Below are 54,085 nucleotides of genomic sequence, written 5' to 3' on the forward strand. Positions count from 1 at the left end.
GGGCGTGGCGGGGCGTGGGGGCATCTCGGGTTGCGGACCGAAATGTATGCGCATACAGTCGAACCCGGCGGCTGGGTGCCCTCCCGCCACGTGACGATGAAGACACGAAGGAGACCACCATGCAACGCCGACGCAGGTCGCGCTGGCCACTGTTCGGATCGGCCCTCGGGGTGGCAGCGCTGCTGGCCACGAGTGCCTGCACCGTGGACGTGCCGACCGAGGACGACAACAACGACGGCGGCGGAGCGGACGGCACGTCGATGCTGCTCGCCGCGGACAACGGCTCACCCACGTTCGACCGCAACTTCAACCCGTACTCGCCGGGCAAGCGGACCACCACCACGCTGATCTACGAGCCGCTGTTCGTCACGAACACCCTCGACGGCACCGAGACGCCGTTCCTGGCCAGCGAGAAGGAGCAGCCGGACCCGGCCACTGTGATCTTCACCATCCGTGAGGACGTCACCTGGTCCGACGGCGAGGAGTTCACCCCGGACGACGTGGTGTTCACCTTCGACCTGCTGAAGGAGTTCCCCGCCCTGGACACGAACGGGGTCTGGGCCCTGATCGAGTCCATCGAGGTGGACGGCCAGGACGTGGTCATCCACCTCACCGGCGACAACGTGCCCGCCGCGGCGATCATCCAGAAGACGATCATCGTCCCGGAGCACCTGTGGGCCGACGTCGAGGATCCCACCACCTTCACGAATGAGGATCCGGTCGGCACCGGGCCCTACGCGCTCGGCGAGTTCACCCCGAACGAGTACACCCTCGAGCGCAACGAGGACTACTGGCAGGTCGAGAACGTGGCCGCGCAGGAACTGATCCTGCCCGCCTCGAACACCCAACTGGACGTCGTCAACAACGGTTACGACTGGGCCTACGCGTTCATGTCCGACGTCGAGAACACCTGGGTCGCCGCGGCGGAGGGCAACACGTTCTGGTTCCCGCCGGGCGGCACCATCGCCCTGTTCCCGAACCTCACCATGGCGCCGTTCGACAACCCGGAGTTCCGGCTCGGCCTCTCCGCCGCCCTGGACCGGGAGCGGATCGCCGAGGTCGCCGAGGAGGGCTATGTGGACGCGGCCGGGATGTCCGGCCTGCTGCTGCCGAACCAGGAGGCCTTCCTGAACCCGGACCTGCCCGACGGCGGTGCCGTCGCCCAGGACGTCGATGCGGCCGTGTCGCACTTCGAGGCCGCCGGGTACACGATGTCCGGCGACCAGCTCGTCGACTCCGCCGGCACGCCCCTCGCGCTGACCCTGACCACCCCGAACGGGTGGACGGACTGGCTGCGCGGAGCCACCGAGGTGCAGACCCAGCTCGCCGCGGTCGGCATCGAGGTCACCCTCAACCAGCCCCAGCCGGCCGCATACCAGCAGGAGCTCCAGAACGGGAACTTCCAGCTCTCGATGGGCTCCTTCGGTGGCACCGGCTCGATCTACGAGGACTACAACCGGCTCCTCTCGAGCGAGTTCCTGCAGCCCGTCGGCACCACCACCACGGCGAACTTCCAGCGCTACTCCGACCCGGACACCGACGCCCTGCTCGCCGAGCTCCGCGTCACCCTGGACGAGGACCGGCAGCTGGAGATCGCGTACGAGTTGCAGACCGTCATGTTCGAGCAGGCGCCGGTGATCTCAATGTTCTACGGCGGTCTGTGGGGCCTGTTCAGTGAGGCGAACTTCACCGGCTGGCCCAGCGCGGAGGACCCGTACGCCTCGCCGGCAACCTGGGACGCGAATCCGCTCCTGGTGCTGACGAACATCGAAGCCGCGGGCTGACCCAGGTCCCGATCGGATGCGGTCCCCGGACGCCCCGCCACCGGGGCCCGCATCCGCCCAGCCGACCACGCCCCGAGCCGGGGGCGACCCGCAGCACCCACGCTCCGCCGTCGACCACCGAAGGAGGTGACCCATGCGCTACGTGCTCCGCAAGATCGGCCTGCTCCTGCTGACCCTGTGGGCGGCAGTGACCCTGAACTTCTTCCTGCCCCGGATGATGCCCGGCTCGCCCACCGACGCCGCGATCGCGAAGCTCGCGCAGAACGGCCCGGTCAGCCCTGCCACCCGCGCCGCGATCGAGGCGCAGCTCGGGGTCCCGACCGGCAACATCTGGGACCAGTACGTCACCTACCTCGGCAACATGCTCACCCTGGACTTCGGTGTCTCGTACACGTTCTTCCCGCAGTCCGTCTCCGACCTGGTGCTCACCGCGCTGCCGTGGACGCTGGTGATGGTCGGCGTGGTGACGATCGTCGCGTTCGTGCTAGGGACCCTGCTCGGCGTGCTCGCCGCCTGGAAGCGGGGCACGTTCCTGGACTCGCTGCCGACCCTGACCGGAACGTTCACCTCCGCGTTCCCGTACTTCTGGACGGCGCTGCTGCTGCTGTTCTTCCTCGGCTACGTGCTGCAGTGGTTCCCGACGTCGGGCGCCTACTCCGCGCGGGCCACCCCGAACCTGTCGCTGGAGTTCATCGCCGACGCCGCCTACCACGCGGTGCTGCCGGCCGTGACGATCCTGATCACCTCCCTCGGCGGGTGGATCCTCGGCATGCGCAACACGATGATCAACACGCTCGGCGACGACTACGTGACCTTCGCCGAGGCGAACGGGCTCCAGCCCAAGGCCGTGGCGCTCAAGTACGCGGCCCGGAACGCGATCCTGCCGAATCTGACCGGATTCGGGCTCGCCCTCGGTGGTGTCGTCGGTGGGTCCCTGCTCGTGGAGCGCGTGTTCAACTACCCCGGCGTCGGGTACCTGCTCTACAACGCGGTCACGAACCAGGACTTCCCACTGATGCAGGCACTGTTCCTGATGATCACCGTCAGCGTGCTCGTCGCGAACTTCATCGTCGACGTGCTCTACGGCTACCTGGACCCGAGGACGAGGCGATGACCGAGAAGGAGGCCACCGCCCGCGGCGAGGCACCGCAGCCGACGCAACCTTCGCCGTCGGGCCGGCAGAACGCGAACGACGCGGTCGACGGCGGGGGCAGGGTCGCGCAGGTCGCCGCACCGGCGAGCCCGTTCACCGTGCTCGGCCGTGCGGCCGGGACGATCTGGTCGGTGCCGAAGGCACGGGTCGGGCTGATCCTGCTCGCCGTGTTCCTGCTGGCCGCCGTGTTCGCGCCGCTGCTCGCGCCGTACGCCCCGACCGACAACTCCTTCGGCCGCGCCGAGGGCGGCAGCGCGGCGCACCCGCTCGGCACCACGACCGCGGGTGAGGACGTGCTCTCGCAACTGATCTACGGGTCCCGGGTGTCGGTGCTGGTGGGGTTCGTGGCGGGCTTCGGGGCCACCCTGATCGCGGTGCTGCTCGGGATGTCCTGGGGGTACACGCGCGGGTTCGCGGCGGACGTCATCAACTTCTTCGTGAACTTGTTCCTGGTCATCCCCGGGCTGCCCCTGATGATCGTGCTGGCCGCCTACCTGCAGGGCGGCGGGCTGGCGATGATCATCTTCGTCGTGGTGATCACCGGCTGGGCGTGGGGCGCGCGGGTGCTGCGCTCGCAGACCCAGTCACTGCGCAGCCGCGACTTCATCACCGCCGCGCAGTTCAGCGGCGAGTCCTCGTTCCGGATCGTGTTCCGGGAGATCCTGCCGAACATGACCTCCCTGATCACCGGGAGCTTCTTCGGGGCAGCCACCGCGGCCATCCTCGCCGAGTCGGGCCTGTCCTTCCTCGGCCTGGGCAACACGGCGATGGTCAGTTGGGGCTCGATGCTGTTCTGGGCGCAGAACTCCAACGCGATCCTCACCGGGCAGTGGGTGCTGTTGTTCGCGCCCGGGCTGTGCATCGCGCTGCTGGCCACCTCCCTGACGCTGATCAACTTCGGGGTGGACGGGCTGTCCAACCCGCGCCTGAGGGAGGGCAAGGGCCGATGACGCTGCTCGACGTGCAGGACCTTTCCATCGTCTACGAACCCCGAGGTGCCGAACCGGTCACCGCCGTGCGGGGCGCCACGTTCAGCCTGGAGCAGGGCGAGTTCATCGGGCTCGTCGGCGAGTCCGGGTCGGGCAAGTCGACCCTCGGTTTCGCGCTCACCGGGCTCGCGAAGGCGCCGGCCCGGATCAGCTCCGGACGGATCACGTTCGACGGCACCGACATCGCCCACCTCGACGGTGAGGACCTGCGCCGCCAGCGCCGCGGCGGGTTCGCGATGGTGCTCCAGTCCGGCATGAACGCACTGAACCCGGTGCGCACCATCGGCAACCACTTCGCGGACATCTTCGCGGCGCACGAGCACGTACCGCGGGCCCGGCGCCGGGAGCGCGCGGTCGAACTCGTGGAGAAGGTCAAGTTGCCCGCCTCGGTGCTCGACCGGTACCCGGGCGAGCTCTCCGGGGGCATGCGGCAGCGCGTCGCGATCGCGCTCGCGATGTCCCTGGACCCGCGGCTGCTGGTCTTCGACGAGCCCACCACCGCCCTGGACGTCCTCGTCCAGCGGGCCGTGATGGGGACGATCATCGAGCTGCAGCGGGAGGAGAACTTCACCGCGATCCTGGTCAGTCACGACCTCGGCGTGGTCCTGGAGTCCACGGCGCGGGTGCTGGTGATGCACGAGGGCGTCATCGTCGAGGACGGCCCGGCGGCCCAGATCCTGCAGGACCCACAGGACGACTACACGAAGATGCTGCTCAGCCACTACGCGGACCCGCGCGCCGAGGTCGTCGAACTGCCGGGGCTGCGCGTGGCCGGTTCGCAGATCAGCACCACCGGCGAACCGCCGGCAGCGATCGGGACGGACGCTGCGCCGTCGGGCGGTGCGAAGGCCCGGACCGGACGCACCCGCGAGGCCGTGGTGCTCGAGGGCGTCGGCAAGGTCTACCCGCCGCCGCGCCGCGGCGAGGATCCGGTGGTCGCCGTCGACGACGTCTCGTTCACGATCGAGCCCGGCGACGCGCTGGCGCTGGTCGGCGCGAGCGGGTCCGGGAAGTCGACCATCGCGAAGCTGATCACCGGGGTCGAACGGCCCACGGCCGGCACCGTGCGCCTGGGCGGGACCGACGTCGGGTCGCTGCGCCGCGGCGGGCTGCGCCGGCTCCGCCGCGACGTGCAGATGGTCTTCCAGGACCCGTACTCGGCGCTGAACCCGCTGCACAGCGTCGAGTACGCGCTGATGCGGCCGGTCGTGAACTTCGGCGGGCTGCGTGGGCTGCAGGCCCGACGGCGGGTGCTGGAGCTGCTGGACATCGTCGGCCTGGCGCCGGTGGAACAGTTCGCGGCGAAACTGCCGCACCAGCTCTCGGGTGGGCAGCGTCAGCGCGTCGTGATCGCGCGCGCCCTGGCCTGCGATCCGCAGGTGATCATCGCCGACGAGCCGGTCTCGATGCTGGACGTGTCCCTGCGCGCCGGGGTGCTCGCGCTGATCGAGGGCCTTCGTGAGCAGTGGGGCGTGAGCCTGCTGTTCATCACCCACGACCTGCTCAGCGCGCGCCTGGTCACGGACAAGATCCTCGTGCTCAACCGCGGCCGCGTGGTCGAACGCGGTGAGACCGCCCAGGTGCTGCGGTTCCCGGAGGACGCCTACACCGTCGAACTGCTCGACGCCGTACCGCAGCCCGGCCGGGCCGCCGACTGACCCGTGCCACCCGTCGATCCTGGAGGCCGAAGATCATGACCGCAGCCGAAACCACCCAGCCGCTGGTGTTCCCGGACGGGTTCCGCTGGGGTGCGGCCACGGCCGCCCACCAGATCGAGGGCAACAACATCAACAACGACTGGTGGCCGCGCGAGCATGCCCCGGGCACCTCGATCGCCGAACCCAGTGGGGACGCGTGCGACTCCTACCACCGCTACGGCGAGGACATCACGCTGCTCGCCGAGCTCGGCCTGGACACCTACCGGTTCTCGATCGAGTGGAGCCGCATCGAACCCGAGGAGGGGTTCGTCTCCCGCGCCGAGATCGCCCACTACCGGCGCATGGTCGAGGCCTGCCAGGCGGCCGGGCTGACCCCGATGGTCTCGTTGATGCACTTCACCGTGCCGCGCTGGTTCGCCGATGACGGCGGGTGGCGCTCGGCGAAGGCGGTGGACCGGTTCCGCCGGTTCACCGAGCTGGCGCTGCCGGTCGTGGCCGACGGCGTCCCGTGGGTGTGCACGATCAACGAACCGAACATCGCGGCCATGATCGCCGGCGGTGAGGACCCGGCGAACCTGGTCGCCTACGGACTGCCGGCGCCCGACCTGGCCGTCGCGGACACGTTGCTGGCCTGTCACCGGGCCGCCCGGGAGGTGCTCGCCGAGCACACGTCGGTCGCCTCCGGGTGGACCGTGGCGACCCAGGCGTTCCAGCCCGAGCCGGGCTGTGAGGACGTCGCCCGCGAGTACGGCCACCAGCGTGACGACTGGTACCTCGAGGCCGTCCGCGGCGACGACTGGGTGGGCGTTCAGGCCTACACCCGCACCATCATCGGACCGGACGGTCCCCGCCAGGTGCCCGACGGCGTCGAGACGACCCTGACCGGGTGGGAGTACTACCCGCCCGCGCTCGAGATCGGGGTCCGCTCCGCCTGGGAGCTGACCGGCGGGGTGCCGGTGTTCGTCACCGAGAACGGCATCGCCACCGCCGACGACACCCGCCGCATCGACTACACCGCCGGCGCGCTCGCCGGCCTGCACGCCGCCATTGCCGACGGCGTCGACGTCTGGGGCTACCTGCACTGGAGCGCCCTCGACAACTACGAGTGGGCCAGCGGGTTCCGGCCCACGTTCGGGCTCATCGGGGTGGATCGTCAGACGTTCGAGCGCACCCCGAAGCCGAGCGCCGCCTGGCTGGGGGAGGTGGCCCGCACCAACACCCTGAGGATCCCGCATCACCTTGGCATCGAGATGGGAGAGAACGCATGAGAAAGCGACTTGTCGCCGCCGTCACCGGCGCGCTCCTCGCGGCCGCGCCAGCGGCCGTCGCCACAGCTGCCCCGCTACCGACCGGACCGACCGGACCGACGGGACCTGCGCCGTCGGGCATCAATGCCGACCTGACCCGCGCGGACCGACAGGAGCTGCGCCGCTGGGCCGCGGACACCTGGGCCTCGTTCGAGGCCATGACCGATGAGACCACCGGCCTGCCGGCGGACAACATCGAGGGTGATCTCGACCCTGCGACCCGCTCCGGGTACACGTCGCCGACGAACATCGGCGCGTACCTGTGGAGCACCGTCGCGGCCCGGGACATCGGCCTGATCTCCCGCACCGAAGCGCGCGAGCGGATGGCGCTCACCCTCGACACGCTCGCCGGGATGGAGCGCCACGAGCCCAGCGGCATGTTCTACAACTGGTACGACGAGGCCACCGGCGCCAAACTCGTCGAGTTCCCCGGCAGCGGTGAGGTGATCCACCCGTTCGTGTCCACGGTGGACAACGGCTGGTTCGCCGCCGCGCTGATGGTGGTCCGCAGCGCCGAGCCGCGGCTGCGAGCCCAGGCGCAGGACCTCCTGGACGGGATGAACTTCGCGTTCTTCCACAACCAGGACGCGCGCGGCGGAGACCTGCCCGGCTGGAACCGGGGCGGGTTCTGGGTCGATGAGCCCCCGGCCGAGCAGTGCAACGTGCCCGGCAACTACGGCGACCCGGCCGGTGCGCCGCTCTACTACACGTGCCACCACTACGACCTGCTGAACTCCGAGACCCGGATCGCGGTCTACGTCGGCATCGCGCTCGGCCAGATCCCGCAGGAGGCGTACTACTCGCTGTGGCGCACGTTCCCGGACACCTGCGACTGGGACTGGGCGGAGCAACAGCCGATCGGGACCACCCGCAGCTACCTCGGCATCGACGTCTACGAGGGCACGTTCGCCTACGAGGACCTGCACATGGTGCCCACCTGGGGCGGGTCCATGTTCGAGGAGCTGATGCCGGACCTGTTCGTCCCCGAGCAGCGCTGGGCACCGGACAGCTGGGGCGCCAACCACCCGCTCGCGGTGCAGGCGCACATCCGGCACGGGCTGGACGAGGCCGGCTACGGGTACTGGGGCTTCTCGCCCGCGTCGAACCCGTTCGGTGGGTACAACGCCTACGGCGTGGACGTGATCGGGATGCAGTCCGACGGCTACTTCTCCGACATCGAGGGCACCGACGTTGACGGCGGCTTCGGCGACTGCCGGGAGGGCACCAACCCCGAGCCGGAGTTCGGCGACGGCGTGGTCACCCCGCACGCGGCCTTCCTCGCGATCCCGTACGCGCCCCGGGAGGCGGTCGACAACCTCGCCGGCATCGAGGACGAGCTCGGTGCCTACGGGCCGGGCGGGTTCTACGACTCCGTCGCCGTGAGCGGGACCGCCGCCGAGCGGTACCTCTCGCTCGACCAGGGCATGATCCTGGGCGCCCTCGGCAACGTGCTCGGTCACGACGCCCTGCACCGGTACTTCGCCCGCGGCGAGGTGGCGCACGTGATCCGGCCCCTGATCGGGATGGAGGAGTTCTCCTCAGGGGTGTTCTGAGCCGCCGAGCGCGGCATTGTTGGTCCCTCGAGTGACGTTGGGGCCAACGATGTCGCGTTCGCGGGTGACTCGGCGGGGCGCGGTCATGCCCGACGGCGGGGGCTCAGGCAGGCAGGGCGGGCTCGCTTCCGCGGAACGTGCGCCGGTAGGCGCTCGGGGAGACCCCGAGGCTCGCCTGCAGGTGCGCGCGCAGCGACGTGGCGGTGCCGAACCCGGCGGCGCCGGCGATCCGGTCGACCGGTAGGTCGCTGTGCTCGAGCAGGTGCCGGGCGTGCTCGAGGCGCTGGCGCGTCACCCACTGGCCCGGCGAGAGGCCGAACTCGGCCCGAAAGGCCCGGGTCAGGGTTCGTACACTCACGGCCGAGCGCTCCGCGAGCTCGGCCAACGGCAGCGGCTGATCCAGGTTGGCCAGCGCCCAGTCCCGTGCGCCGCTCGTCACCGACCGGGGACCGACCGGGACCGGCCGCTCGATGAACTGGGCCTGTCCGCCGTCGCGGTGTGGCGGGACCACGAGGTGCCGGGCGGCGGTGTTCGCGACCGCGACGCCGTGGTCACGGCGGACCAGGTGCAGGCACAGGTCCAGCCCGGACGCCTCGCCCGCGGACGTGAGCACGTCCCCGTTGTCCACGTAGAGCACGTTCGGGTCCAGGTCCACGGCCGGGAACCACGCGCGGAACTGCGCCGCGGACTTCCAGTGCGTGGTGGCCTTGCGCCCGTCCAGCAGGCCGGCCGCGGCAAGGACGAACGAGCCCGTGCAGATCGAGGCGATCCGGGTGCCCGGACGGATCCGGGCCAGCGTGGCGGCGAGTTCCGGCCCGAGGCGGCCGGTGCTGTCGGTCTCGGCAGGGGAGTGCGACGCCGGCACGATCACCGTGTCCGCCCAGGCGAGTGCGGCCGGGCCATGGGCCACCGTGATCGGGAAGTCGGCGTCGGTGCGGACCTGGCCGGGCACCGGGGCCGCCGTGCGGACCTCGTAGAGCGCCTCGCCGCCGGGGGTCTTGGCCTCGGCGAACACCTGATGCACGAGGCCGAGCTCCATGGGGAGCACACCGTCGCGGACAAGCACGGCGACGCGGTGGCGGGCACGAAGAGGCATGGCCTGATTCTTGCGCATGTCGGCCAAAAGGTCACTGGTGGGGCTCCGGGCGAACCGGCAACGTGGGTGGTCCGCAACGAAAGGGACCGACCAGATGAACGTGCTGTGGGTACTCGCCCATCCGGAACAACGCTCGCTCGCGGGCGCGCTGCACGCCGACGGCGTGGCCACGCTCCGTGCCGCCGGCCACACCGTGGAGGTGGACGACCTGTACGCGATGAAGTGGAAGGCGGTCCTCGACGCCGAGGACTACCCGGAGGTCGAGCCCGCCTCGGTGCTGGAGGCGTCCGGAGAGGCCTACGCGCGCGGGCGGCTCAGCCCGGACATCCTCGCCGAGCACGAGAAGATCGCACGGGCGGACGCGATCGTGCTGCAGTTCCCGCTCTGGTGGTTCGGCATGCCCGCGATCCTGAAGGGCTGGTTCGACCGGGTCTTCGTGCGTGGCTACGCCTACGACATGCCCGACCCGGACCGGCCCGGGCACACGATGCGCTACGGCCGCGGGAACCTGGCCGGCAGACGGGCGCTCGTGGTGGTGACGACCGGCGCGGGGGCCGAGCCGTTCGGGCCACGCGGGATCCACGGCGACCTCGACGAGGTACTGTTCCCGCTCCTGCACGGCACCCTCTGGTACGCGGGGATCGCAGCGCTGCCGCCCGTCGCGATCCACGGCACGTCGGCATACGGCGAGTCCGAGCACGCCGCCGCGATCGAGCTCCTGCGCGCCCGGCTCGGCGATCTCGCGACGACCGAGCCGATCCCATACCGGCTCCAGGGCCCCGACGACTACGACCGCGACCTCGCACTCCACCCCGAGCTCGCACCTGGCCGGACCGGGCTGAGCGTGCACCGGCGTTGACCTCGGCGCTCGCGATCCGCGTCGCTCGGTCTCACCCGAACGGGATGAAACCTTCGCCGGCCCCTTGGCGGGCGGAATCGCCGTGCGTAACCTCGAACCACAGCCAACCAGGGAGGTCCCGCCATGCCGGTCGACACGTTCTTCGCCTACGTCGGTGTCTATGCCAACCTCTCGGACGCGGAGTCGGACTACGCCGCCATCAAGGAGCTCCACACCGAGGTGGGGCTGATCGACGCCTACGACGCCGCCGTCATCGAGCGCACCTCGTCCGGCAAGGTCAAGATCACGAAGAAGCATGAGACGCCCACGCGCGTCGGTGGGGTGTTCGGGGGTGGCGTCGGCCTGGCCACTGGCCTGGTCGTGGCACTCTTCCCGTTCGCTGCCGTCGGCGGTGGGCTGCTCGCCGCCACGGCCGGCGGCGGTGCCGTGCTCGGGGCAGTGGCGGGACACGCCGCTGCCGGTATGAGCCGCGGTGACCTCAAGGAACTTGGCGAGACGCTCGACGATGGCCAGGCCGGGCTGGTCGTGGTAGCGGTCTCGGATATGGAGGGCAAGGTCGAACGCGCCCTGGCCAAGGCCGAGCGGCTCGAGAAGAAGCAGTTGAAGGCAGATCAGTCCGCGATCGAGAAGGACGCCAAGGACGCCGAGGCCTGAGGGCCGCGAGGACCGGGCGCTCGAGCTATCGAACGCCCGCCCGGTTCAGTCGTGCCGCCGGCACGCTCCCGCGACCCGGCCTTGCTCACCATACCTAGAGGTAGGTATGGCCAGTGGATGTCCACACCGAGCGAGAGTCGCGCACGCCTTGTGGCAACCGCCCGCGACCTCTACGCGAGCCAGGGCGTCGGCGCGACCAGTCCCCGCCAGGTCCTCGCGGCCAGCGGCGTCGGTCAGGGCAGCCTCTATCACCACTTCCCGGCCAAGCATGATCTCGCCCTGGCCGCGATCTCGGCCACGGTCGCCGACTCGCTGTCCGCCGCTGCCCGCGAGCTCCGCGGCGAGCGGCCGGCCCTGGACCGCCTGCGCGCCTACCTCGAACGCCCGCGGGACACGGCGAACGGGTGCCGCATCGGCCGGCACACCAGCGACCAGGCCGTGATGTCCGACGCCGTGCTGGCCGCCGAGGTCGGGTCCTACTTCTCCGGGTTGGTGGAGCGCCTCACCGAGGTCTTCGTCGAGGCAGGACTGCCCGACGGCGCAGCGTCCGATCGCGCGTACGCCGCCCTGGCCATCGTGCAGGGCGGGTACGTGCTCGCGCGGGCGCTCACCGACCCGACCGCGATGCAGCGTGCCGTGCGCGGCTTCGTGTCCTTGCTCACGTCAGTCCCCGAGGAGACGCAATGATCGCCGACCTGACCGATCTGCGAACCTGGCTGCGCGGCCTGCCCAGCTTCGAACGCGACCGGCTGCCCCCCTTCGACCCCGAGGACGCCCCGGCGGACCCGGCCGACCTGTTCCTGACCTGGCTCCGCGACGCCGTCGCGGTCGGCTCCCCAGCGCCGCACGCGATGAACCTCGCCACCGCGGATGCCGCCGGTGCCGTTACCGCACGGACGCTGATCCTCAAGGACCTGGACGCCCGCGGCTGGCACTTCGCCACCGGTTCGCACAGCCCGAAGGCAGCCGCGCTCGCGCAGAACCCGAACGCCGCGATGACGTCGTTCTGGCCGGCGCTCGGACGTCAGGTCCGGCTCACGGGGATCGTCCACGACCTCGGCGAGGAGGCCGGCGCGGCGGACTTCCTGGCCCGGCCGCCCACTTCGCGGGCCGCCGCGCTGGTGGGCCGGCAGAGCGAACCGCTGGCCAGCCGCCAGGAGTACTGGGACGCCTACGCCGCGGCACTGGCACGGGTCGAGGCGGACGTCGACGGCGTCCTGGTCGCCCCCGAGTGGCGTGTCTACGCACTGACGCCGCACACCGTCGAGTTCTGGGCGGCCACGCCCGATGCCGGTCAGATCCGGCTGCGCTACCGACGCTCCGCAGACGGACCCTCCGCCGACCGGGCGTGGACGAAAGGACTGATCTGGCCATGACCGACACCCCACAGGACCCCCACGGGCAGGCCGTGCTCGCAGCGACCGAGGGCGGCGACGCGCTCACCCGGGCGATCGATGCCCTGGCGGCCATGGATGACCAGGCCGTGCGGGCGCCGTCGGCCCTACCGGACTGGACCCGCGGCCACCTGCTCGCGCATCTCGACGGTGTCGGCAACGCGTTCGCTCGCCAGCTCGAGTTCGCCGCACGCGGTGAGCGGATCGAGGTGTACGAGGGCGGCCGGCCCGGTCGCAACGCACGCATCGAGCAGCTCTCGGGACGCTCCCGCGACGAGCACCTGGCCGGGCTGGAATCGTTGCGCGATCGGTTGGCGGCCGCGTGGCCGACGCCGGGATCGCCGGACTGGGACGCGTCGGTCACCTACTACGACGGCACCGTCGTGGACGTCGCCCTCGCCTGGTGGCGCGAGGCCGGGATCCATCAGGTGGACCTGGTCGCCGGAATCGGCGTCGAGTCCTGGTCGGTCGCCCTGTGCGAGCACCTCCTGGACTTCCTGAGCGTGCGCCTGCCCGAGGGGGAGCCGGTGGTCCTGAACGCCGATGACGAGGGCCTGCGGTACGCGGTCGGCCCCGGGCTCGATGAGCTGGACGTCGAGCTCGGCGGCACGGGCGACGCGGACGAGACGGCCGTCGAGGTGACAGGCGGGCTGCGTGAGATCACGTCCTGGCTCGCCGGCCGGACCCCCGCCGTGGCGCCGCTCGCGACCAGGGCGGGCACCGCCGTCGACCTCCCGCAGCTCGGGCCGTGGCCCTCGGCGCCCACGCCGGAACCGCCGCGTGGGTGAGTGACGCTCAGCCCGGACGCGACCACCCCGGATCGCGGCCGGCGAGCCCGAGCACACGGTCGAAGAGCTGCGCGTCGGTAGGCACGGACAGTGGCGGGCCGAACATGCCCTCGCGCTCGGCGGCCGCGACCTGCGGATCCGGGTCCGGCGTGACGATCGGCAGCACCGCCTCCGCCTCGGCGTCGGTGGGCCGGTACTCCTGACCGGTGGCACGGGCCAGGTCCCAGCCGTGCAGCAACACCTCGTCGAGGGCGACCAGCCCGCACGCCTGCGCGGGGAACCGGACCGAGCCGGCCATCGTCATCCCGTCCCAGGCGGCTGGGTCCTGCCAGGCCAGGGCGAGGTGCCCGAGCTGATCGGTGAGTCTCTCGCGCCAGTCCTCGGGTAGCGGGTCCAGGATCGGGGCGGGCGGGGTCGACGTGGTGGGTCCCTCGATCTTCGCGGCCGCGTCCCGGAACGCCACGGTCAGGCCGAGGAGGTGGTTCAGCAGCTGCAGCACCGGTGTGCCCATCGGCGTCGGCGCGTCCAGGTGCTCCTCGTGCACGGCCGGGATCAGTGCGGCCACGCGGGAGGTGCTCGGGGTGAGATCGATCATCGGGCTCTCCTGGCTTTCTGGCTCGGGGTCATCGCAACCAGTACCGACCTCCTGGCCCGGCGGAATTCACCGGTCGAGCAGGACCTGATGCGTGACGCGTCGGTGTCGCACATGGATGGCACGATGGTCCGATGACCAGGACCGGCGCGTGGGCGCAGGCGGCCCAGTGGTGCCACGGGGTGTGCCTCGACCTGCCGTCGGCCACGCTCGACCATCCGTTCGGCCCCGACTCGGACGTCCTGCGCGTGCACGGGAAGATGTTCGCCCTCGTTATGGGCGTCCCGCACATCAGCGAACACCTGCTCGTCAACCTCAAGGCCGACCCTGTCGAGGTGCCGCTGCTGATCGGCACCCACGACTACGTGCTCCCGGCCTGGCACATGAACAAGAAGCACTGGATCAGCGTGGCCCTCGGACCGGACGCGGACCGTGGCCTCGTGGCCGGGCTGATCGAGGACTCCTACGACACCGTGGTCTCCAAGCTGCCGGCCCAGGCGCGGCAGTCCCTGAACTGGGCTCGGGACCGCGCGTGATCCACGGGTGCCGAACCCGCTGACCTCGACTCCGCGACAGCGATGACTCGGTCGGCGCGGGAGAATGGGCCCTCGTGAGCACGCAGCGACCGGACCCGGGCACCCCGATGATCTTCCAATGGCGCAAATGGGACGGCACGCCGCACTGGCGCCACGAGTGCGTCTACCTCGGCTCGGACGAATGGGGCGACTGGATCGGCCAGCCGGTCGGCTGGCACAGCGCTCGTCCCGGGGCGGAGTTCCACGCGGAGGGACCGAACGTCGCGCTCCTGCCCACGGGCGGTCCCGCCGCGGACTTCGCGCTCACGGTGAACCGTGACCATCCGCGTGGGCTGCGCATCTACATCGATCTGGGCTGGGACGTGCGCTGGACGGGCGACCCGCTGCTGGCCACGGGCATCGACATGGATCTGGACGTGGTCCGCGTCGAGGGCCCGCGGGGCACCTGGGTCGACGACCGCGACGAATGGGCCGAGCACCGCGAGCAGTTCGGTTATCCGGTTGACGTCGTCACCCGGCTGGAGGAACTGGCGCTCGACCTGGAGCAGCGCGTGCGCGCGCAGGTCCCGCCGTTCGACGACGCCACCCCCGACGCGTGGTTGGACCGGCTGGAGGCCTTCGGGCTGCATCGATGAGCACGTTGGGCCCAGGCCCTGGCACGTCCTCGCCGGCTAGGACAGTGCGGCGAAGAGGAGTACTCCGATCAGCGCCGCTGCGACGACGGCGCCCACGATCAGGCTGACCTGGGCAACCCTCGATGTCGCGCGCCCCCGCCGTGCGGATGGGATGGGAACCACCTCGTTCGGGTTGAACGCGAAGTCTCGCGCGCCCTCCTTCGCGAGGCGAAGCTCCTCATCGTCGCGACGATGGCCAGGATCGGGCTCCATCGCCGAAGCCTACGACCAGAACGCTGGTCGGTGGGCTGCGCCTCACACCCGCGCGAACGCCCCCAGCAGCCGTACGCACCGCGGCGGATCCTCGGTGAGCCCGTGCGCGAGGCCCCAGAGCAGGTAGTCGAAGGCCCGGTACACGATCCACGCGTGTGCGCGCTCGGTCTCCAGCCCGGCGGCCGCGATGACCCGGTCGGCGTGCCGGTACATCGTGGCCGCGTCGTCCATCTCGTCCACGCGCGTCCAGAGCAGCCGGGCCAGGTCGTAGCAGGCATCCCCGCGCAGCAGCACCGGGTCGAACACGAGCCACGGCTCCCGGGTGGCGCGGTGCACCTGCGCGCCGTGCAGGTCGCCGTCGACGGCGGTGCTCGCCTCGGTCTGCCCGCACACCGCGGCGGCGGCGAGCGCGGCGTGCAGGAACTCCTCCCCGACGACACGTCCGAGCCGGTCCCACTCGCCGGGGAACTCGGTGGCCCGGCGCCGCGCGATCTCATCGGTGCCCGGCACGTCCGGCGGCGCCGGGACCGCGAGGCGGCGCATCAGGGCGCCCATCACGGTGGCCGCCTCGTCCAGCGGCACGGAGTCCAGCGAGTCGTCGCCGAGCCGCTCCAGGAGCGTGATCCGGCGCGGCACGTCCACCTCGAACTGGCGGACCGTGCCGCGCCCGTCCCAGAACGTCAGTGCCCTGGCCTCGGCTGCCACGTCGTCACCCGGCGGCGCGAGACGCAGGATGAACTGCTCGCCGCCCCGGTGCACCGGCACGGCGAGCGCGTTCGACCCGTGGCGAGCACCGCCGTCGGGCTCCAGAGCCCATGCCGTGCACGCCTGAGCGACCAGACGCGGCAGCTCGTCGAGCCACTGCACCAGCGGCGGCTCCCGGTTCCAGAACCGCGGCATCGACCGCAGTGAGGAGACCGCTGAGGCGACGCCGTCGGGTTCTGGCATTCGCTCAGGTCAGGCGCTCGGCGAGGAACCGGTACGCGAGCGTCTGCATGTGCGCCTGCTGCCCGTTCGTGGCTGCCCCGCCATGGCCACCCTCGATGTTCTCGTAGTAGGTCACGTCCTTGCCGGCCGCGATCATCTGCGCCGCCATCTTCCGTGCGTGCCCGGGATGCACCCGGTCGTCACGCGTGGACGTGGTGAACAGCACCGGCGGGTAGTCGGCGTCGGCGTCGAAGAGGTGGTACGGCGAGAAGTGCTGGATGTACTCCCACTGCGCCGGGTCGTCCGGGTCGCCGTACTCGGCCATCCAGGATGCGCCGGCGAGCAGGTGCGAGTAGCGCTTCATGTCCAGCAGCGGAACCTGGATCACCACCGCCCCGAACAGGTCCGGGTACTGGGTGAGCATGTTCCCGGTGAGCAGCCCACCGTTCGAACCGCCCTGCACCCCCAGGTGCGCGCTGGAGGTGATGCCCCGCTCCACGAGGTCCTTGGCGACGGCGGCCATGTCCTCATACGCCCGGTGCCGGTTCTCCTTCAACGCGAGCTGGTGCCAGCGCGGGCCGTACTCACCACCGCCGCGGATGTTCGCGAGCGCGTACACCCCGCCCTGCTCCAGCCACGCGCTGCCGAGCACCCCGGAGTAGGTGGGTGTCAGCGAGATCTCGAACCCGCCGTACCCGTACAGCAGGGTGGGTGCGGTGCCGTCGAAGGCGAGGTCCTCGCGGTGGATCAGGAAGTACGGGACCCGGGTGCCGTCGTCGGAGATGACGAAGTGCTGCTCGGCGACGAGGCCGGTCGGGTCGAAGAAGACCGGCATCGACTTCAGCGGCTCCGGGGCCGACCCGATCTCCGCGATCGAGAGGGTGGTGGGGGACAGGAAGTCGGTCGCGTACAGCCAGACGGCGTCCGAGAGCCGCGAGTCGACGGCGCCGACGGCGACCGTTCCCACCTGGGCCGCACCCACGAACGCCGACCGCTCGAAGGTGCCGTGCGCCGTCGGCGTCAACACTTCGAGGCGGTTCTTGACGTCCTCGAGGAGGTTCAGGACGAGGTGCGAACGGGTCCACGTGGCCGAGGCGAGGGAGCTCGTCTCGGTTGGCGTGTACAGCACCTGCAGGTCGCGCGAGCCCGCGAGGAACTCCTCGAGCCGGATCGCGAGCAGGGCACCGGCCGGGTAGGTGACGTCAGCGGGCGTCCACTCCTCGCGCAGTTCCACGGTCAGCCACTCACGCTTGATGTCCGGCTCGGCGGAGTTCGGCACGTCGATGCGGGTGAGTTCGTCGCCCGCGCCGAGCAGGTACAGCTCACTGTTGTAGAACGCGATGGAACGGCTCACGAAGTCCCGCTCGAAGCCCGGCGTGGAGTCGTGGTACGCGGCGATGTACATGTCCTGCTCGGCGCCCTCGTACACGGTCTCGGCCGCCTCGAGCGGGGTGCCGCGGCGCCAGCGCTTGACGATCCGCGGGTAGCCCGACGGGGTCATCGTGCCCTCGCCGAAGTCGGTGAAGACGAACAGGGTGTCGGCGTCGATCCAGGACGTCCCGCCCTTGGACTCGGGCCGGAAGAACCCGCCCTCCACGAACGTCCTCGTCTGCAGGTCGAACTCGCGGGAGACGTCGGCGTCCGCGCCGCCACGGGACAGGTCGATGATCGCGAGCCGGTACTCCTCCTCGTCGCCGCGGAGCACGCTCGCGCCGTGCCAGACCCAGTTCTCGCCCTCGGCCTCGTTGAGCGCGTCCAGGTCGAGGACGGTCTCCCACTCCGGCTCGGCGGTGCGGTAGGACGCCAGCGTGGTGCGCCGCCACAGGCCGCGCTCGTGCCCTGCGTCCCTCCAGAAGTTGTAGTAGAAGTCCCCGATCTTTGACACGTCCGGAATCTTCTCCTCGGAGTCGAGGATCCCGAGCGTGCGTGCCTTCATGGCGGCGAACTCGGGCGTGCCGGCCAGGACAGCGGCCTGTTCGGAGTTAAGGGCGCGGACCCAGTCGAGCTGCTGCTCGCCCTCGACGTCCTCCAGCCAGGCGTACGGGTCCTCGTGGCTCACGCGCGTTCCTTCCGTTCGTAGGTGTGCCAAAGAACCCTAACCCGGCAATAGCCTCGACGGCGGGGGCCGGGTCGGCCATCGTGGTCGCCATGACCTCACGTCTGTCCCACACCAGCGTCGACTCCCACGATGCGTACGCACAGGCCGCGTTCTGGTCCCAGGTCCTCGGGTACACGGGGGACCCCGACGACCCGGACGAGCCCGGCGACGAGGAATGCCTGATCGTCTCGCCCGATGGCCGCACCAAGATCCTGTTCATCGAGGTCCCGGAGGGCAGGACCGTGAAGAACCGTCTGCACTTCGACCTCGCCCCGACCGACCTGACCCGCGACGACGAGGTCGCCAGGCTCCTGGAATTGGGCGCCACCGTGGTCGCGGACCGGCGCGTCACCGACGGCAAGGGCTGGTTCACCCTGGCCGACCCGGAGGGCAACGAGTTCTGCGTGCTCCGTGGTGATCTCGAACGCCCGGACCCGTGGGCGCATCTGATCCGCGATCGACGCGCGACGGAGCCGCGCTGAGCCCGAGTGCGTCCTGTTGCGGCGTCCCCGGGCCCGGTCCACGATGGCAGGGCTGCGTCGGCAGCGGATCGACTTCAACGAGGAGGACGAACATGACCGCATCGGTCGCACGGGTCACCACGATCACCGCCCGTTCGGACACCAGCTTCGAAGACGCCGTGAAGGCAGGGGTGGAGCGTTCGGCGAAGACCCTGCGCAATGTCTCCGGCGCCTGGGTAAAGGACCAGAAGGTCGAACTCACCGACGGTGTGGTGACGGCGTGGCAGGTCGTGCTCGAGGTCACGTTCGTCCTCGACGACTGAGAACTGCCCGACGGCGGCGCGGGGCAGGTCACGCCGGGAGGGTAACCGTGACCTGCGTCGCGTTGGGCGCCCCGATCGAGAGGTGCGTTCTGGATGGCTGCTCGCTGGTACAGCGTGGTGGTGGACTCCTTCGACCCGAAGTCGCTGTCGCGGTGGTGGGCCGAGGTCCTCGACTGGAAGATCGGCTACGAGTCCGAGGACGAGGTGGTCCTGGTGCCGCCGCACGCGCTCGATTCGTCCCGGGACATCCCGTACGCCGAGCACGGGCCCGGCCTCTTGTTCGGCAGGAGTTCCGACGCGAAGACCACGAAGAACCGCCTGCACATGGACCTCGCGCCGGGCGAGGCCACGGGGTCGCGGGACGCGGAGGTGGAGCGGCTGATCGGGCTCGGCGCCACCCGGGTGGATATCGGGCAGAAGGACGTCCCGTGGGTGGTGCTAGCCGATCCGGAGGGCAACGAGTTCTGCGTGCTCAGCGACCGTCCCTAGACCCGTCCGACCCAGCTGCACGATGATGCACGGAAGCGCCGCATCGTCCATACTCCTCGGCCTCCTCGTGCCCTCGCGCCGCGCATGGCGGGTGACCGTCACGCGCCGGCGAACGTCATGGACTCGACCTGATGACCGAGCTCGGCCCCAGGCGTACCGCACGGCGATCCGCAAGTGGTCGACGGGTGTGGAGGATGCTCAGGCTACGGCGATGGCTCCGATCTCGATCAGCCAGGAGGGATCCCAGATCCCCGTTCCGATCACTGTCAGAGCAGGTCGGTGGTCTTCCATTCGGTGGACTTCACCTTCGATGGGTCAGTGCTCGCGGGTCCAAGCGGGCGTGATCCGCTGTTCGCGGAATCGCCAGCCCGCCGGCGTCCTTCCCACCGTGCCGGCCAGTCGCAGGCCGCCTGTGAAGTGAGGTGCTTGGCCGTCGCGGTAGTAGTACACCAGTGAGTAGGCCGAGACGGCAGCCTGGTCGCCGTCGATGTCCACCAAAAGGTCAGTGGTCGTGTGCAGGGCGTGCTGCCCCTCGACCTCGCCCTGTTGCATGAAGCTGACGACCTTGTCGATGCCGCGGAGTTCGCCTCCGCGCGGCGAGTGCACCGCCACGTCGTCGGTGAAGACGGTATCGGCGTCCTCCCACCGCTTCTCGTCGAGCAGGCGCGCGAAGCGGGTGAACAGGTCGGCGATCTCGATACGGTCGGCGATCAGCGTATCTGTGGACATGGCATTCTCTTTCATTCTGGAGTGCGGCGATGTTGTCTTTGTGCCAGGTGGCGAGTTTCGAGGGGGAAGGGTTCAGGAGCCGGCCAGCACCGCGTTGGCCCTGTCCAGGACGATGCCCAGGACGCGGCCCGCGGAGGCCAGGTCCTCGGCCGGCAGGTCGCCCCACAGTCCTTGGGTGATCGGGCCGATCGCGCTGCGGACCTGCGTCCAGCGCGCCTGCCCTTCGTCGGTGACCTGAACGTGGCCGTCGCCGGCGTCGCGCAGGAACCCTGCGGTGGTCAGCTCGGTGATGCGTTCGGCCACCGACGCCTGTCTGAACTGTGTGGCACCACCGACCCGGCGGATGAGCTCGGTCCGGTCGATGGCCCCGCCACTGACCACGGTCAGCGTGAGGGTCACCCACTGGGGCTCGGTGATGCCGGTCCCGGCGAGCTGCCGGTCCAAGATCGCGTTGAGCGCCTTCTCGGTCTGGCCGATGAGCGCGGTGCCGAAAGTCTGGGCTGTGGTCGTCACGATGAGCTCCGAATCCGTTTCTACGACTAACGTTTACAATCCTAACGTTATTGGCATGAACGAACCTACATCGTTAGTCCGACTAACGCAACCGGGTAGGATCGGCGTCATGACCAGCAGAGTCGAAGCCGCGGACATGCCCGACGACAGCGAGATCAAGACGCCGGACAGACTGCGCCGACGGGCCAGTCGCCAGCTGTCGCAGATGTCCGCCCTGTCGGACCGGCTGATGAACGACGGGCTGGCCCAGGCTGACGCCCGCAAGTGGCACTACGCCGTGCTCGCCTCGTTGCAGGAATACGGCCCGGGCAGTCAGGCGACGCTGAGTCGACGCGCCGGCATCTACCGCAGCGACATGGTCGGCGTCCTCAACGAACTGGCCGAGCGCGGCTTCGTCGCGCGGGCACCGGATCCTGGCGACCGCCGACGCAACGTCATCACGATCACCGCCCAGGGCCGCCGGCACCTGCGCCGCCTCGACAAGGTCCTGGACGACCTCCACGAAGAGCTGCTCGCCCCGCTGCTCCCCGCCGAACGCGACCAGTTCGTGCAACTGCTCACCCGCCTACTGGAACACCACACGCAGCAGGCGCCCCGGGGCCCCTGACCCCGGCATGACGCGGTGGGCGGCTAGGCCCCTGGACCGCGCCGCAGATCCGTCCGGATGATTGCGGCGCCCTTGCGACGGACGCGGCTCCCGGGTGAGGGTGGGGTGCGGTGCGGTGCGCCGCACCGTGACAACTCAACGGATAGGAGAAGACCGATGACTGCCGCAGACGTGCAGAACAGAATCGACGCCTACCCCACCCGGAACGACGGTGAGGTCAAGGTCATACCCCGAGGAGCCCCGGTGGTCTGGGGGACGGCAGCCACGGGTCCGATGGACCAGCGGACCCTCGACGGTTTCGACGCCAGGGGATACCTCTCGATCGACCAACTGGTCGGTGCGGACGAGGTCGCCGAGTTCCACCGTGAGCTCGAACGACTCTCGAGCGACCCCGAGGTCCGGGCCGACGAGCGGTGCGTCATCGAGGCGAGCAGCCAGGAGGTTCGCTCCGTCTTCGACGTCCATCGGATCAGTCCGGTGTTCGCCAGGATCGCCAACGACCCCCGCGTGGTGGACCGAGCCCGCCAGTTGTTGGGGTCGGAGGTCTACATCCACCAGTCGCGCGTGAACTTCAAACCCGGCTTCGAGGGCAAGGAGTTCATGTGGCACTCGGACTTCGAGACCTGGCACGCCGAGGACGGCATGCCGCGGATGCGAGCCGTGAGCATCTCGATCTCGATGACGGACAACTACTCCTACAACGGCCCACTGATGATCATGCCCGGCTCGCACCGGGAGTACATCTCCTGCGACGGCGCGACCCCGGAGGACAACTACCGCAAGTCGCTGGTCATGCAGGGGGCGGGCACCCCGAGCAAGGAGGTCCTGCGGGACTTCTACGACCGCTACGGGATCGACGTGCTCGAGGGTGCGGCCGGTGGGGCGGTGATGTTCGACAGCAACTGCATGCACGCCTCCAACGGCAACGTCACGCCGACGCCGCGCTCGAACGTGTTCATCGTGTACAACTCGGTGGAGAACACCCTCGAGGAGCCGTTCTCCGCGCCGAGGCCGCGCCCGGAGTTCGCCGGCTCGACCGACTTCACGCCGGCCGGCCGGGTGTAGAAATACTGATCGCGGTTCCGACGTCTCCTGTGACGGGCCCGCAACGAGGCCCCGATGAGAAGGAGCAGTCATGAAGTACGTCATCCTGATCCACTCCAACCCGCAGCCGTGGGGTCACCCGACCGGCGACTTCATCGCCGAGAACCAGACCCTGCCCTCTGCAGAGCGCGAGCGCTTGAACGCCGAGTTCGAGGCGGTGCTCACCGAGATGCAGGAGTCGGGTGAACTCGTCACCGCCGAGGCGCTGGGGGATCCGAGCACCTCCCGCCTGTTCCGCTGGAACGCGGGGAACCCGGTCGTCACCGACGGCCCGTACTCGGAGTTCAAGGAGCACCTCGCCGGGTTCTTCCTGATCGACGTCGCGGACCAGGCCCGGGCCGAGGAGATCACCTCGAAGTTCTCCGGCCCCGGCGAGACCGTCGAGCTGCGGCCCGCGATGTGGCCCGGCGGTGACGATCAGTGAGCCGTTCGAGGACGTGTGGCGCCGCGAGGTGCCGCACGTCCTCGGGGCGCTCGTTCGGCGCTACGGCGACTTCGCGGCCTGCGAGGACGCCGTCCAGGAGGCACTCCTGGCGGCGTCGGAGCAGTGGCAGCCCGGGGCCGGACCCGACAGCCCGCGTGGCTGGCTGCTGCGGGTCGCCTCCCGGCGGCTGATCGACGCCCACCGGTCCGAGCGCGCCCGCACCGCGCGGGAGTTGCGCGCGGCCGTCCGGGACCGCGTCGACACCGAGCACGCCCCGGCCGCCGATCACGAGCTGCCCGGCTCGGCCGCCGAGATCGCACTCGGCGCCGGGACCGCGGGGGACGACCGGCCGGGTGGGACCGGCTCGCCGGGGCACGATCCCGAGACGCTCCACCTGCTCCTGCTCTGCGCGCATCCGGCCCTGACCCCCACGGCGCAGGCCGCGCTCACCCTACGAGCCGTCGGCGGGCTCACCACCGACCAGATCGCCGCGGCGTTCCTGGTTCCGTCCGCCACCATGGGCCAACGCATCAGCCGAGCGAAGGCGACGCTCGCCGCGGCGGGTGCCCGGTTCGCCGCACCCACGGCGAGCGACCTGCCGGACCGGCTCACCGCCGTCGGGCAGGTGCTCTACCTGATCTTCAACGAGGGGTACACCACCAGCGCCGGCGAGCGGCTCATGGACGTCGCTCTCGCGAGCGAAGCGATCCGGCTCACCCGGGAGCTGCGCGCCCTGGTCCCCGACCACGCCGAGACGGCCGGGTTGCTCGCGCTGATGCTGCTCACGCAGTCCCGGGCGGCCACGCGCGTCGACGCCGCCGGCGACCTGGTGCCGCTCGAGCACCAGGACCGGGCCCGGTGGGACCACACCATGATCACCGAGGCGACGTCGATCCTGGAGGTCGTGCTGCCGCACGCCACCGTGGGGCCCTACCAGCTCCAGGCCGCGATCGCGGCCGTGCACGCGGAGGCGTCCACGTGGGCGGACACGGACTGGCTGCAGATCGTCATCCTCTACCGGATGCTCGACGGGATCGCGCCCGGCCCGACGGTCCGGCTGAATCTGGCCGTCGCCGTCGGGATGGCGCACGGACCTGCCGCGGGCCTCGAGGTGCTCGAGCCGCTGCGGGAGGATCCCGCCCTTCGGCGCGGCCACCGGATCCACGCGGTGCGAGCGCACCTGCTGGAGATGGTCGGGGACCGCGGGCCGGCGCGCGAGGAGTACCTCACGGCGGCCCGGATGAGCACGAGCGTGCCCGAGCAGCGGTACCTGAACGCACGCGCCGAACGCCTCACCTGACCTTCGCGGGCGGGCGCCGCCCGGCGTGGGCGAGCCGGTCAGGCGGCGGCGCGGGCGGCCACGAACGCGGTGACACAGGTCTCGACGTCCTCGGGGCTGTGCGCCGCGGAGAGCTGGACGCGGATCCGGGCCCTCCCGCGCGGCACCACCGGGAAGCTGAACGCCGTGACGTAGACGCCGTGGTCGAGCATCAGGGCGGCGACCCGGGAGGCGAGCACGGCGTCGCCGAACATCACAGGAACGATCGGGTGCTCGCCGTCGAGCAGGTCGAACCCCTCCTCGGTCATCCGGCGCCGGAACGCCTCGGCGTTGGCGAACAGACGCGTCCGCAGGTCCGCGCTGCCCGCCACCAGGTCCAGTGCGCGCAGCGTCGCGGCCACGATCGACGGCGCCAGCGAGTTCGAGAACAGGTACGGGCGGGCCCGCTGGCGGAGCAGGTCCACGATCTCGGCGCGGCCGGAGACATACCCGCCGGACGCACCGCCGAGCGCCTTGCCGAACGTGCCGGTGTAGATGTCGATCCGCCCTCCCACGCCGGCGTGCTCGGGGGTGCCGGCGCCGGTGGCGCCCATGAACCCGACGGCGTGGGAGTCGTCGACCATGACCAGTGCGCCGTAGGTGTCGGCGAGGTCGCAGATCGCGGCGAGCGGCGCGAGGTAGCCATCCATGGAGAAGACGCCGTCGGTGACGATGATGGTCCGCCTTGCCCCGCCGTCTCCTTGCGCCTCGGCCGCCTGCAACTGGGCCTCGAGGTCGGCCATGTCGCGGTTGCGGTAGCGGTAGCGAACCGCCTTGGAGAGGCGGATCCCGTCGATGATCGAGGCGTGGTTCAGCTCGTCGGAGATGATCGCGTCCTGCGGCCCGAAGAGGGACTCGAACACGCCGCCGTTGGCGTCGAAGCAGGACGAGAACAGGATCGTGGCGTCCGTGCCGAGGAACTCCGAGACCCGGCGCTCCAGGGTGAGGTGGGTGTCCTGGGTGCCGCAGATGAACCGCACGGATGCCATCCCGAATCCGCGATCGTCCAGGGCCTGCTTCGCGGCGGCGATGATCTCCGGGTGGTCGGCCAGACCCAGGTAGTTGTTCGCGCAGAAGTTCAGCACCTCGCGCGGCGGTCCGCCGGCCGCGGCGCTGATGTGCGCGGACTGCGGGCTGGTGATCTCCCGCTCCTGCTTGAACAGGCCGGCCTCACGGAGCTCGGCGAGCTCGCCGGCCAGATCGCTGGCGAACGTGAACATGGTTCCTCCTACCTGGAAGTGTCTGTGCGTCCGAGGTGTCTAGTCGAACACGGTCCAGTCGAGCACGACCTTGCCCGACGTGCCGCCGGCGGCAACCTCGAAGCCGTGCTTCCACCGGGTGGCGGGCAGCCGGTCGGTGATCACGCTCGAGATCGCGTTGTGCAGCCACGGGCTCGAGGAGAGCATCGCGGCCATCGTGTTCCAGGTCTCGAACATCTCCCGGCCGTAGATGCCCTGGAGCGTGAGCATGTGGGTGACCACGATGGACCAGTCGATGTCGATCGGGGTGCTCGGCAGCCCGAGCATGGCGATCCGGCCACCGTGGTTCATGTTCCTGATCATCTCCGGCAGGGCCGCGGCGTGCCCGGACATCTCCAGGCCGACGTCGAAACCCTCCTTCAGGCGCAGCTGGCGCTGGGCGTCGGCGATCGGCGTGGTGGCCACGTTCACGGCCAGGTCGACGCCCATGTGCCGGGCCAGTTCAAGGCGTGCCTCGGACACGTCGGTGATCGCGATGTACCGGGCCCCGACGTGCCGGACCACGGCCGCCGCCATCAGCCCGATCGGCCCGGCGCCGGTGATCAGCACATCCTCGCCGACCACCGAGAACTTCAGGGCGGTGTGCACGGCATTGCCGAACGGGTCGAAGATCGCGCCGAGATCCGGGCCGATCACGTCGGGTCCCGGGTGCACCCAGACGTTCTCCTCTGGGATCACCACGTACTGCGCGAACGCTCCGTTGCGCTGGACCCCGACGCTGGCGGTGTGGATGCACAGCTGGCGCCGACCGGCTCGGCAGTTGCGACAGATCCCGCACACCACGTGACCCTCGCCGGACACCCGGTCGCCGGGGCGGACCTCACGCACCTCGGCACCGACCTCGACCACCTCGCCGTAGAACTCGTGGCCCGGGATCAGTGGCGCGGAGACGGCGCCGGCGGCCCAAGCGTCCCAGTTCAGGATGTGCAGGTCGGTGCCACAGATCCCGGTGGTCAGCACCCGGATCTTCACGTCCCGTGAGCCGGGCTCGGGCTCGGGTGCGTCGACCAGGTCCAGGCCCGCGCGTGGGCCGGCCTTGAGCAGCGCCTTCATCTGCACCGATCCCTTTCGGTTCTCGTCTCGGATGGTGGAACGGTAACAGGGGAACGAGGTCCGATAGGTTCGGCGCATGACGCTGCAGGGGGCCGGCGGGCCGGGTGGGTACGAACCCTCCCGGGCGCCCATCGTGCGGACCTCGGTCAAGGGCCCGAAGATCCTCATGTTCGCCGGGATCGGCTGCCTCGCGATCGTGATCGCGCTGGTGTGTTTCGTGGCCTTCGCCTTCACCTGGAACCAGGCGGTGCTGTCCACTGACGGGTCCCCGGGGCCGACTGTCACGCTCGCGGTCGACGCGCCCGGTGAAGGGCTCGTGGACGTGACCACGACCGATCGGCAGCGGGTCTACCTCACCTATTCCACGGGTGCTCCGATGCCGGGGCTGGACGGTGAGATCATCGTCCACGCCTCGACCGGCCAGGCCATCGAGGTCCTGGTGCCCGATGGCGGCAGCGAGGTGAGCGAGGACGGCACGACCGCCCACCTCATCGGCCTCTTCGATCCGACCTCCGCGGGCGAGTACCGGATCGAGGTTCCCGCGACCACCGACGGTTCTGCAGCCACCGTGCTCGTGCAGCCCACCACCAGCGACTACGACGGTCTCGGCCAGGTCGTGTTCGCCGCGATCGCGATCCCCCTCGCGATCTGCCTCGGCGCGGTCGGCGTCGTGATGAGCATCTGCGGCGGCGCCTGGTGGCATCGGCGCGCGCTCGCACGCCGGCAACTCCTGCGCGGCCAGTAGCCGGTCGGCCCCGCCGAGGGTGTGGTCGTGCGGCCCAACGGCCCGATCGGCCGCAGACCCGCACGCTCGCCGAGTCGGTCCACGGTCAGACGTGACCACGCTCCATCCGTGCACCGCCCCGATCCGGCCGGTAGGTTCGGCCCATGACACAGCCGTGGCAGGGCCCGTACAACCCGGAGCCCTACCGCCCGCTGCCGGTGAACACCTCGACCACGGGCCCGAAGGTGGTCACCTTCATCGGGGTCGGCTGCCTGGTGCTCACGATCGCGATCGTGGCGTTCATGATCTGGGCGTTCACAAGGCTCTCGGCCGACGTCGACACCGAGTTCTACTGGTGGCTCGGCATCTCCGGCGCGGCGTTCGCGATCCCGGCCGCCATCCTGCTCGGACTGGCCGGGCTCGGCATGACCATCGGCGGGGGCATCATGTGGGCCGTCCGGGCGCAGGCCCGCCAGGTCTACGGCGCCCAGGCGGACCACCCTGGTCCGCCGCCCGGGGGGTACCCGCCCTGGTAGAGGTTCGCCGATACGCTCGCTTCCATGGCCGAACTGCATGATCTGACCGCACTCGAACTGGCCGCCGCGATCCGGTCCGGGCAGACGTCGCCGACCGAGGTCCTCGACCACACGCTGGACCGGATGGCCGCCCTCGGCGAGACGGTCGGGGCGTTCATCACCCGCACGCCCGACCTCGCTCGCGAGCAGGCCGTCGCCGCGCAGAGCCTTCTAGCCGCCAGCAGCGACGATCCCGGCACGCTGCCGCCGCTGCTCGGGGTGCCCTGCCCGATCAAGGACCTGAATCTGGTGGCCGGGGTGCCGACCAGCTTCGGCAGCGCCGCGCTCGCCGGCTACGTGCCGGACGTCGACGACGGCGTCGTGATCCGGCTGCGCGAGGCCGGCACGGTCATGGTCGGCAAGACCAACACCCCGGAGATCGGACTGCCCAGCTACACCCAGCCGGACATCGCGCCGCCCGCGCGCACCCCGTGGGACCTGACCCGCTCGGCGGGCGGTTCGTCCGGCGGAGCGGCTGCGGCCGTCGCCTCCCGGATCGTGCCGATCGCCCAAGGGTCCGACGGCGGTGGCTCGATCCGCATTCCGGCGGCGGCGTGCGGGCTGGTCGGGTTGAAGCCCAGCCGGGGCCGGATCAGCACCGGACCGTACGGCGTGCCCGGCCCCGGCCTGGGGACGAACGGGGTGCTCACCCGGGACGTCCGCGACACCGCCGCGGCGCTCGACGTGCTCGCCGTCGGCTGGCCCGGCGACACCTGTTCCCTGCCAAGTCCCGACGGCGGCTTCCTCGCCGCGTGCGAGGCGGAGCCGGGCGCCCTCCGGATCGGCGTACTCACCCAGCCGATCATCGCCCCGGACGCACCGGTGCACGCCGAGGCGATCCGCGCCGTCGACCACGCCGTCCGGGTCCTGGAGGGTCTCGGCCATCACGTGGACCCCGCGCCCGTGCCGTTCCCCGCCGAGAAGTGGGAGCCGTTCCGAGACCTGTGGTCGGTGCTCGCGGCGAGCGCGCCGATCCCGCCCGAGCGTGAACACCTGCTCGTCCCGCTGAGCCGCTGGATGCGCGAGCGGGGCCGCGCAGTCAGTGGCGTCACCTACGCGAACGCGGTCAACGCCGGCCAGCAGCTCACCCGCGACGCGGCCCGCGCCTGGGCCGAGTTCGACGTGATCCTGATGCCGTCCCTGGCCCAGCCGGCCGAACTGTTGGGGACCTCCCGAAACGACGACGACCCCGCCGCCGACTTCGAGGCCCAGATGGCGTTCACCCCATGGACGAGCACCTGGAACATCATCGGGGCGCCGGCGATCTCGGTGCCGCTGCACTGGGCACCGGCGGAGCCGGACGGACCGGTGCTGCCGTTCGGCGTCATGCTCGGTGCCCGCACCGGGCGCGAGGACCTGCTGCTCGCGCTCGCGGCCACGATCGAGCGTGCCGAACCGTGGCTCGACCGCCGGCCCCCGACCGGCTGAGCCGAATGGGCGAACGCACGCTCCGCCGTCGGGCAGTACTGCCCATACCCAGGCGCCCGGGCGTTTCCAATTGATTGGTAAACTCCGGACAAAACATCCGTCCTCACCAGCAAGGCAGCGCACATGCTCGTATTCCTGATCATCGGCGGGATCGGTATTGCCCTGCTAGTGGTCTCGCTCCTGCTCGGCGAGGTTCTCGACGGGCTCTTCGACGGGATCGGGGGGGACCTGTTCTCCGGGGCGGCGCTGGCCGGATTCCTCGGCGTGTTCGGGTTCGCCGGTGCGCTCACGCTCAGCCTGACCGATTCGGTGGGGCTCTCGATCGTGTTCGGTCTGCTCGCGGGAGGAGTCGTCGGGTCGTTGACGGGCTGGGCGACGCTCAAACTCAGGGAGGGCGGCGACGAGGCGAACGTCCGCACGGGGGACCTGGTGGGTTCGAAGGCCTCCGTGGTCACCGCGATCCCGGAGGGCGGCTACGGAGAGATCACGCTGGTGGTCGCCGGTCACATCACCCGCCTGAACGCCCGGGCACCCGGTCCGGTCCAGTCCGGGGCCGCGGTCACCATCACCGCCGTGCTCTCCGCGACCGCCGTGATGGTCGAGGCGGACCTGCCCAGCAACCCCTATCCGTATCCGTAGGCGGCAGCACCCCAGCACAACGTAGTTCCGACCAGTACATCCATCGGGCCGGGCGAACAGACGCGCCGGGCCCACGCCAGACGACCTGAAGGAAGATTCGCATGGACTTTGCCTCCCCAATCGTGCTCGTGATCGCCATCGTGGTGGTGATCGTGCTCATCGGTGGCCTCATCAGCTCGCGGTACAAGGTCGCCGGCCCGGACCAGGCGTTCATCGTCACCGGCCGCAAGGGCAAGGCCGTCAAGAACCCCGAGACCGGGGTCATCTCCACCGACCTGTCCGGCCAGAAGGTCGTCATGGGTGGCGGTGTATTCGTCTGGCCGTTCGTGCAGCGGATCCACACACTCGACCTGTCCAGCCGCCGCATCATGGTCCAGATCCGGGGCGCGGTCTCCGGTCAGGGCATCAAGTTGAACCTCGACGGCGTCGCGATCGTCAAGGTCGGCGGCAACGTGGACTCCATCCGCGCCGGCGCGCAGCGCTTCCTGAGCCAGCAGAACGAGATCGACATCTTCACGCAGGAGACCCTCGCGGGTTCGCTGCGGTCGATCGTCGGGTCGCTCTCCGTGGAACAGATCATCCGCGACCGTGCCGCGTTCGCGCAGCGGGTCGCCGACGAAGCCGAGTCCTCCCTCACCGGGCAGGGCCTGGTGCTGGACACGTTCCAGATCCAGGACATCACCGACGACGGCTCCTACCTCGCCGACCTCGGTCGCCCGGAGTCCGCGAAGCTCCAGCGCATCGCCTCCGTGGCCGAGGCCGAGGCCCGCCAGGCAGCCGAGCAGGCCCGGCTCAAGGCCGAGGAGGAGATCGCGATCGCGCAGCGGACCCTGGCCCTGAAGCAGGCGGAGATCCGCTCCCAGACCGACGCCGCGCAGGCGCAGGCGGCCGCGGCGGGCCCGCTGGCCCAGGCCGACCGGGACCAGGCCATCCTCGCCGAGCAGGAGAAGGTGGCCGTGCGGCAGGCGGCGCTGAAGGAGCGCCAGCTCGACACCGAGGTCCGTAAGCCGGCCGACGCCGAGCGGTACCGGGTGGAGACGGCCGCCGAGGCGAACCGCAACGCGGAGATCTTCGAGGCCGAGGCCAACAAGGCCGCGGCGATCGCCGCCGCCGAGGCAGACTCTGAGAAGTCCCGCCTGGTCGGTGTCGGTGAGAAGTCCCGCCGGTCCGCGCTGGCCGAGGCCGAGGCGATCGAGGGTCAGAACCGCGGTGCGGCCGAGAAGGCACGTCGTGTGGCCGAGGCCGAGGCGACCCGCGCCGAGGGTGACGCCGAGGCGGCCGCGATCCTGGCCAAGGGTCAGGCCGAGGCCGAGGCGATGGACAAGCGTGCCGACGCGTTCGCCCGGTACAACGATGCCGCCGTGCTGCAGATGCTGGTGGAGGTCCTCCCGCAGATCGCCCACGAGGTTGCCGCGCCGATGGCCAACATCGACAAGCTCACGGTGGTCTCCACCGACGGCGCCGGCGCGCTGCCGAAGCAGGTCACGAACAACATGGTGCAGACCATGGAGCTGCTGAAGAACACCACCGGGATCGACATCAACGCACTGCTGGAGTCGTTCGCCGTGAAGATCACCCCGGAGGGTGTGGAGCCGACCGACGAGGAGCCCGCACGGGGCATCGTCCGGCGGGTTCCGGCGGAGACCGACGGCGTCTGATCGACCCGACCGGTCACCGGCTGACGCGAAGGGCGGGCACCATCACGGTGCCCGCCCTTCGCGTGCCGGCCCGGTCTAGTCCTGCGCGTCGGGTTCCACGGTCGGTTTCGACTTGGCCTCGGTCTTGCCGGACCCGCCGAGCATGCTCTCGACGTCTGTGCTCGACGGTTCCCGCGCGGCCTCACGGCGCGCCCGGAACCCAGCTGTGCGGCCGGCAGCCTCGTCGGCCCGGTGCCGGCGCCTGCTCAGCCAGGTCAGGAGCACCGCGGCCGCAATGATCACGATGAGGGCCGGCACGATGAACCCGATCCTCTGCAGGAGCGGCGTGCTGGGGGCGGGGCCGACGGCGTGCATCGAGGTGGTGCCGGGCCCCAGCTCCCAGGTGACCGTATCGCCCGAGAGGGTGCCGTCGTGCTCGGTCACCCCGCGGGGGAACGTCACGGACATGCGAACGGACCACGGGACCTCACCGGCCTCCTCGCCGAGCACCGTGGGATCCAGTTCGGAGAAGTCACCGGTGACCACATAGGTGCTGCCGACCCGTTCGATCCGGAGCGCATCGGAGGTGGCGGACCGGACCCGTTCGATCGGCACATCGGTCAGCGTCATCCGCACCCCGGCGAACTCGCCGTCGTCGTAGCGCTCCCCACTCACGCCGGAATCCGGCGCCGCGGCCAGCTCCTCCTCGATCGAGTCGACCAGGCGCTCAGGGTCCTGACCTTCGGAGATCGCCCACGCGGTGCTGAACGCCACGAGGACCTCCCCGGAGACGGTGTCGTCATCGTTGATCCGGATGTCGCCGTCGATCTTCAGGCAGCCCGTCAGCAGGGCCAGGCCGCCGAGGGCCACGAGCAGTCGTAGGAAGGTCTTCGTCACCGTACGAGTCTGGCATCGAAACCTGGTGGGTGAAGTTCCGCAGCGGCTCGGCGTGACCTCCTCGGTCAGTTCCACCGCCGTGACCGACGCATTGCCAACGATCGCGCCCGACGCTGCGCGATCGAGGTCAGTTCCCGGCCGGGTCATCGCGCCGGCCGCCGACGCTCCGGGCCGTCGGTGCGGTTCAACCCGAGCCGGCCACCGCCGCACGCAACCGTTGCGCATGAGCCGCGGCATCGCCGTCGTCGGCGTACTTCGTTCGGGGCCAGAAGAACCCCCGCAGCCCGTCGCCCTTCGTGCGCGGCACCACATGGGCGTGCAGGTGCGGCACGGACTGGCTGACCACGTTGTTCATCGCCACGAACGTGCCCTGCGCGCCGAAGGCGGCCGGCACCGCGGCCGCGACGCGTTGCACCGCCGTCAGGAACGGCTCGGCCAACGCCGTCGGGAGGTCGGCCAGGGTGACCACGTGCCGGGCCGGGACCACGAGCGTGTGTCCCTTGAACAGCGGACGGATGTCGAGGAACGCGACCGTGTCCTCGGTGCGGGCGACCACCTGCGCGTGCTCGGTGCCGGCGACGATGCGGCAGAACAGGCATTCCGGGACCTCCGGCGCACCGACGGGCCCGTCCGCACGGGACCCCGCGGGGGTCATCGGGCCCGCCACTCCTCGGCCAGCAGCGCATAGCCGTAGCCGTCCATCCAGCCGCCGGTGCGGTGCAACGAGTCGCGCACACTGTGATTCTCGCGGCGCATCCCGACCCGTTCCATCAGCCGCCAGGACGGTGCGTTCTCCGCGAAGCAGAGCGCGACGACCCGCCGCAGGCCGAGCCCTTCGAAGCAGATCCGGATCAGCGCGGTCACGGCCTCGGTGGCGTACCCGTGGCCCTGGTGGGCCGGGTCCATGCTCCAGCCGAGCTCCGCCTGGATCGACTTGGCGTCGGCGGCCACCTCGGCCTGGGCCCAGGCGTCCTCTGGGGCGAGCATCAGGTCGCCGATGATCTGTCCGTCGCGCTCGATCATGAGGGTCCTGGCGAGGCGGGCCGGTTCGACGAAGGCCGCGGTGAAGCCCTCTTCGACGGCGTGCTGGGTGGTCATCCAGCGGGCCACGTCATCGAGGCGCCGGTACGCCCAGGCGCTCGGGGCATCCGCGGCGATGGCCGGCCTGATGGTCAACCGCTCCGTCCGGACCGGCCAGGTGAGGTCATCGAGTGAGGAGATCATGGCTGCCATCCTGCCGCACCTAGCTCGCACCCGACTGGAGCAGTTCGGCGACGGTGCGGCCCTGGACCGGCGTGATCTCGTGCGGGCCGAGCAGCGTCTCGTAGCGGACGTGGCGGCGGTTACGGCGCGCGATCGACTTCAGGTTCCGCTTGATCACGAACACATCGAGGCGGCCGTAGACCAGCAGGGTCGGCACGGGCAGCACCGTCAGATCGCGGTAGGTCCGCGTCTGCATGACCGTGTGCTGCAGGCTGGACCGGAAGGCCGGCCAGGTCTCCTCGGTGATCTCCATGCCCTTCACGAGCGGAGCGAAGACGTCGAGCCCCTTCGCGGCGGTGATCGTCAGGTCCGGGCTGTCGGCGATGGCGTTGAAGATCGCCGAGTAGCGGTCCTCGGCGAGCCGGCTGCCGAACCGACCTCGGGTGCGCCGGATCCGTCGGAACGTCGGTGCGCCGAGCAACACCAGACGGCTGACGAGATCGGGGCGCTTGCGGGCTACCTCCGCCGCGACGATGCAGCCCATCGAGTGGCCGGCGACCACGGCCGAGGTCACCCCGAGCTCGTCGAGGGTGGCGATCACGGCATCCGCGTGCTGCCCTGGCGTGTAGTCGACCTGTGGCTTCGGTGCGTCGCCGAACCCGAGCAGATCCGGCGCGATGATGCGGTTACGAGTCTCGTCGACCTCACGGAGCACATACGTCCAGCTCTCGTGGTTGTTGCCGAGGCCGTGCAGGAGGACGAGCGCCGGCCCATCGCCCCGGTCGACCTTCACGGGGAGCGTGGGAGCAGTCATCAGGGCCTTCTCGGTCGGACCGCGCGGCGGCGGGAGCAGGAGCGGTTCCCGCTCATCGTATGGGGCCGCCCGGTAGCGGTTGCCGCTGCCGCCCCGACGCTCGCCGAGCGGCGTGCCCGACGAGGCCACCCGAAGCGCCGCTGGGCGCGGGCCCCGGTTACGCTGGGGCCGTCGGGTGATGGCGCCCGGGCAGGGGAGTGGATCGTGGATCGAAGCGCCTGGGCCGCCTGGCCGAGCGGCTCCGACCCGCTCGAGCTGGAGCGGGACGTGCACCGCGCCCGGGAGATCTTCCTGACCACCGGTGCCCCCACGCCCGGCGTGCGCCGGCTCGTCCTGGAGTCCTGGCGCCGGTCCCTGCGCTCGGGGGTGGACCCGGACCGGGCCCTGCCGCGCGCGGACATCGCCGTGGCGGACATCGCCGGCTACCGGCGCGAGCATCGGCTCTCGCTCGCGATCCCGGTGATCCGCCGGCTGCTGCTGGACGGGCTCGGCTCCGACGGGATGGTCGTCGCCCTCGGGGACACCCGTGGGCGACTGCTGTGGATCGAGGGCGACCGAGCCGCGCGAGCAGCGCTGGAGGGGATCGGCTTCGCGGAGGGGGCGAACTGGGCCGAGAGCGCCACGGGCACCTCCGCTCCCGGGATCGCCCTGGCCCTGGACCACGAGGTGCAGGTGTTCGGCGCCGAACACTTCGCGACGTCGATTCAGCCGTGGAGCTGCACGGCCGCGCCGGTGCATGACCCGCGCACCGGGCAACCCCTGGGGCTCCTGGACATCACCGGCGGGCCCTCGGTGGCCGCGCCGCACATGCTCGCGCTGATCCGGGCCGCGATCGCCGCGATCGAGGCGGAGCTACTGGCCGCGCCGCTGCGTGACCCGGCCTCGCGCGAGGTCGACCTGCGGGTGCTCGGCCGCCGCCGGGCGGGCCTGCGCCGTGGGCACGAGTGGGTTGACCTGTCCGCCCGGCACGGCGAGATGATCCTGGTCCTCAGCGAATCCGCGGAGCCGCTCGGCGCCGCGGAACTGGCGGCCGCGGTGTACGTCGAGGACACCGCCGAGGTCACCGTGCGCGCCGAGATCTCCCGGCTGCGCCGGGCGCTGCCCGGAATGCTGGCCGACGGCGGACCGTACCGACTGCGCACGTCGTCCCGTTCCGACGTGGCACAGGTCCGGGACGCGATCCGCGCCGGGGATCTGACCGGCGCGCTCGCCGCCTACGGCGGGCCGGTGCTGCCCACGTCGGTGGCACCCGCCGTCGAGGATCTCCGGGCCGACCTGACCGGGCAGGTCCGGTCCGCTGTGCTCGCGAGCTCCGACGCGGCGGCGGTCGAGCAGTGGACCTCGGACGCGTCCGGCCGCGACGACTGGGAGGCCTGGACGCGCCTGCGCGACCTCGCCCCGGCCGGTAGCGCGACCCGCCTGCGTGCGGACCTGCGTCTGGCGGCCCTCGACCTGGAGTTCGGCGTCTGACCCACCCGGGCCGGCACGGTCTGCACCCCGCACTCTCCGCCCCGATCCAGCTCTGCCTGTCGCGGTGTGGTTCCGACGCACGGGGTACGTCCGACTCACACCATTGACGCGCAGCGGAACTGCCGCTGCGCCTTGCAACGTGTTTGCAACGCACCCGCTCGTAACGTCACTCACACAACCACCCGCTGGCGGGTGGCGACCAGAACGCAAGGAGGCGCAGAGGTGACCGTCTACAGCGCACCGGGTCGTGAGGGCAGCCTGATGAGCTACCGCGACCGTTATGACCACTGGATCGGTGGCGAGTACGTGCCGCCCGTCGGTGGCGAGTACTTCGAGAACGTCACGCCGGTAACCGGGCAGCCGTTCACCCAGGTGGCCCGCGGCACCGCGGAGGACATCGAGAAGGCCCTCGACGCGGCCCACGCGGCCGCCAGGACCTGGAACAGGACCACCGCCGCCGAGCGCGCCGCGGTGCTGAACGCGATCGCGGACCGGATGGAGGAGAACCTCGAGGAGATCGCCGTCGCCGAGACCTGGGAGAACGGCAAGCCTGTCCGGGAGACCCTGGCCGCGGACATCCCGCTCGCGATCGACCACTTCCGCTACTTCGCGGCCGCGATCCGGGCTCAGGAGGAGCACGCCACCCACATCGACAACGACACGGTGGCCTACCACTTCAAGGAGCCCCTCGGCGTGGTCGGGCAGATCATCCCGTGGAACTTCCCGATCCTGATGGCCGTGTGGAAGCTCGCCCCGGCGCTCGCGGCCGGCAACACCGTGGTGCTCAAGCCCGCGGAGCAGACCCCCACCTCGATCCTGTACCTGATCGAGCTGCTCGGGCAGATCCTGCCCAAGGGCGTCATCAACGTCGTGAACGGGTTCGGCGCCGAGGCCGGCAAGCCGCTCGCATCCAACCCGCGGATCGCGAAGATCGCGTTCACCGGCGAGACCACGACCGGCCGGCTGATCATGCAGTACGCCAGCCAGAACCTGATCCCGGTCACCCTCGAGCTCGGCGGCAAGAGCCCGAACGTGTTCTTCGAGGACGTCGCCGCCAGGACCGACGACCGGTACTACGACAAGGCGCTCGAGGGCTTCACCCTGTTCGCGCTGAACCAGGGCGAGGTCTGCACCTGCCCGTCCCGGGCGCTCATCCAGGAGTCCATCTACGATTCCTTCCTCGGCGACGCCATCGCGCGGACCGAGGCGATCGTCGCCGGCAACCCGCTGGACACCACCACGATGATCGGCGCGCAGGCCTCCAACGACCAGCTCGAGAAGATCCTGTCCTACATCGACATCGGCAAGGCGGAGGGCGCGAAGCTGCTCACCGGTGGCGGCCGGGCGGACCTCGGCGGCGAGCTGACCGGCGGTTACTACGTGCAGCCGACCATCTTCGAGGGCAAGAACTCGATGCGGATCTTCCAGGAGGAGATCTTCGGACCCGTGGTGTCGGTGACCTCGTTCGCCGACTACGACGACGCGATCGCCACCGCGAACGACACCCTGTACGGCCTCGGCGCCGGTGTCTGGAGCCGCAACGGCAACGTCGCCTACCGGGCCGGGCGGGACATCCAGGCCGGCCGGGTCTGGACGAACAACTACCACGCCTACCCCGCGGGGGCCGCGTTCGGTGGTTACAAGAACTCGGGCATCGGGCGGGAGAACCACCAGATGATGCTCGACCACTACCAGCAGACGAAGAACCTGCTGGTGTCCTACAGCGAGAACAAGCTCGGACTCTTCTGAGCCGACCCGCTGCGCCCCACGTCCGGGCACCGGTGGTCCCGTCCCCACCGGTGTCCGGACGGCGCGCATTCCAAGGAGAGGCGTCGATGACCGAGACGACCCGGCCCGCCGACCGGGTGGCCCTGACCCCCGCGGCCGGTGCGTTCCTCGCGTCCCTGCGCCGACGCCACGGAGAGCTGATGTTCCACCAGTCCGGCGGCTGCTGCGACGGGTCCTCCCCGATGTGCTTCGCCGACGGCGACTTCATCACCTCCGACGCCGACGTGCTCCTCGGCGACCTCACGGTGACCGGCCCGGACGGAGACTTCACCGTGCCGGTCTGGATGAGCCGGTTCCAGTTCGACTACTGGAAGCACACGCACCTGACGATCGACGTCGTCCCCGGGCGCGGCGCGGGCTTCTCGCTCGAGGCCCCCGAGGGCGTCCGGTTCCTGATCCGGTCCCGGCTGCTCACCGACGACGAGCTGGAACGGCTCGAGGCCGCTCAGCTGTGATCTTCGGCCCGGGCGTCTGCGGAATGGGGAACCGGCCACTCCTCGTCCAGGGCCGCCGCAGGTGAGCGCCGGCCGATCTCGGCTGTCACGGACGCGATGAACGCCGCCAGCCCGACGGTGGCGCGCGCACCGGAGCCCGGCGCGCTGACGGTCAGGGCATCCGCTGCCAGCTCGCTGTCGCCGAGGACCGCAAGGTAGGGCTCGCGGCGTTCCCGGGCGGCGCGGATCCGGGCACCGAGCGACCCGTCGACGGAGATCTCGGCCCGGATCCCGGCACCGCGCATCCGGTCCAGCACGCGCACCGCGGCCGGCCCGTGGGCGTGGTCGGCGACGGGCAACAGGCGCACCTGGACCGGAGCCAGCCAGGTGGGCAGGCGACCGTCGTGCCGCTCCAGCAGCAGCGCGGTCATCCGCTCCATCGAGCTGAGCAGGCCGCGGTGGATCAGCACGGGTCGGTGCTTGCGACCGTCCCGGCCGATGTAGGTCAGGTCGAAGCGCTCCGGGAGGTTGTGGTCCACCTGCACGGTGGAGAGGGTCTCCTCCCGCCCGGCGGCGTCCCGGACCTGCACGTCGACCTTCGGGCCGTAGAACGCGGCCTCCCCGATGCCGAGCTCGTACTCGAGGCCCTCCGCGTCCAGCGCGTCCCGTAACTGGCCCTCGGCACGTTCCCACTGCGCATCGCCGCCGAGGTAGGCGCCACCGGGCCCGCGCACGGAGAGCCGCAGGTGGTCGATCTCGATGCCGAGCACGTCGTAGCAGCGCCGGACCGCCGCCAGCGCCACCCGCACCTGTTCGCCCACCTGATCCGCCCGCGCGAACACGTGTGCGTCGTCGAGGTTGATCTGACGCACCCGGCTGAGGCCACCGAGCACGCCGGAGAGCTCGCTGCGGAACATCGAGCCCAGCTCGGTGTAGCCCACCGGCAGGTCCCGGTAGCTGTGCTCCCGGGCGGCGAACACCTGGGTGTGGTGCGGGCAGTTCGCGGGCCGCAGCACGAAGCTCTCGCCGCCCACGATCATCTCGGGGAACATGTCCGCGGAGAACTTGCCCCAGTGCCCGGACCGTTCGAACAGCTCACGCTTGGCGAGCACCGGGGTGTAGATGCGCCGGCATCCGGACGCGAGCGCCTCCTCGAGCGCGAACGCCTCCAGCTCGCCGCGGATCACGGCGCCGTCCGGCAGCCATAGCGGGAGCCCGGCGCCGACGGCGGGGGTGGTGTCGAACAGGTCGAGGCGGCGTCCGAGGACGCGGTGGTCGTGCGACATGCTGTCTCCTTCGTGGGATGGGGAGAGCCCACGGAACGAGAAAGCCCCGGGGTGTTCTCCCCGGGGCTGGTGCGCTGACGGCTACGCGACGATCCGGAGAGTCTCCGGCGTCGTGGTGACCTGTGCCTGGCGCATGTGCCTCAGCCTACCCCGTCCCGTCCCGGAACCCGAGCGGATTTCCCTGGCCTGGCGACTCCTGTCGTACCGGGCGAGCCGGGCGTACCCTGGAGGGCGACAGAGTGGTCTGGTCCTTCGTGTGAGGTGCGCAATGAAGCGTCAACTCGTCTCTCTCCTGTCCGTGGCCGCCCTCGGCGTGTCCACGATCGCGTTCGTCGCCCCGGCCGTCGCGGCCGACGGTGGGCGCCCGATCCTGGTGGACCTGACCGGTGCGGCCGAGCGGCCGGGCCCCGGCGACCCGGACGGCACTGGCACGGCATCCTTCCAGGTCAACCCGGGCCAGGGCCGGGTCTGCTACACGCTCTCCGTCGAGAACATCGATGCCGCCACGGCCGCGCACATCCACCTGGCGGGCACGGACGTACCGGGACCGGTGGTGGTGCCACTGGCTGCGCCCACCGACGGATTCTCCTCGGGCTGCGCGGCCGTCCCACGCGAACTTGCGAAGGATCTCATCCAGCATCCTGAGGACTACTACGTCAACGTGCACAACGTCCTGTTCCCCGGCGGTGCCGTGCGAGGTCAGCTGGGCTGACCGCGGCGCACCCCGGGCGCTCACGCGCGAGCGGCCCGTACTGCCTCCTCCAGCAGGTGGCGCAACACGTCACCGTCCACGTCCGCCAACCTCTTGATGTACAGGCACCCCTTGCCGGTGGTGTGCGGGCCGAGTTCGGCGAGCAGGTCCGCCGACGACCCCAGGACCGCGTCCAGGTAGAGGGTGGTGGCCGCCTTGCGAGGGGAGAAGCCGACCTCGAAGTAGTCGATCTCCCGCCCGCTGGAGTAGACCAGGTGGCGCTCGCCGAAGCCGATGATGCTCGGGCCCCAGAGCACCGGCTCGTCGCCGCTGACCGCGCGCATCAGCTCGACGAGACGCTCGGCGTCGGCGCGGCGGACGGGATCGTCCACGGACGCGATGAACGCGTTCACGTCACCCGAACCGGGGCGGGTCTTCAGCTCGGCCATGCTCTGGATCCTGCCACCGCACCCCGACATCCGCGCGCGTTCTGCTGGACCAGTGCGTACCCAGCACGACGGCCGGTCCAGTCCGGGACCGGCCGTCGCGGGGTCAGCGGTCAGGCGCGCTCGTCGCCGACCTTGCCGTCCGCGAAGTCACGCCCCTGCTGGATCTTGTCCTCGTACTTGCCGCCGGTCTTCTCGTTGGCGAAGTTCGCGGCCTGGTCGAGGGCGTTGTCGGTCCGTTCCTCGTTGCCGAGCAACTCGCTGGCCTTCTTCTTCAACTCATCGAAACCCATGTGCATCCCCTCCCGATCACCGAGCCGGGCAGTCGCCCGGTCGGCCCGATTGTGGTCGGATTCGGCGGCGGGCGCACCCTGGAACCGCGCCCGGGCGTTCACGGGAGGTCGAGATCGGCCCGCCAGGAGGTAGCCGCGAGCGCCGGTCCGGTCCCGGAGTGGGTGTCGGCGCCGAGGTACCGCACGAAGGCGCCGGGGCCGTCGAGGTCGTACCGGTGCCCGGCCGGCACCTCGACCGGTCGCCAGCCGAGGGCGAGGGTGGTGTCCAGTACCCGGCGCTCCCCGAGGACCCCGGGTGACCTGCGGGCGGCCGGGCCCAGGTCGAGGTCCTCGACCAGCAGGTCCGCGCCGTCGAGCGTGGCACGGGTGACGGCCCGCAGGACCCCGCCGGTCTCGCCGACGCGGCCGAACACGAGGGTCTCGCGCAGGAGTGCCCGGGCGCGGGCGGCGAGGGTGAGCTCGGTGCTGCGCCGCACGTGGGCGCCGTCGGCCACCACGAGCGGCAGTCCGCACCAGCTCAGCCGGGCGCCCTCGCCCAGGCGGGCGCGTACGTGCCAGCCCGACGGCGTCCCGCCCGCGTCGTAGGCGACCGTCCCGGCGGTCTCCACCACCTCGAGCCACCCGCCGGGCGCTACCTCGACGTCGATGCGCACCTCGTCGCCGCCGAGCAGCAGCGCGCCGGTCGCGACGAGCGCGACCCGGGCTCCGCCGTCGTCGGCATGCAGTACGCGCGGACTCAGCGCGCCCGCGACGAGCCGGCACCGCGCCCGGCCCGGCGCGGGGGCGACGGCGATGGTGCTCACGTGCCCGCGGGGTCCCCGGTGTGGTCGTGGCCCTGGGCCGTGGCGTGGTCGTGGCCGGCCCGCTGGGCGTGCGCATGGTCCAGGTCACCGTCGGCGTGCGAGTGCAGCACGCCGCCACCGTCGGGGTCGGCGTGGAAGTGGGGCGCCATCGGTCCCGGGTCCACCGGCACGTGTTCACCGCCGCGGTGCGCCGCGAGCACGCCGCGCACCCACGCGCAGAGCGCGGCTACGGACGCGGCGTCGTCCCGGGAGAGCGCGAGCACGGGCCGTCCGTCACGAGCATCGGCCCCGTCCGCGACCATCCGCTCGACGTCCACCCCGACGTAGGGAGCCAGGTCGGTCTTGTTCACCACGAGCAGGTCGGCCCGGGCGATCCCGGGGCCGCCCTTACGGGCGACATCGCCGCCGCCGGCGACATCGAGCACGAAGATCTGCGCGTCCACGAGAGCGGGGGAGAACGTGGCGGTGAGGTTGTCTCCGCCGGACTCCACGAGCACCACGTCCAGGGGTGCGAAGTCGGCCTCGAGGTCCTCGACGGCGAGCAGGTTCGCGGTGACGTCGTCCCGGATGGCGGTGTGCGGGCAGGCGCCGGTCTCCACCGCCCGGATCCGCTCCGGGTCCAGCACGCCGGCCGAACGCAGGAACCGGGCGTCCTCGTCGGTGTAGATGTCGTTGGTGATCACCCCGAGCGCCAGGTCGGTGGACAGTTCCCGGCAGAGCAGCGCGATCAGCGAGCTCTTGCCGGTGCCGACCGGGCCGGCCACCCCCAGCCGCAGGGAACGAGTCTCGGGAATCTCAGCGGTGTCAGGCACGGAACAACCTCTCGGTGGTGTGGTCATGGTCCTGCGCCCACTGCTCGATCAGGGGCGCACCGCAGGCGGGGATCTCCCCGGGTCGGGTGAGGTGGGCGACGCGGTCCGCGAGCGCCTCGATCAGCGGCCGCGCCGCGAGCACCCAGGAGGTCGTCACCAGCGGGTCGAGCGGGGCGAGCTTGAGCATCGCCGCCGCCACCGTCTGGGCGTCGTCGTAGCCGACCAGACGGGCCGTGTTCACCGCGTCGAGGCCGGACCGGGCGGCGATCAGCCCGAGGACCACCGGCCGGGTCGCGCGCCAGCGCGGATCGTCGCCGGCCGCGGGCCAGAGCCGGTGCAGCAGCCGGACGTAGCCGCGCCCGAGCATGCGCGCGTTCGCTCGCAACGCCGGGCTGGGGGTCCGGGCCGCCCAGGCCGTCTCGACGGCCACCAGGTCGCGGGCCCGCCCGCCGGCGAGGCTCAGGTGCCGGGCCACGACGGCGGTGCCCGCCTCCACCACGCACACCGTGCGCAGCCGCGCGGCCAGGTAGGCGGGCACGGAGGCGGCGGGCAACCCGGACCTCAGCGCAGGCTCCAGGCCCGCCGACTGCGTGTGCGCACCGGTCGGTAGCCGGGCGTCGGCGAGCAGCGCGAGAAGCACCGACTGGGAGGCGTCCATCAGAACAGTGAGTACAGCTGGGCGAGCGGAAGCTCCGAGGCGGGTGCGGGCACGACGCGCTCGCCGTCGACGTCGATCTCGAAGGTCTCGGGATTGATCTCGATGACCGGAAGGGCGTCGTTGTTGATCATCTGCGCCTTACCCACGGCCCGGGTGTCCGCCACCGGAAGCAGCCGGCGGCGCAACCCGAGCCGGTCGGTCAGGCCGGCGTCGAGGGCAGCGGGCGAGACGAACGTGGCGGAGACCTCGGCGCCGATCGAGGCCGCCAGCGCGTCGCGCATCAGCACCGGCTGTGGGGTCGGGATGGACGCGTTCGGGTCGCCGAGGGCGCCGCGCACGATGGCGCCGCCCTTGATCACGACGTCCGGTCGGAAGCCGAAGAACTTCGGCTGCCAGAGCGCCAGATCCGCCATCTTGCCCGGTTCGACGGAGCCGATGTAGGCGTCCACTCCGTGCGCGATCGCCGGGTTGATCGTGTACTTGGCCACGTATCGCCGGGCGCGTTCGTTGTCCGCCGGCAACCCGCCTCCGAGCGCGCCGCGGCGGGCCTTCATCACGTGCGCCACCTGCCAGGTGCGGGTGATGACTTCACCGATCCGGCCCATCGCCTGCGCGTCGGAGGACGTGATCGACATCGCCCCCAGGTCGTGCAGCACGTCCTCGGCCGCGATCGTGCTCGCCCTGATCCGGGACTCCGCGAACGCCAGATCCTCGGGGACCTGCGGGTTGAGGTGATGGCACACCATGAGCATGTCCAGGTGCTCGGCCACCGTGTTCACCGTGTGCGGCAGGGTCGGGTTCGTCGAGCCCGGCAGCACGTACGGCTCACCGGCCAGGCGCATGATGTCCGGTGCGTGCCCGCCACCGGCGCCCTCTGTGTGGAACGCATGGATCGAGCGCCCGCCGATGGCGGCGACCGTCGACTCCAGGAACCCGGCCTCGTTCAGCGAGTCCGAGTGCAGGGCCACCTGCAGCCCCCAGTCCGCGGCCCCCCGCAGCGCCGCGTCGAGCGCGGCCGGGGTGGAGCCCCAGTCCTCGTGGACCTTGAAGCCGCCGGCGCCGGCGAGGGCCTGCTCGGCGAACGCCTCGGCACTGACCGTGTTGCCCTTGCCGAGCAGCAGCACGTTCACCGGCAGCGCGTCGAGGCTGCGGTGGATCGTGCCCAGATGCCAGGCGCCCGGGGTCACCGTGGTCGCCTTGGTGCCTTCGGAGGGCCCGGTACCACCGCCCCCGATCGTGGTGATGCCGCTGGCGAGCGCCTCGTGGATCTGCGAAGGAGAGATGAGGTGCACGTGCGTGTCGAACGCGCCGGCGGTGAGGATGCGGCCCTCGCCACTGATCACGTCGGTGGCGGGCCCGATGTGCAGCGCCGGGTGCACGCCGTCGGCGATGTCCGGGTTTCCGGCGCGGCCGAGGGCGACGATCACGCCGTCGCGGATGCCGACGTCCGCCCGGACCACCCCCCACCAGTCGAGCACGATCGCGTTCGTGATGACCGTGTCCAGCGCTCCGTCGGCGCGGGACGTGACACCCTGCGCCATCGACTCGCGGATGGACTTGCCGCCCCCGAACACGGCCTCCTCGCCGCCGACCGTATGGTCCCGCTCGACCTCGATCCACAGGTCGGTGTCGCCGAGGCGGATCTGGTCGCCCGCCGTCGGGCCGTACAGGGCGGCGTAGGCCGCCCGGGAGATCTCAACCATCCTCGCCGTCCAGGTCCGCCGAGGATCGGCCCAAACGGATCCCGGGCACCCGTCGCGCCCCGCGCAGCGCCACCGCGGCCACGGCGCGGGAGGCGCCCGGCTCGAAGCGTTGCGACGTCCCGGACGGCACGTCCAGCCGGAACCCGTGCGCGGCCTCCCGGTCGAACTCCAGCGCCGGGTTCGCATCCGGCAGGTGCAGGTGGGAGCCGATCTGGACCGGCCGGTCCCCGGTGTTCAGGATGACCAGCTCCAGGCGTTCGTCGGGGCGCCGGTCCGCGTTGAGCTCGATCGTGCCCGGCGCCACCCGGATCGCACCGGGCCCGGTGGTGTTCGGTCCGCTCACGTCGGCCTCCTCAGGCGATCGGTTCGTGGATGGTGACGAGCTTGCGACCGTCCGGGAACGTCGCCTCGACCTGGATGTCGGGCAGCATCTGCGCCACGCCCTCCATCACGTCGGTGCGGCCGAGCACCTCACGGCCAGCCACCATCAGGTCGGCGACGGTGCGTCCCTCCCGGGCGCCCTCGATCACCCAGGTGGTCAGCAGCGCGGCCGCCTCCGGGTAGTTCAGGCGGATGCCGCGCTCCCTGCGGTCGCGGGCGACCATGCCGGCGACCGCGAGCAGGAGCTTCTCCTGCTCGGACGGGGTCAGGTGCATCATCACTCCTCACGTTGCGGTCGGGTGTGATGGGCATTCTGCCCGACGCGTGTTGACGGAGTGTTACAGGTCGCGGGCGCGCAACCGGAGCCTCACGCGCGCGGACGCGGGGTTCGTCGGACCGGACGACGTCGGTGTCCAGCGGCCACGGCACTCACCTCCCCGCGAGGAACAGGCGGCTCGCGGAGCCGGCCCGAGGGGTAGCCACGGCGGTGAGGGCGAGTGCGGTGCCGGCGATGCCGGAGAGCAGGCCAGGGCCGGCGTCGTCGCCCTGGCCCGGTACCGTCGTGCCGTGCGCGGCGAGGGCCTCGTGCGCCAGATCGACGGCGGCGCTGCGGTATCCCTGGGTGTCCAGACCGACTGCGGCCGAGGCGAGCAGGTCCCAGGTGCCAGCGGCGCCGTGGCCGAGGCTCAGGTCCGTGGTGGCCCGGGCGGTGCGCGTGCTTGCGCGGACCGCGGCGTGCACGTCGGCGACGAGGTTCGTCCGTGGGGTCGCCAGCTCGAGTCCCTGGTCGCGCAGGGCGAGCAGGCGCAGCCTGGTCAGCCCGATGCCCACCGGTCCGGTCCACGGGTCGCCGGTCGCGTGCGCGTCGTGACCGCTCGGTGCTGCCGGTGCACCGGTCGGCCCTGATCCGGGCGTGGACCAGGCGTCGGCCTCCGGCTCGAACCAGGCCGACTCCCAGCGCAGGCCCCCATCGATGAGTGGCACCAGGTCGGTCGCCAGCACCGGGTGGCGGGCGGCCGCCTCCGCCAGGGCGAGGATGACGCCGGAGGTCCCGTGGGCGAGCCCGGTCCGCGCCCGACCGTCGGCATCAGGCCAGCAGACCGTGTTCGCGCTCAGGTGCCGGGCGGCTGTGCGCAGCCGGCGGGTGGCCGCCGTCACGGCCGTGGCCGGTGCCTCGCAGACCAGCAGTCCGAGCAGGTGCCCGGCCGTGCCCGTGGCGAGGTCGTGCCGACGTGGATCCGTCCGCACCGACGCCGCGGCGCGGCGGGCCCGCTGCCGCAGCTCGGGTGAGTCCGCGGCGGCCCCCACCCGATGGACCGCGCAGGCGACCCCGGCCAGGCCGGTGAGCAGGCCGACTCCACCGCCCCGGGCCGCGCCGTCCAGGGTGCGGCTCGAGGCGTCGACGGCCAGGTCGAGAAGGTCGGACCGGTCGAGCGTTCGGCCGAGTTCGGCCAGGGCCCAGGCGATCCCGGCGTCGCCGTCCTCGACCGCGTGCGGCGAACGGCCGCGGCCGGTGCGGGCACGGGGCGAGCGGTCGCGCCAGGTCGGCCCGGTGCTGCCACGGACCACCCCAGCCTGTAGCTCGTCCGCGAGATCGCCCGCGTAGGCCAGCAGGTCCGGTTCGGCGAGTGCTGTCACAGCCATGGTGCATCCCAATCCTGGGTATCCCGGACCCGGTGGGGCCGGCGGGCGTCGATGCCCTCACGGGCGAGCGCGGTGCGGGTGCGTCGGATGAGTTCCGCGGTGGGCGGGAACGGGTCCTCGATGAGCGTCTGGGCCAGGACGTGGCAGCGGAGCTCGCCGAACGTGGGACCTGTGGCCGCCGACTGGCCCACGCCGATGCCGGGGGCGAGCCGCAGGGTCAGCGCGGGGACGGTCGGCCGGAGCAGCGGCGCGAGGGCGTCCACGAGTTCGTGGAGGAGGTCTGTACCGCGCATGAACGCGCCGACCGGGAGGGTCAGATGGGTGGCGTCCGGACGGGCGGTCGCCGTTCGGTCCGTCGGGACGTCCAGGGCCCACGGTTCGTCCCAGGTGCTCGTGTGGACGGTGACGGCACGCACCAGGTCGGGCAGGTTGTCCGCCGGGCAGTTCAGGTGGATCCGGAGCAGGTTCGTGCCCGAGCCCTGCAGCCTGGGCACCCAGCCGGACCCCCAGGTGCGCCAGCGGCCGCCGGCGGCCCGGGTGGCCTGCTCGCGTACCTCGACGCGGTCGGTGGCCGCCAGGGCGCCGTGGGCGTCGGCGCCCACGATGTTCGCAGCGACGGTGGTCCGGGGCCGGCCGCCCTCGACGTGCAGCCAGGCATTGCCCGCGGACGTCGCGCGCCAGCCACTGGACGTCTGCCACCGCTCGAAGCCCACGTGTGCGACGCGCAGCAGGCCCGCCAACGGCGGTTCCGCGGGATCGGCCGGCGGCACCGGGGTGGCCGGCGCGTACCAATCCCGGAGCAGCTGCCCGGTGAGCTCGGCGGCACTGCGCACACGGCCGAGGATCAGCGTGCGGCGGACCAGGGTGATGGCAGCCTCGACCTCGTCGGCAACAGTGGTCTGCGGCATCACGTCGGTGGTGTGCATCGCGTGCTCCCCTCGGGCCCCGGGTGGGACCGGTGCCTAGTGATGAGGCGTGGGGCGCGGTCCTGATACACGGCCCGGACGTCGACACCGCTGTGGCGAGCCCGGAGGATCCATCCCCGACGACGTGTATCAGGTCCTGGCCGTGCACCTCCTCGGCGATGAGGGTTGGGAGCCCGCTCAGACCCTGGTCGGCCACTCGACGCCGCACTAGGCTCGAACCGCGAGCGTCCCCCGGCCCGCGGAAGACCCTGCCCGTCGCACCGCCCGTCGAAACAACAGGAGAACAAGGACGTGAGTCAGAACACCCCAGGCGAGGCCAACGTTCCACTGGTATCGGAACCACCGATCGGTCTGCCGAACGCATCCTGGGAGCGCTACCGTGCCCGCGTCCTGGACCCCTCGACCGCGGTCCAGCGGGCCGAGGAGGTGGCCCTGCACCCGACCGTCTACTCGGTGGACTCGGTCCTGATCCGAGGCGCCGCCGTCGAGGGTGCCCTGAAGGCCCTTGGCAGCATCGCCAGGGAGCTGGGCCTCGGCCTCGTCGAGGACGACGAGGCGAGGGCCGAACGTGAATACCTCGGCCGGCCCGAGTTCGGGCCCGAGGTGCGCGGCCTGATCGAGGAGAACTGGGTGGAGAGCGCCCGGGTGGTCCGACTGGACCCCGCCGCCCCCGCGGAACCGGTGGACGCGTGGCGCCTGGTGCAGGCGTACCGGGCCGCTACCGGCCGCGCCGACGAGGTGGCCCTTGACCACCTCGTGTTCTCCGCCACGGACATCGGCGGCACGCCCTACACGATCCCGCACGTAGCCGGTGGCGCACCGCACGACGTCTCCTCCAGCGGCGGCGGTGTCCCCTACACGATCCCGCACAGCAACAACGGGCTCTCGACCTATGCGATGCCCGGTTCCGGCGGACGCCAGCCGGTGGCATGGCTCGGCCCCGAGCCCGCTCCGCGCAACGATCCGAAGGTGCACCGGCCCGTCGTGGCCGTGCTCGACACCGGGGTCGGCGAGCACCCCTGGCTCGGCTCGGACGTGGTCATCCGTGACCCCGAGGTCCTCGGTCTGCCCCTCGGTCTGCCAAGGCTCGTGCCGGACACCGAGGAGACCGGCACCGCGAACCCGCTCGTGGGCGGGCTTGAGGCGGACGCCGGTCACGGCACGTTCATCGCCGGTCTGATCCGGCAGCAGTCCGCGGATGCCCGGATCCTCTCGGTCCGGGTGTTCCGGGGTGACGGTGTGGTGGCCGAGTCCCAACTGGTGCGCTCGTTGCGCCGGCTGGTGCTGTGGCAGGTGGTCGCCATGGCCGCCGGCGACCCGGAGATGCCGCCCGTCGACGTGTTGTCCCTGTCCCTCGGGTATTACCACGAGCAGCCGGCGGACCTCGCTTTCGACCCGCTCCTGTGGCTGCCGCTGAAGGCGCTTGGTGCTCTCGGTGTGACGGTCGTGGCGGCCTCGGGCAACGACGCCACCACGCGCGAGATGTTCCCGGCCGCGTTCGCCGACTACCCGGGTGGCCCGGCGCGGACGGCACCGGAGGCGCTGCCGCTGCAGGCCGTCGGAGCCCTGAACCCGAACGGCAGCACGGTGGCCCTCTTCTCGAACGAGGGCCCCTGGGTGCTGCACCGTCGGGTCGGCGCCGGCCTGGTCAGCACCTTCCCGACCACGATCAACACCTCGCTGAACCCGGTGGCGTCGCTGGCCCACGAGGGCAGGACCCGGGCCAGCATCGACCCCGACGACTTCGCATCCGGGTTCGCCACCTGGAGCGGTACGTCCTTCGCCGCACCGGTGTTCGCCGGCGAGGTCGCGGCCACCCTGGCCGAGCTGTACGCGGGTGGCGCCGACTCGACCAAGGCGGCCGACGCCGTCGAACGGGGTCGTAAGGCCCTCGCGAACCTGCCCGGGGCGCGCGCGGCGGACGGCAGGGATTCGTGATGATCGAGGCCAGCCCGGGCGAGACCCTCGTGGTCCGAGCCAGCGCGGCGTTCGAGCGGTTCCGTGGCGGCGACCGGACGGCGTTCGACGACCTGGTCAGCATGCTCACGCCGTTGCTGTGGCACACCTCGCGCGGGCAGGGCCTTGACCGCACCGAGGCCGAGGACGTGCTGCAGACGGTCTGGTTGAGCCTGGTCCGCAGCGCGGCGTCGGTGCGAGATCCACGTACCGTCGTGAAGTGGCTGCTGGTGACCACAAAACGGGAGTCCTGGCGGGTCTCCCGGGTACGCGGGAACGAGCTGGCGCACACCTCGACGCCGCGGCCGGACGCCGAGACGGACGAGCTCGACCGGGTCGTGGCGCCCGCCGAGGACCTGCCCGAGCACGTCGCCGTCCGCAACGAACGCGACGTGCGGCTCTGGCACCACGTCCGGGAGCTCTCCGATCGATGCCGGGAGCTGCTGCGCGTGATCGCCTTCGCCGACCGGCCCGACTACGCCGCGATCGCCGAGGCGCTCGGCATGCCGGTCGGCAGTATCGGACCGACGCGCGGCCGGTGCCTGGCCCGGCTGCGCGCGAAGCTCTCGACCGACCCGGGGTGGGCGTCATGACCGACAAGGAACGCTGGACGGCCGCGGAGGTGGCCTCGGCCGCCGAGCCCCTCGACGACCGGGACGCGGCGATGCTCGCCGGCCTGCGCCGGTTCTACGAGGAGCAGGACCCGGTCCCGGACGGACTCGTGGACCGGCTCAAGTTCGCCGTCGCCCTCTCGGAACTGATGACCGAGGTCGCCGAACTGACCCGGGTGCCCACCGTGGGAGCCGGGGTCCGCTCGGAGATGGCGGTGACCCGCACGCACACGCTGACGTTCTCGGCCGAGTCCCTGACGGCGATGGTCACCGTGGGGCACAGCGGCACCAGCGCCCGGCTCGACGGGTGGATCGCGCCGCCGCGCGAGCTGGCGGTGCGCCTGCGGATGGACGGTCGCGAGCTCAGCACCCGGAGTGAACCGACCGGCCGATTCGTCTTCGACAACGTCCCCGAGGGCTTCGTGCAGCTCGTATTCGAGATCGGCACCACTACGGTGGTGACACCGCTCTTCGAACTGTAGGAGCCGAACCCCCGGAGGCCCGCAGGTGCTCGACCTGGACCTGGCTGAGCAACGACTCGCGGAGGGGCTCGGGCGAAACGCCGAGGGCCACTCCGCGGCGGCCGCACGGTTGCTCCGGGAGCTGGTCCGCACGGTCGAGACCGCCGCGGACGGGCGACCGCGTGCCGAGCTCGTGCTGGCTCGCGCCTACGTCGGCCTGGCCACCTCCACGTTCGACACCGATGCCGACCTGTCCGCGGCCCAGCAGCACCTGCGGCTGGCCGCCGAGCATGCCGAGGCGGCCGGTGCGGACGCGGTGCGGGCCGCGATCCGCGGCCAGCAGGCGCTGCTGCTGATGCGTTCCGGGCGGCTGGCCGACGCCGCGGACGCCTTCGGGCACGCGATGGAGCTCATCGACGTCGCGCTGCCCCGGGACCAGGTGCGGATCCTGGTCAACAGGGGCACGCTCGCCCTCGAGTTCGGCCGGCTGGACCAGGCCCGCGTGGACCTGCGCGCCGGCGTCGAGATCGCCGCCGCCGAGGGCGACGTGCTCGTCGAGTCGATGGCGCGCCACAACCTCGGCTACACCGACTTCCTGGCCGGCAACCTGCCGCGGGCGCTGGCGGAGATGTCCGCGGCCGCGGACATCGCACCGGGCGGGCGCAACCCGGTGTTCTACCTGGACCGCGCCCGGGTGCTCCGGGAGGCCGGCTTGGTCCGGGACGCGGACGTCGCTCTCGCTTCCGCGGCCGAGGAGTTCCGGGCGGACCGGCGCGGCCAGGAATTGGCCGAGGTCGAACTGCTGCGCGCCGAATGTGCGCTCGTCGAAGGTGCCCCCGACCGTGGGCGCACCCTCGCGATGGGGGCCGCCCGGCGGTTCCGCCGCCGGGGCAACGTCATGTGGCAGCGGCGCAGCGAGTTCGTGGCCCTGCGCTGCGAGCGCGGGCTCGTCGCCGAGTCGCCGGCTCGGCTGTCCCGGTTGGCGGCCCGGATCGCGGAGTTCGTCGACACGGTCGCGGGGGAGGGCCGTCGGGACCTCGCCGATGCCGGGGGCCTGCTGCTGGCCGGCACCCGGCTCGCCGCCGGCGAGGACCCGGTCCGTGGTGGGGCAGCGGGGACCGGGGGCGTCGAGGGGTCGCCGTCGCTCGACGCCGTGCTCCGGCTGCGCCCGGATGACACGTTCCGGACGCGCATCGAACGGCGTGAGGTGCGCGCCCAGCTCGCCCTCGCCCGTCAGGATCCCGCGCGGGCGCGGCGCGAGGTGCGGATCGGTCTGGCCGAGCTGACCGACCACCGGGCAACGTTCGACTCACTCGACCTGCGCACCGCGGCCGCCGTGCACGGGTCCCGTCTGGCCGGCCTCGGGACCGCTCTGGCCCTGGCCGACGGCGGCGCGGCACGACTGTTCGACAGTCTCGAACGGGCACGATCGGTCCTGGTCCGCGTGCCCGGCGTGAGCGGGCCGGCGGACCCGGCGGGCGCCGAGCTCCTCGGAGCGCTGCGGCGCGCGGAGGAGGAGTCCCGGGACCTCATCGGTGAACCCGAGCACGCCACTCAGCGGGCCCGGCTGCGCGAGCGGGTCGCTGACCTGCAGCGTCAGATCCGGTCCCGAGCCTGGGAGCGTGATGGCGCGGCACCGGTGGACACCAAGGTCGTCACCCTCGGCCGGGTCCGCGACGTGCTGCGGACCGACCCCGGGGCCACGCTCGTGAACTTCGGCGCGTACGGCGGCCGGTGGTACGCCGTTGAGGTGACCGCGGGCCGTTCCCGGGTCCGCGAGCTCGGGTCCACCACGCAGGTGGCCGAGCTGATGCGGCGGGTGCGCGCCGACCTCGACGCGTTGGCGCTGCCGTTGCTGCCAGAGCCGATCGCGAGCACTGTCCGGACCGCGCTCGCGGACGAGCTGGTTCAGCTGGACGAGATCCTGCTCGCCGGCTCCGGGGCGGGCGGCCCCCTCGTGCTCGCCACCGGTGGGAATCTCGCAGCGGTGCCGTGGACGCTCCTGCCGTCCCGGCGCGGACTGCCGACCGTCGTCGCCCCGAGCGCGACGATGTGGTGGCGCGCCTGGCGGGCCGGGGTGCGCCCGGAACGGCCCACGGTGCTGGCCGTCGCCGGACCTGGCCTGGACCGGGCCGAGGACGAGGTCTCCCGGGTCGGCGCGGCCTGGCCCGGTGCCGAGGTCCTCGGTGGTGTCGACGCCACCGCCGGCCGGGTCCGCACGGCCCTGGCCGAGCACGACGTGGTCCACGTGGCCGCCCACGGGGTGCACCAGCCCCAGAGTCCGCTGTTCTCCTCGCTGCGCCTGGCGGACGGCCCGTTGTTCGCGCACGAGCTGGAGGACCAGAACCTGCGCGGCGGCTGCGTGCTCATCTCGGCCTGCGAGGCGGGCCTGGTCAGCGTGCGTCCCGGGGACCAGCCGCTCGGGCTGGCAAGCGTGCTGCTGCAGCTGGGCACCCGCGCCGTTGTCGCGGGCGTGGCGAACGTGAACGACCGTGCTGCCGCGGATGTGATGGCGGGCGTGCACACGCGTCTTGCGGCCGGCGCGGACTCCGCGACCGCGCTGGCCGCGGCCCTGGCCGAGCACGACGGCCCGCCCGCGCCCTTCGTCTGCTACGGCAGCGCCTGGTAGTGGACCGGCCGCCGCGTCACCACGGCACCACGCCGAAGCGGTCCGTGAACGTGCCGGTGACACCTGGGCCCACCTGAGCGGCGGCGACGATGGCGTCGGTGCCCTCCATGACGGTCTGGGTGCCCTGGGGGCTCATGTCGGTCTCCGTGTACCCGGGGTCCACCAGGTTGAACTGCACCTGTTCGATGGCGCGCGCGTACTGGGTGGTCATCATGTTCAGCGCGGCCTTGGACGAGGTGTAGACGAGTTCCTGGGTCGTGTGCTCCATGCGCTGGGGGTCGGACGTGACGGTGATCGACCCGAGGCTGCTGGAGACCATGACCACGCGGGGACGCCGGGCGGCGCGCAGCAAGGGCAGGAAGGCCTGGGTCACCCGAACCGGCCCGAGCACGTTCACGCCGTAGGGGGCGATGAAGTCGGCGGCGATGGTCCGCGCCGGGTCACCGGTCGCACCGAGGACACCCGCGTTGTTGATCAGGACATCGAGGTGGTCGTGGTGCGCACGCACCCGCTCGACGGCGGCCAGCACCGAGTCCTGAGACGTCACGTCGAGCGTGAGGGCGCTCACGTCCAGGCCGGCGGCGGCCAGGTCCGCCGCCGCGGCCTCGCCCCGGCCGGCAT

The 54,085-nt window shown here is 71.4% G+C and carries 58 protein-coding genes (1 of these 58 cut by a window edge); 33 read left to right on the top strand and 25 right to left on the bottom strand.

Annotated features, from left to right (window positions below; genetic code table 11):
* Window positions 1–119 precede the first annotated feature (119 nt).
* The 6 genes from HALOF300_RS07115 to HALOF300_RS07140 all read left to right on the top strand — a co-directional run bounded on the left by HALOF300_RS07115 (window position 120) and on the right by HALOF300_RS07140 (window position 8,444).
* On the top strand, window positions 120–1,784 hold the full coding sequence (locus HALOF300_RS07115) for an ABC transporter substrate-binding protein (protein ID WP_156740266.1): 1,665 nt from the start codon (window positions 120–122) through the stop codon (window positions 1,782–1,784).
* Window positions 1,785–1,917: 133 nt separating this feature from the next.
* The gene (locus tag HALOF300_RS07120; protein ID WP_156740267.1) at window positions 1,918–2,898 is read left to right on the top strand and encodes an ABC transporter permease; all 981 of its coding nucleotides are present in this window, start codon (window positions 1,918–1,920) and stop codon (window positions 2,896–2,898) included.
* Window positions 2,895–3,887, top strand: a complete 993-nt coding sequence (locus tag HALOF300_RS07125; RefSeq protein ID WP_156740268.1) for an ABC transporter permease — start codon at window positions 2,895–2,897, stop codon at window positions 3,885–3,887. The genes HALOF300_RS07120 and HALOF300_RS07125 overlap by 4 nt, the downstream gene beginning before the upstream one ends.
* Window positions 3,884–5,584, top strand: a complete 1,701-nt coding sequence (locus tag HALOF300_RS07130) for an ABC transporter ATP-binding protein (protein ID WP_156740269.1) — start codon at window positions 3,884–3,886, stop codon at window positions 5,582–5,584. Before HALOF300_RS07125 ends, HALOF300_RS07130 begins: the two co-directional genes overlap by 4 nt.
* A gap of 35 nt (window positions 5,585–5,619) precedes the next feature.
* A complete protein-coding gene (locus HALOF300_RS07135; RefSeq protein ID WP_156740270.1) occupies window positions 5,620–6,852 on the top strand; it encodes a glycoside hydrolase family 1 protein in 1,233 nt (410 codons plus the stop codon).
* Complete coding sequence (locus tag HALOF300_RS07140) at window positions 6,849–8,444, top strand: glucoamylase family protein (protein WP_156740271.1); 1,596 nt, start codon at window positions 6,849–6,851, stop codon at window positions 8,442–8,444. Before HALOF300_RS07135 ends, HALOF300_RS07140 begins: the two co-directional genes overlap by 4 nt.
* A gap of 103 nt (window positions 8,445–8,547) precedes the next feature.
* On the opposite strand, the gene HALOF300_RS07145 is transcribed toward HALOF300_RS07140, so the two are convergent.
* Window positions 8,548–9,540 (bottom strand): GlxA family transcriptional regulator, encoded by a 993-nt coding sequence (locus HALOF300_RS07145; RefSeq protein ID WP_197522374.1) that lies wholly within the window; start codon window positions 9,538–9,540, stop codon window positions 8,548–8,550.
* A gap of 94 nt (window positions 9,541–9,634) precedes the next feature.
* Between HALOF300_RS07145 and HALOF300_RS07150 the strand changes: the two genes are divergently transcribed.
* From HALOF300_RS07150 to HALOF300_RS07170, 5 genes are all read left to right on the top strand, one after another.
* Entirely contained in the window at window positions 9,635–10,399 is a 765-nt protein-coding gene (locus HALOF300_RS07150) for an NAD(P)H-dependent oxidoreductase (protein ID WP_156740273.1), read from the top strand.
* A 123-nt stretch (window positions 10,400–10,522) separates the two neighbouring features.
* Window positions 10,523–11,053 (top strand): DUF1269 domain-containing protein, encoded by a 531-nt coding sequence (locus HALOF300_RS07155; RefSeq protein ID WP_156740274.1) that lies wholly within the window; start codon window positions 10,523–10,525, stop codon window positions 11,051–11,053.
* 117 nt (window positions 11,054–11,170) lie between these two features.
* Window positions 11,171–11,740 carry a TetR/AcrR family transcriptional regulator gene (locus HALOF300_RS07160; RefSeq protein WP_156740275.1) on the top strand — a complete coding sequence of 190 codons (570 nt, stop codon included), beginning with the start codon at window positions 11,171–11,173 and terminating at the stop codon, window positions 11,738–11,740.
* On the top strand, window positions 11,737–12,429 hold the full coding sequence (locus HALOF300_RS07165) for a pyridoxine/pyridoxamine 5'-phosphate oxidase (RefSeq protein ID WP_156740276.1): 693 nt from the start codon (window positions 11,737–11,739) through the stop codon (window positions 12,427–12,429). Before HALOF300_RS07160 ends, HALOF300_RS07165 begins: the two co-directional genes overlap by 4 nt.
* A complete protein-coding gene (locus HALOF300_RS07170; RefSeq protein ID WP_156740277.1) occupies window positions 12,426–13,235 on the top strand; it encodes a maleylpyruvate isomerase family mycothiol-dependent enzyme in 810 nt (269 codons plus the stop codon). The genes HALOF300_RS07165 and HALOF300_RS07170 overlap by 4 nt, the downstream gene beginning before the upstream one ends.
* A 7-nt stretch (window positions 13,236–13,242) precedes the next feature.
* Here HALOF300_RS07170 and HALOF300_RS07175 read toward each other — a convergent pair whose 3' ends face one another.
* Window positions 13,243–13,830 carry a TIGR03086 family metal-binding protein gene (locus HALOF300_RS07175; RefSeq protein WP_156740278.1) on the bottom strand — a complete coding sequence of 196 codons (588 nt, stop codon included), beginning with the start codon at window positions 13,828–13,830 and terminating at the stop codon, window positions 13,243–13,245.
* A 131-nt stretch (window positions 13,831–13,961) separates the two neighbouring features.
* Between HALOF300_RS07175 and HALOF300_RS07180 the strand changes: the two genes are divergently transcribed.
* Together HALOF300_RS07180 and HALOF300_RS07185 are read left to right on the top strand one after the other, a co-directional pair.
* Window positions 13,962–14,363, top strand: coding sequence for an MmcQ/YjbR family DNA-binding protein (locus HALOF300_RS07180; RefSeq protein WP_156740279.1), 402 nt, complete (start codon window positions 13,962–13,964; stop codon window positions 14,361–14,363).
* 74 nt (window positions 14,364–14,437) lie between these two features.
* Entirely contained in the window at window positions 14,438–14,998 is a 561-nt protein-coding gene (locus HALOF300_RS07185) for a hypothetical protein (RefSeq protein ID WP_156740280.1), read from the top strand.
* A gap of 36 nt (window positions 14,999–15,034) precedes the next feature.
* Here the strand turns inward: HALOF300_RS07185 and HALOF300_RS07190 are convergent, their stop codons facing one another.
* The 3 genes from HALOF300_RS07190 to HALOF300_RS07200 are packed head-to-tail and all read right to left on the bottom strand — an operon-like array spanning window position 15,035 to window position 18,236.
* A complete protein-coding gene (locus HALOF300_RS07190; RefSeq protein WP_156740281.1) occupies window positions 15,035–15,250 on the bottom strand; it encodes a hypothetical protein in 216 nt (71 codons plus the stop codon).
* Between the two features lie 42 nt (window positions 15,251–15,292).
* Window positions 15,293–16,198, bottom strand: coding sequence for an aminoglycoside phosphotransferase family protein (locus tag HALOF300_RS07195; RefSeq protein WP_156740282.1), 906 nt, complete (start codon window positions 16,196–16,198; stop codon window positions 15,293–15,295).
* A gap of 4 nt (window positions 16,199–16,202) precedes the next feature.
* Window positions 16,203–18,236: a prolyl oligopeptidase family serine peptidase gene (locus HALOF300_RS07200; RefSeq protein ID WP_231955116.1), complete on the bottom strand. Its 2,034-nt coding sequence runs from the start codon at window positions 18,234–18,236 to the stop codon at window positions 16,203–16,205.
* Between the two features lie 89 nt (window positions 18,237–18,325).
* Between HALOF300_RS07200 and HALOF300_RS07205 the strand changes: the two genes are divergently transcribed.
* The 3 genes from HALOF300_RS07205 (at window position 18,326) to HALOF300_RS07215 (ending at window position 19,548) form a co-directional block, all read left to right on the top strand.
* Window positions 18,326–18,757, top strand: coding sequence for a VOC family protein (locus HALOF300_RS07205; RefSeq protein WP_156740284.1), 432 nt, complete (start codon window positions 18,326–18,328; stop codon window positions 18,755–18,757).
* A 92-nt stretch (window positions 18,758–18,849) separates the two neighbouring features.
* The gene (locus tag HALOF300_RS07210; RefSeq protein ID WP_156740285.1) at window positions 18,850–19,059 is read left to right on the top strand and encodes a dodecin family protein; all 210 of its coding nucleotides are present in this window, start codon (window positions 18,850–18,852) and stop codon (window positions 19,057–19,059) included.
* Between the two features lie 93 nt (window positions 19,060–19,152).
* Window positions 19,153–19,548: a VOC family protein gene (locus tag HALOF300_RS07215; protein WP_156740286.1), complete on the top strand. Its 396-nt coding sequence runs from the start codon at window positions 19,153–19,155 to the stop codon at window positions 19,546–19,548.
* 315 nt (window positions 19,549–19,863) lie between these two features.
* On the opposite strand, the gene HALOF300_RS07225 is transcribed toward HALOF300_RS07215, so the two are convergent.
* Window positions 19,864–20,277, bottom strand: coding sequence for a nuclear transport factor 2 family protein (locus tag HALOF300_RS07225; RefSeq protein ID WP_156740287.1), 414 nt, complete (start codon window positions 20,275–20,277; stop codon window positions 19,864–19,866).
* A gap of 72 nt (window positions 20,278–20,349) precedes the next feature.
* The gene (locus HALOF300_RS07230; protein WP_156740288.1) at window positions 20,350–20,790 is read right to left on the bottom strand and encodes a MarR family winged helix-turn-helix transcriptional regulator; all 441 of its coding nucleotides are present in this window, start codon (window positions 20,788–20,790) and stop codon (window positions 20,350–20,352) included.
* Window positions 20,791–20,899: 109 nt separating this feature from the next.
* On the opposite strand from HALOF300_RS07230, the gene HALOF300_RS07235 reads away from it, so the two are divergent.
* From HALOF300_RS07235 to HALOF300_RS07250, 4 genes are all read left to right on the top strand, one after another.
* Entirely contained in the window at window positions 20,900–21,397 is a 498-nt protein-coding gene (locus HALOF300_RS07235; RefSeq protein WP_156740289.1) for a MarR family winged helix-turn-helix transcriptional regulator, read from the top strand.
* Window positions 21,398–21,553: 156 nt separating this feature from the next.
* Entirely contained in the window at window positions 21,554–22,462 is a 909-nt protein-coding gene (gene thpD, locus HALOF300_RS07240; protein WP_156740290.1) for an ectoine hydroxylase, read from the top strand.
* Window positions 22,463–22,532: 70 nt separating this feature from the next.
* Entirely contained in the window at window positions 22,533–22,925 is a 393-nt protein-coding gene (locus tag HALOF300_RS07245) for a YciI family protein (protein ID WP_156740291.1), read from the top strand.
* The gene (locus HALOF300_RS07250) at window positions 22,912–24,225 is read left to right on the top strand and encodes an RNA polymerase sigma factor (protein ID WP_231955117.1); all 1,314 of its coding nucleotides are present in this window, start codon (window positions 22,912–22,914) and stop codon (window positions 24,223–24,225) included. The genes HALOF300_RS07245 and HALOF300_RS07250 overlap by 14 nt, the downstream gene beginning before the upstream one ends.
* A gap of 38 nt (window positions 24,226–24,263) precedes the next feature.
* Here HALOF300_RS07250 and HALOF300_RS07255 read toward each other — a convergent pair whose 3' ends face one another.
* Both HALOF300_RS07255 and tdh read right to left on the bottom strand, forming a co-directional pair.
* On the bottom strand, window positions 24,264–25,463 hold the full coding sequence (locus tag HALOF300_RS07255; protein ID WP_156740292.1) for a glycine C-acetyltransferase: 1,200 nt from the start codon (window positions 25,461–25,463) through the stop codon (window positions 24,264–24,266).
* Window positions 25,464–25,502: 39 nt separating this feature from the next.
* Window positions 25,503–26,555, bottom strand: coding sequence for an L-threonine 3-dehydrogenase (gene tdh / locus HALOF300_RS07260; protein ID WP_156740293.1), 1,053 nt, complete (start codon window positions 26,553–26,555; stop codon window positions 25,503–25,505).
* 76 nt (window positions 26,556–26,631) lie between these two features.
* Between tdh and HALOF300_RS07265 the strand changes: the two genes are divergently transcribed.
* The 5 genes from HALOF300_RS07265 (at window position 26,632) to HALOF300_RS07285 (ending at window position 31,579) form a co-directional block, all read left to right on the top strand.
* Entirely contained in the window at window positions 26,632–27,300 is a 669-nt protein-coding gene (locus HALOF300_RS07265) for a hypothetical protein (RefSeq protein WP_156740294.1), read from the top strand.
* 143 nt (window positions 27,301–27,443) lie between these two features.
* Window positions 27,444–27,815, top strand: coding sequence for a hypothetical protein (locus HALOF300_RS07270; RefSeq protein ID WP_156740295.1), 372 nt, complete (start codon window positions 27,444–27,446; stop codon window positions 27,813–27,815).
* A gap of 24 nt (window positions 27,816–27,839) precedes the next feature.
* Window positions 27,840–29,282, top strand: coding sequence for an amidase (locus HALOF300_RS07275; RefSeq protein WP_156740296.1), 1,443 nt, complete (start codon window positions 27,840–27,842; stop codon window positions 29,280–29,282).
* Between the two features lie 123 nt (window positions 29,283–29,405).
* A complete protein-coding gene (locus HALOF300_RS07280; protein WP_156740297.1) occupies window positions 29,406–29,921 on the top strand; it encodes an NfeD family protein in 516 nt (171 codons plus the stop codon).
* Window positions 29,922–30,022: 101 nt separating this feature from the next.
* Window positions 30,023–31,579 (top strand): flotillin family protein, encoded by a 1,557-nt coding sequence (locus HALOF300_RS07285; protein WP_156740298.1) that lies wholly within the window; start codon window positions 30,023–30,025, stop codon window positions 31,577–31,579.
* A 75-nt stretch (window positions 31,580–31,654) separates the two neighbouring features.
* Here HALOF300_RS07285 and HALOF300_RS07290 read toward each other — a convergent pair whose 3' ends face one another.
* From HALOF300_RS07290 to HALOF300_RS26940, 4 genes are all read right to left on the bottom strand, one after another.
* Window positions 31,655–32,455 carry an LppM family (lipo)protein gene (locus HALOF300_RS07290; protein WP_156740299.1) on the bottom strand — a complete coding sequence of 267 codons (801 nt, stop codon included), beginning with the start codon at window positions 32,453–32,455 and terminating at the stop codon, window positions 31,655–31,657.
* Window positions 32,456–32,639: 184 nt separating this feature from the next.
* Entirely contained in the window at window positions 32,640–33,110 is a 471-nt protein-coding gene (locus HALOF300_RS07295) for an HIT family protein (protein WP_156740300.1), read from the bottom strand.
* On the bottom strand, window positions 33,107–33,679 hold the full coding sequence (locus HALOF300_RS07300) for a GNAT family N-acetyltransferase (protein WP_156740301.1): 573 nt from the start codon (window positions 33,677–33,679) through the stop codon (window positions 33,107–33,109). The genes HALOF300_RS07295 and HALOF300_RS07300 overlap by 4 nt, the downstream gene beginning before the upstream one ends.
* 19 nt (window positions 33,680–33,698) lie before the next feature.
* Window positions 33,699–34,472, bottom strand: coding sequence for an alpha/beta fold hydrolase (locus tag HALOF300_RS26940; protein WP_197522375.1), 774 nt, complete (start codon window positions 34,470–34,472; stop codon window positions 33,699–33,701).
* 204 nt (window positions 34,473–34,676) lie between these two features.
* On the opposite strand from HALOF300_RS26940, the gene HALOF300_RS26945 reads away from it, so the two are divergent.
* The 3 genes from HALOF300_RS26945 (at window position 34,677) to HALOF300_RS07320 (ending at window position 38,185) form a co-directional block, all read left to right on the top strand.
* Window positions 34,677–35,942, top strand: coding sequence for a sigma-54-dependent transcriptional regulator family protein (locus HALOF300_RS26945; RefSeq protein WP_197522376.1), 1,266 nt, complete (start codon window positions 34,677–34,679; stop codon window positions 35,940–35,942).
* A gap of 222 nt (window positions 35,943–36,164) precedes the next feature.
* On the top strand, window positions 36,165–37,691 hold the full coding sequence (exaC, locus tag HALOF300_RS07315; protein WP_156740304.1) for an acetaldehyde dehydrogenase ExaC: 1,527 nt from the start codon (window positions 36,165–36,167) through the stop codon (window positions 37,689–37,691).
* An 86-nt stretch (window positions 37,692–37,777) separates the two neighbouring features.
* A complete protein-coding gene (locus tag HALOF300_RS07320) occupies window positions 37,778–38,185 on the top strand; it encodes a DUF779 domain-containing protein (protein ID WP_156740305.1) in 408 nt (135 codons plus the stop codon).
* On the opposite strand, the gene thrS is transcribed toward HALOF300_RS07320, so the two are convergent.
* The gene (gene thrS, locus HALOF300_RS07325) at window positions 38,176–39,450 is read right to left on the bottom strand and encodes a threonine--tRNA ligase (protein WP_156740306.1); all 1,275 of its coding nucleotides are present in this window, start codon (window positions 39,448–39,450) and stop codon (window positions 38,176–38,178) included. The two genes, HALOF300_RS07320 and thrS, sit on opposite strands and share 10 nt — an antisense overlap.
* Before the next feature lie 268 nt (window positions 39,451–39,718).
* Between thrS and HALOF300_RS26950 the strand changes: the two genes are divergently transcribed.
* Window positions 39,719–40,162, top strand: coding sequence for a CHRD domain-containing protein (locus HALOF300_RS26950; protein ID WP_197522377.1), 444 nt, complete (start codon window positions 39,719–39,721; stop codon window positions 40,160–40,162).
* Between the two features lie 20 nt (window positions 40,163–40,182).
* Here HALOF300_RS26950 and HALOF300_RS07335 read toward each other — a convergent pair whose 3' ends face one another.
* The 10 genes from HALOF300_RS07335 to HALOF300_RS07380 all read right to left on the bottom strand — a co-directional run bounded on the left by HALOF300_RS07335 (window position 40,183) and on the right by HALOF300_RS07380 (window position 47,807).
* Window positions 40,183–40,590 (bottom strand): DUF1801 domain-containing protein, encoded by a 408-nt coding sequence (locus tag HALOF300_RS07335; RefSeq protein ID WP_156740308.1) that lies wholly within the window; start codon window positions 40,588–40,590, stop codon window positions 40,183–40,185.
* Window positions 40,591–40,700: 110 nt separating this feature from the next.
* Complete coding sequence (locus tag HALOF300_RS07340) at window positions 40,701–40,880, bottom strand: antitoxin (RefSeq protein ID WP_156740309.1); 180 nt, start codon at window positions 40,878–40,880, stop codon at window positions 40,701–40,703.
* Between the two features lie 98 nt (window positions 40,881–40,978).
* Window positions 40,979–41,683, bottom strand: a complete 705-nt coding sequence (locus tag HALOF300_RS07345; protein WP_156740310.1) for an urease accessory protein UreD — start codon at window positions 41,681–41,683, stop codon at window positions 40,979–40,981.
* On the bottom strand, window positions 41,680–42,522 hold the full coding sequence (gene ureG / locus HALOF300_RS07350; RefSeq protein WP_156740311.1) for an urease accessory protein UreG: 843 nt from the start codon (window positions 42,520–42,522) through the stop codon (window positions 41,680–41,682). Before ureG ends, HALOF300_RS07345 begins: the two co-directional genes overlap by 4 nt.
* Window positions 42,488–43,153, bottom strand: a complete 666-nt coding sequence (locus HALOF300_RS07355; protein WP_156740312.1) for an urease accessory protein UreF — start codon at window positions 43,151–43,153, stop codon at window positions 42,488–42,490. The genes ureG and HALOF300_RS07355 overlap by 35 nt, the downstream gene beginning before the upstream one ends.
* A complete protein-coding gene (locus tag HALOF300_RS07360; RefSeq protein WP_156740313.1) occupies window positions 43,153–44,856 on the bottom strand; it encodes an urease subunit alpha in 1,704 nt (567 codons plus the stop codon). Before HALOF300_RS07360 ends, HALOF300_RS07355 begins: the two co-directional genes overlap by 1 nt.
* Window positions 44,849–45,199, bottom strand: coding sequence for an urease subunit beta (ureB, locus tag HALOF300_RS07365; RefSeq protein WP_156740314.1), 351 nt, complete (start codon window positions 45,197–45,199; stop codon window positions 44,849–44,851). The genes HALOF300_RS07360 and ureB overlap by 8 nt, the downstream gene beginning before the upstream one ends.
* Before the next feature lie 10 nt (window positions 45,200–45,209).
* Window positions 45,210–45,512, bottom strand: a complete 303-nt coding sequence (locus HALOF300_RS07370) for an urease subunit gamma (protein ID WP_156740315.1) — start codon at window positions 45,510–45,512, stop codon at window positions 45,210–45,212.
* Between the two features lie 154 nt (window positions 45,513–45,666).
* On the bottom strand, window positions 45,667–46,881 hold the full coding sequence (locus HALOF300_RS07375; protein WP_156740316.1) for a lanthionine synthetase LanC family protein: 1,215 nt from the start codon (window positions 46,879–46,881) through the stop codon (window positions 45,667–45,669).
* A complete protein-coding gene (locus tag HALOF300_RS07380) occupies window positions 46,872–47,807 on the bottom strand; it encodes a T3SS effector HopA1 family protein (RefSeq protein WP_156740317.1) in 936 nt (311 codons plus the stop codon). The genes HALOF300_RS07375 and HALOF300_RS07380 overlap by 10 nt, the downstream gene beginning before the upstream one ends.
* 291 nt (window positions 47,808–48,098) lie before the next feature.
* Here HALOF300_RS07380 and HALOF300_RS07385 point away from each other — a divergent pair, with 291 nt between their 5' ends.
* From HALOF300_RS07385 to HALOF300_RS07400, 4 genes are read left to right on the top strand one after another with little or no spacing between them, the layout of a single operon-like run.
* Window positions 48,099–49,745: a S8/S53 family peptidase gene (locus HALOF300_RS07385; RefSeq protein WP_156740318.1), complete on the top strand. Its 1,647-nt coding sequence runs from the start codon at window positions 48,099–48,101 to the stop codon at window positions 49,743–49,745.
* Window positions 49,745–50,356 (top strand): RNA polymerase sigma factor, encoded by a 612-nt coding sequence (locus tag HALOF300_RS07390; RefSeq protein ID WP_156740319.1) that lies wholly within the window; start codon window positions 49,745–49,747, stop codon window positions 50,354–50,356. Before HALOF300_RS07385 ends, HALOF300_RS07390 begins: the two co-directional genes overlap by 1 nt.
* Window positions 50,353–50,856, top strand: coding sequence for a carboxypeptidase regulatory-like domain-containing protein (locus HALOF300_RS07395; RefSeq protein WP_154796076.1), 504 nt, complete (start codon window positions 50,353–50,355; stop codon window positions 50,854–50,856). The genes HALOF300_RS07390 and HALOF300_RS07395 overlap by 4 nt, the downstream gene beginning before the upstream one ends.
* Before the next feature lie 25 nt (window positions 50,857–50,881).
* Window positions 50,882–53,464, top strand: a complete 2,583-nt coding sequence (locus HALOF300_RS07400) for a CHAT domain-containing protein (protein ID WP_156740320.1) — start codon at window positions 50,882–50,884, stop codon at window positions 53,462–53,464.
* 16 nt (window positions 53,465–53,480) lie between these two features.
* On the opposite strand, the gene HALOF300_RS07405 is transcribed toward HALOF300_RS07400, so the two are convergent.
* On the bottom strand, window positions 53,481–54,085 hold the 3' portion of the coding sequence (locus HALOF300_RS07405; protein ID WP_156740321.1) for an SDR family NAD(P)-dependent oxidoreductase. 193 nt of this gene lie beyond the right edge of the window; only the last 605 of its 798 coding nucleotides appear in the window; its start codon lies beyond the right edge, outside the window — the gene reads right to left on this strand; the stop codon is at window positions 53,481–53,483.

Source organism: Occultella aeris, from assembly GCF_902703175.1.
GTDB classification, from domain to species: Bacteria; Actinomycetota; Actinomycetes; order Actinomycetales; family Beutenbergiaceae; genus Occultella; species Occultella aeris.

Excerpts from the sequence above, each read along its gene's own strand:
- HALOF300_RS07245 (WP_156740291.1), top strand. The coding sequence starts at position 22,533 with ATGAAGTACGTCATCCTGATCCACTCCAACCCGCAGCCGTGGGGTCAC.
- HALOF300_RS07390 (WP_156740319.1), top strand. The coding sequence starts at position 49,745 with ATGATCGAGGCCAGCCCGGGCGAGACCCTCGTGGTCCGAGCCAGCGCG.
- HALOF300_RS07155 (WP_156740274.1), top strand. The coding sequence starts at position 10,523 with ATGCCGGTCGACACGTTCTTCGCCTACGTCGGTGTCTATGCCAACCTC.
- HALOF300_RS07380 (WP_156740317.1), bottom strand. The coding sequence starts at position 47,807 with ATGCACACCACCGACGTGATGCCGCAGACCACTGTTGCCGACGAGGTC.
- HALOF300_RS07255 (WP_156740292.1), bottom strand. The coding sequence starts at position 25,463 with ATGTTCACGTTCGCCAGCGATCTGGCCGGCGAGCTCGCCGAGCTCCGT.
- HALOF300_RS07265 (WP_156740294.1), top strand. The coding sequence starts at position 26,632 with ATGACGCTGCAGGGGGCCGGCGGGCCGGGTGGGTACGAACCCTCCCGG.
- HALOF300_RS07280 (WP_156740297.1), top strand. The coding sequence starts at position 29,406 with ATGCTCGTATTCCTGATCATCGGCGGGATCGGTATTGCCCTGCTAGTG.
- thrS (WP_156740306.1), bottom strand. The coding sequence starts at position 39,450 with ATGTCGCACGACCACCGCGTCCTCGGACGCCGCCTCGACCTGTTCGAC.
- HALOF300_RS07160 (WP_156740275.1), top strand. The coding sequence starts at position 11,171 with ATGTCCACACCGAGCGAGAGTCGCGCACGCCTTGTGGCAACCGCCCGC.
- HALOF300_RS26940 (WP_197522375.1), bottom strand. The coding sequence starts at position 34,472 with ATGACTGCTCCCACGCTCCCCGTGAAGGTCGACCGGGGCGATGGGCCG.
- HALOF300_RS07375 (WP_156740316.1), bottom strand. The coding sequence starts at position 46,881 with ATGGCTGTGACAGCACTCGCCGAACCGGACCTGCTGGCCTACGCGGGC.
- HALOF300_RS07300 (WP_156740301.1), bottom strand. The coding sequence starts at position 33,679 with ATGATCTCCTCACTCGATGACCTCACCTGGCCGGTCCGGACGGAGCGG.
- HALOF300_RS07275 (WP_156740296.1), top strand. The coding sequence starts at position 27,840 with ATGGCCGAACTGCATGATCTGACCGCACTCGAACTGGCCGCCGCGATC.
- HALOF300_RS07235 (WP_156740289.1), top strand. The coding sequence starts at position 20,900 with ATGACCAGCAGAGTCGAAGCCGCGGACATGCCCGACGACAGCGAGATC.
- HALOF300_RS07215 (WP_156740286.1), top strand. The coding sequence starts at position 19,153 with ATGGCTGCTCGCTGGTACAGCGTGGTGGTGGACTCCTTCGACCCGAAG.
- HALOF300_RS26950 (WP_197522377.1), top strand. The coding sequence starts at position 39,719 with ATGAAGCGTCAACTCGTCTCTCTCCTGTCCGTGGCCGCCCTCGGCGTG.
- tdh (WP_156740293.1), bottom strand. The coding sequence starts at position 26,555 with ATGAAGGCGCTGCTCAAGGCCGGCCCACGCGCGGGCCTGGACCTGGTC.
- HALOF300_RS07270 (WP_156740295.1), top strand. The coding sequence starts at position 27,444 with ATGACACAGCCGTGGCAGGGCCCGTACAACCCGGAGCCCTACCGCCCG.
- HALOF300_RS07285 (WP_156740298.1), top strand. The coding sequence starts at position 30,023 with ATGGACTTTGCCTCCCCAATCGTGCTCGTGATCGCCATCGTGGTGGTG.
- HALOF300_RS07370 (WP_156740315.1), bottom strand. The coding sequence starts at position 45,512 with ATGCACCTGACCCCGTCCGAGCAGGAGAAGCTCCTGCTCGCGGTCGCC.
- HALOF300_RS07355 (WP_156740312.1), bottom strand. The coding sequence starts at position 43,153 with ATGGACGCCTCCCAGTCGGTGCTTCTCGCGCTGCTCGCCGACGCCCGG.
- HALOF300_RS07145 (WP_197522374.1), bottom strand. The coding sequence starts at position 9,540 with ATGCCTCTTCGTGCCCGCCACCGCGTCGCCGTGCTTGTCCGCGACGGT.
- HALOF300_RS07195 (WP_156740282.1), bottom strand. The coding sequence starts at position 16,198 with ATGCCAGAACCCGACGGCGTCGCCTCAGCGGTCTCCTCACTGCGGTCG.
- HALOF300_RS07120 (WP_156740267.1), top strand. The coding sequence starts at position 1,918 with ATGCGCTACGTGCTCCGCAAGATCGGCCTGCTCCTGCTGACCCTGTGG.
- HALOF300_RS07170 (WP_156740277.1), top strand. The coding sequence starts at position 12,426 with ATGACCGACACCCCACAGGACCCCCACGGGCAGGCCGTGCTCGCAGCG.
- HALOF300_RS07340 (WP_156740309.1), bottom strand. The coding sequence starts at position 40,880 with ATGGGTTTCGATGAGTTGAAGAAGAAGGCCAGCGAGTTGCTCGGCAAC.
- HALOF300_RS07360 (WP_156740313.1), bottom strand. The coding sequence starts at position 44,856 with ATGGTTGAGATCTCCCGGGCGGCCTACGCCGCCCTGTACGGCCCGACG.
- HALOF300_RS07150 (WP_156740273.1), top strand. The coding sequence starts at position 9,635 with ATGAACGTGCTGTGGGTACTCGCCCATCCGGAACAACGCTCGCTCGCG.
- HALOF300_RS07320 (WP_156740305.1), top strand. The coding sequence starts at position 37,778 with ATGACCGAGACGACCCGGCCCGCCGACCGGGTGGCCCTGACCCCCGCG.
- HALOF300_RS07225 (WP_156740287.1), bottom strand. The coding sequence starts at position 20,277 with ATGTCCACAGATACGCTGATCGCCGACCGTATCGAGATCGCCGACCTG.
- HALOF300_RS07140 (WP_156740271.1), top strand. The coding sequence starts at position 6,849 with ATGAGAAAGCGACTTGTCGCCGCCGTCACCGGCGCGCTCCTCGCGGCC.
- HALOF300_RS07115 (WP_156740266.1), top strand. The coding sequence starts at position 120 with ATGCAACGCCGACGCAGGTCGCGCTGGCCACTGTTCGGATCGGCCCTC.
- HALOF300_RS07210 (WP_156740285.1), top strand. The coding sequence starts at position 18,850 with ATGACCGCATCGGTCGCACGGGTCACCACGATCACCGCCCGTTCGGAC.
- ureG (WP_156740311.1), bottom strand. The coding sequence starts at position 42,522 with ATGACCACACCACCGAGAGGTTGTTCCGTGCCTGACACCGCTGAGATT.
- HALOF300_RS07395 (WP_154796076.1), top strand. The coding sequence starts at position 50,353 with ATGACCGACAAGGAACGCTGGACGGCCGCGGAGGTGGCCTCGGCCGCC.
- HALOF300_RS07135 (WP_156740270.1), top strand. The coding sequence starts at position 5,620 with ATGACCGCAGCCGAAACCACCCAGCCGCTGGTGTTCCCGGACGGGTTC.
- HALOF300_RS07165 (WP_156740276.1), top strand. The coding sequence starts at position 11,737 with ATGATCGCCGACCTGACCGATCTGCGAACCTGGCTGCGCGGCCTGCCC.
- HALOF300_RS07335 (WP_156740308.1), bottom strand. The coding sequence starts at position 40,590 with ATGGCCGAGCTGAAGACCCGCCCCGGTTCGGGTGACGTGAACGCGTTC.
- thpD (WP_156740290.1), top strand. The coding sequence starts at position 21,554 with ATGACTGCCGCAGACGTGCAGAACAGAATCGACGCCTACCCCACCCGG.
- HALOF300_RS07130 (WP_156740269.1), top strand. The coding sequence starts at position 3,884 with ATGACGCTGCTCGACGTGCAGGACCTTTCCATCGTCTACGAACCCCGA.
- HALOF300_RS07190 (WP_156740281.1), bottom strand. The coding sequence starts at position 15,250 with ATGGAGCCCGATCCTGGCCATCGTCGCGACGATGAGGAGCTTCGCCTC.
- HALOF300_RS07180 (WP_156740279.1), top strand. The coding sequence starts at position 13,962 with ATGACCAGGACCGGCGCGTGGGCGCAGGCGGCCCAGTGGTGCCACGGG.
- HALOF300_RS07175 (WP_156740278.1), bottom strand. The coding sequence starts at position 13,830 with ATGATCGATCTCACCCCGAGCACCTCCCGCGTGGCCGCACTGATCCCG.
- HALOF300_RS07205 (WP_156740284.1), top strand. The coding sequence starts at position 18,326 with ATGACCTCACGTCTGTCCCACACCAGCGTCGACTCCCACGATGCGTAC.
- HALOF300_RS07125 (WP_156740268.1), top strand. The coding sequence starts at position 2,895 with ATGACCGAGAAGGAGGCCACCGCCCGCGGCGAGGCACCGCAGCCGACG.
- HALOF300_RS07295 (WP_156740300.1), bottom strand. The coding sequence starts at position 33,110 with ATGACCCCCGCGGGGTCCCGTGCGGACGGGCCCGTCGGTGCGCCGGAG.